Genomic DNA, 57,671 nt, shown 5'->3' on the forward strand with positions numbered 1-57,671 from the left:
GCTGTACTCTAGTTAGGCAATCTTATTTAAGAGAACAAAGTCTCAAGGAGGGGCAACCTGAAACTATTTTACCAGAGGTGTTAAAAAATATGCATTCAATTTTCAAAGACCAATTTTAATTTTTACCGAACTTATTATACGAGGAGGATTAGGATATGATAACACTATTTGCAATTTTGATAGGTATGTTTATGGCATTTGCGATTGGTGCAAATGATGTAGCTAACGGTATGGCTACAGCCGTTGGTGCAAAGGCCATAACTCCAAAGCAAGCAGCATTGCTGGCTTCCTTTTTAGAATTTCTGGGAGCTGTTATGTTTGGAGCTGCCGTTACTAAGACAATAGCCAGTGGTATCGTATCTATTGAGCATATCCAAAATCCAAATTATGTTATTTACGGTGCGATTTCTGCTTTACTTGCGGCTGGAATTTGGGTAATGTTTGCGACTGTTTATGGAATGCCTGTTTCTACAACTCACTCTATTATAGGTGGAATGATTGGATTTGGTTTGGTGAGTGGTGGTTTTAAGGTTGTTTACTGGTCTAAATTGCTGAAAATCGTTCTTTCTTGGGTTATATCTCCTGTTGTTGGCGGTATTTTAGCATATCTTGTTTTCAAAATACTTACAGTTACAATCTTACACAGACCCAACCCACTTACCGCCGCTAAGAAAGTTGCTCCTGTTATGATTGGTTTTACGTTCTTCCTTATTTCCTTCCTTTTTACATTCAAAACGTTGAAAAAAACATATGCATATTCCGCGATAGTTGGGCTTATTTTAGGATTCATTGCATGGATTGTTTCTTATTTTCTTACTATTAGATATGTAAAAAGAAATAGCAACGATTACGACGCAGTTGAGTCAATATTTAAAAGGGTTCAAGTACTTACTTCTGCTTACGTTTGTTTTTCACACGGTGCGAATGATGTTGCAAATGCAGTAGGTCCAATAGCGCTCATATTTATGATCAAACAAACCGGAGTAACGAATTTTTCAAGCGTTGAGATACCAAAGTATATATTGTTTATCGGAGGGCTTGGAATCGCTCTTGGAGTTTTACTGTATGGGTACAAAGTTATGCAAACGATAGGTCATGATATAACCGAACTTAATAATACAAGGGGATTTTCAATAGACTTTGGTACAGCCACAACGGTGCTTCTTTCGTCTATATTTGGTTTTCCGATAAGTACAACTCATACGGTAGTTGGTGCAGTTACTGGCGTTGGTTTGGCAAGGGGTATAGAAGTAGTTAACACAGAAGTGCTTAAAGATATACTGATATCCTGGCTTATAACAATTCCATTTTCTGCAGGTGTTAGTGCGATAATATATCTTGCGTTGACAACGTTCTTTTAATGTCTAATGAGTCTTTAGTCCATCTAACGATAAAGATAGTGAACGTAGGTTGTAAATATACAACCTACGTTTTTTTTACAGTGTTGGTTAGTTTAATTGTGGTATAATTTTATTAGAATAGTCTAAATTATTAGGAGGAGAGTTAATATGACCGTACTTTTTCTGACCAAATTAATTGATTATTTTAAATTGAAAATTGAAGAGTTGAAATCTGAATTTCCAAACGATGATTTCGCTATTCCAGCAGATAGAATGGAAGCTGAGCAGTTTATTCCGATAGCTGATGTAATTGTAACTGGTGGATTAAGTGAAAGTCAGTTGAATAAAGCTGAGCGTTTGAAATATATTATTGTTCCATGGGCCGGAGTTAATGGCTTACCTATAGAAGCAATTAAAAAGAGAAATATTGTTGTTTCAAATAACCATGGGAATGGAAAGATTGTTGCAGAACGCGCTGTTGCACTTGCTTTAGCTGTTATGGGAAGGGTCGTGGAGTACCATAACGATTTGTCAAAGGGTATATGGCATGGATACGAAGCAGGCTCAAAGAAGGAAGATTTTTGGTATTCAATCCAAGGGAAAAAGGTTTCAATTCTTGGGTTGGGAACCATTGGAAGGAGTATAGCTAAATTGCTTTCTGGATTTGATTGCGAAATAATGGGGTACAAAAGGAGTATCGAATCTGTAGATTATGTTCAACACATTACCACAGATATCGATGAAGCTATAAGGTTTGGCGAAGTTATCTTTGTTGCTTTGCCACTTACGAAATCAACTTATGGAATTATAGATAAAGAACGATTGTATTCAATGCGTGGTAAATTTCTTATAAACGTTGGGAGAGGTCAACTGATTGATGAAGAAGGACTTTATTTTGCACTGAAAGAAAATATTTTAGCCGGCGCAGGTATAGATACGTGGTATCTTTATCCAAATGTTGATCATGCTGTTCAATTACCTTCTAAATATCCAATTCATACTCTTAGAAATGTTGTCATTTCTCCACACGTTGGTGGATTTACAATAGAAGGGCAGACTGGCAGGATAGACGAAACGATAGAAAATCTGAGGTTAATTCTCTCGGGAAAAGCTCCGAAAAATATCGTTGATTTGGATTTAGAATATTGATGTGAACGTGAAAGGAGCACTTTCATGCCGTACGATGGATTTGTGATGATGGTAACGGTTGAGCAAATAGCAAAGAAAATTATTGGGTTTAATTTGAGAAATATCTATTTATCTAAGCATACTTTATATTTCTCATTTGATAATGGAGATTTAAAGGTATCCCTTAATCCGAATTTTTCGTATATATCATTTGTGAATCATTTTGTCGAAGATCCGGAAAAAAATAATTTTGTCGAATTTTTACGCAGTAGGATAAGGGGAGCGAAGGTTGTTAATTTTTCGAATATTCAATATGAGAGAACGGCTGTTTTGGAATTGAAGAAGATTGACGAAATTGGTGTTGTTCACAACTATGCTTTGTATTTTGATATTATGGGTAAGCACTCCAACGCGATAATTGTTGAGAATTCGGAGATACTTGAAACGTTCAAAAGAGTCCAAACGAAGTTTAGAAATATATTCCCCGGTGAAAAGTTCGTTTTGTATCCTTCAGATAAGCTGACAATAGACGAACTGGATTCATTTGATAGGTTGAAAGATATTTTTGAAGATTTTCATGATAAGAAGAAAAACCTTGTCGAGTTTATATACACCAAATTCCAAGGTTTTTCGAAAGTCACAGCAGAAGAGGTTTTGTATAGATCTGAACTCGATAACAAGAGTTTATCAGAAGTTTCTCTTGAGGACTTGAAAAGAGTATATGAAATATTGATAAGTGTAAAGGAAGAATTAAAAGAAGGAACGTTAAGACTGTACTACGAAGATGAAAAACCTAAGGATATTTCCGTGATACGTCTCCACCAGTACAGAGATGAGAAAAAATGTTCTGATTTTGTGAAATGTGTGAACGAATATTTTGAGTATGTTGAAGTTAAGGATAAAATTACTGAAAAACGAAATCAACTTATAAGTGTTGTGAAAAGCAAAATAGACCATTATGAGAATTTACTCTCTGGACTTGAGAAAGAACTTGAAGAATCCAAAGATGCTGATAAATACAGAAAATATGGTGAGCTTATTAAGGCTTACAGTTACCAGATAAATTGTGGTGAAGAAATGGCGAGTCTTTACGATTGGGAAAGTGATAGCCATGTTTCTGTACCGCTGGAGAAGAATTTATCACCTATCGAAAATAGTGTTAAATATTTCAATTTGTATTCAAAGTTGAAAAGGAAAGCAAAAGGGATAGAGGAAAGAAAAGAAATTCTATCTAAAGAACTCTCTTACCTTCAGCAGTTGCAATTGACTATAGAAAATGCTGAGGGGTTGGAGGAATTATTTGAAATAGAAGATGAAATGGTCGAAAATGGTTTGATTAAGAAGAAAGTTGATAAAAAAGGTAAGAAAAAAAGTGAACAGGTTTCTGAGCCTAGAAAGTATGTTTATAACGGTTTTACGATATTGGTTGGTAAGAATAACAGACAAAACGACGAACTTGTTGTAAGGTCAAGTGATAATGATATATGGTTACATGTACAAGGTATGCCTGGAGCCCATGTGGTGATAAAAACAAATGGGAAGAGCGTTGATGAAGATACATTGCGTTACGCTGCGCGATTGGCGGCTACATACAGTAAAGGAAGGTATTCAAGTAATGTGCCAGTTGACTATACCTATATAAAGTATGTCAAAAAGGTGAAGGGTTTAAAACCAGGATTGGTGCTTTATTCGAATTTCAAGACGTTGTTCGTTGATCCTATTGAAAGATGATGTTTTAAACTCTAAGAGGAGGCATAAAGTATAAGATGCCATACGAACTTGTAAGTGATTATGAACCGATGGGGGATCAGCCTCAGGCGATAGAAAGTCTTGTAAATGGTTTGAATAAAGGCTATCGTTTTCAAACACTCCTTGGTGTTACGGGGAGTGGTAAGACGTTTACGATGGCGAATGTTATAAAGGAAGCTAATAGACCTGTTTTAATAATCTCACCAAATAAGACTTTAGCAGCACAACTTTATTCGGAGTTTAAGGCGTTCTTCCCGAATAATAAAGTGGAGTTTTTCATAAGCTATTATGATTATTATCAACCTGAGGCGTATGTGCCCACAAAGGATTTGTACATAGAGAAAAGTGCGGATATAAACGATGTTATAGCGCGTATGCGTATGAGTGCTATAAAATCTATAATGACGCGCAGGGATGTTATCGTTGTTGCAAGTGTCTCTGCGATATACGCATGTGGTGACCCACGTGATTTTGATACGCTCAATATAAAGCTCGAGGTTGGGCAGAGGATAAATCTGTCTGAATTTGTCAAGAAGTTAGTTAAGATAGGTTACGAAAGAAAGGAAGATATAGGTTTAACTGGAAGTTTCAGGCTCCGTGGTGATACGCTGGAAATATTCCCGTCTTATCAAGACGAAGGGATAAGGATAGAGTTATTCGGTGATGAAATTGATAGGATGTACACATTTGATAGGATGAATAGAGATGTTATAGAACGACTTGATAGATTAACTATATATCCAACAAAGGAGTACGTTACAACTGAGGAAAAAATAGAGAGAGCAGTTAAGAGTATTCGCGCAGAATTGGATGAACAGGTTAAGAAGTTAAGAAGTGAAGGTAAGGAGTTGGAAGCACAAAGGCTTTGGCAGAGAACAATGAATGATATAGAATTGCTTACTACACTCGGTTATTGTACCGGCATAGAGAATTATTCAAGACACTTTGATGGCAGACAACCTGGAGAGCCTCCTTATTCACTCCTTGATTATTACGACGAAGATTTCATAGTGTTTATAGATGAGTCGCATATCACTATTCCACAACTCAGAGCGATGTACCATGGTGAGATGTCAAGGAAGAAAAGCCTTGTAGAATATGGCTTTAGGCTGCCTTGCGCTTACGATAACAGGCCGTTGAAGTTCGATGAGTTTATGCAGAAAGTTAATCAGGTTATATTCGTTTCTGCAACGCCCGGACCTTACGAACTTGAGGTTTCAGAGCAAGTTGTTGAACAGATAATCAGACCAACTGGTTTAATAGATCCACAAGTTGAGGTAAGACCAACGAGGTATCAAGTTGATGATTTAGTAAACGAGATTGTACAAGTCAAAAAACGTGGTGAGAAAGCGTTAGTCACTGTACTTACGAAGAAAACAGCTGAGATGTTGGCTGAATACCTTGTAGAATTCAACATCAGGGCGTTGTATTTGCATTCGGAATTAGATGCGATTAAACGTGTGGAGGTTTTGAAAAAACTAAGGGCTGGAGAAATAGATGTTGTTGTGGGTGTCAACTTGCTCAGGGAAGGTCTTGATTTGCCTGAAGTGTCTTTGGTGGCAATATTGGATGCGGATACTGAAGGTTTTTTGAGAAGTGAGACTACGTTGATACAGATAATCGGAAGAACCGCAAGAAATGAAAATGGAAAGGTTATTATGTACGCCGATAGGATAACACCAGCTATGCAACGTGCTATTGATGAGACGAACAGAAGAAGGAAAATACAAATGGAGTACAACGAAAAGCATGGAATAAAGCCAAAAACGATTATAAAACCACTGATGGAAGACATATTTGCACCGTTTAGAGACAAAGAAGAGGAAATGTACAAAGTGTACGAGGACTCTATTTTACAAATGAAAGAGAGTTTATCTTTGGAAGAATACGCTGCTTTGCTTGAAGAGGAGATGTACAAAGCTGCCTCTGAATTGCGTTATGAAGATGCCGCAAGGTTGCGTGATGAGCTTTTCAAAATAAAAGAGGAACTTAATAGGAATTAGTGCCCATTTTTCGTTTTTAATAATCATGGGGGGATATTTATGAGGAAAGTTAATGGATATGATTTTGAAATTTACCTTATTCCGTTTCCAAAAAAGTTGGAAGTTAAAGATGGAACTTTTTTATTAAGCTCAAATCGGTGGGTTTTTTCTGAGAGTGTAGATATTGGAACGAGTTTAGTGAATTTCTTAGAGAAAGAAGGTATTTCGTATAGATTTGGTCGTTACAAAAGTCCCAATCTATACTATGGCGATATTTTCATTGGTGTTAATCCATACGTTGTACCGCACAAAGAAGGGTACAAATTATTCATGGATGATTATATAACTATTCTTGGTCACGACGAAAGGGGTTTATTTTACGGTGTTCAGACGTTAAAGCAGTTGATTAGACAATTTGGCAAAAAAATACCGAAACTTTTTATAGAAGATTATCCTGATTTTCCAAACAGGGGAATAATGATAGATATCAGTCGCGATAGAGTACCAAAATTGGATACTTTGAAGTATATTATTGATAAACTCTCTGAGCTAAAAATAAACCAGGTTCAATTGTATATGGAGCATACGTTTGCGTATAAAGAGCATGAAGAGGTTTGGAAAGATTATTCCCCACTAACACATGAAGAGATAATTGAACTTGATAAATATTGTAAACAAAGGTATGTTGAGCTTGTGCCAAATCAGAACACATTTGGTCATATGAGTAAGTGGCTCGTGCATGAGAAATATAAGCATCTTGCGGAATCTCCGGAAGGATATGAAACACCTTGGGGTGGACGCTACGAATACCCATTTTCACTTTCTCCAGCTGTACCTGAATCGGAAAAATTTGTTGAGGAGATTCTCGATGAACTATTGCCTCTGTTTTCGAGTGAGCAAGTTAATGTAGGGTGCGATGAAACGTTCGATCTTGGAGTTGGTAAATCGAAAGAACTTTGCGAGAAATATGGGAAAGGTAAGGTTTATTTTGATTTTCTGATGAAGATTTACAACATTGCGAAAAAGCACAAAAAGTCCGTGATGTTCTGGGGAGATATCATAGAAAATCACCCGGAATTTATCAAATATCTTCCAAAGGATATGATACCTATGATTTGGGGATATGAGGCAGATCATCCATACGAAGAAAAATGTGGTTTGTACGCTGACAGTGGTCTTTCGTTTTACGTTTGCCCTGGTACTTCTACTTGGAATACTTTTGTTGGAAGAGCCGATAATGCAGTGGTAAATATAAAGAACGCAATTTTCAATGGTAAAAAATACGGTGCGATAGGTGTACTCACTACCGATTGGGGTGATAACGGTCACGTACAGCATTTACCTTTCTCATGGATCGGTTTTTCTTACAGCGCGGAAATGAGTTGGAATGTTTCAGAAGTTAATATCGATAAATTTTTAAAAGCTTTGGATATCAATATTTTTGAAGTTAATCCTGATGAATATCCTATTGCGGAATTAATTTACAAACTTGGAATAGTTCACAATAAGCTCTTTTATACGCCCAACGGTACACCTTTCTTTTACGCGTTCTTGTATCCCGAAAGAAACGGGAATTATAAATTAGAACTCGAAAAAATCAAAGAAGTTGAAAATGATGTGCTTTCATTAAGAAAAGAAATTCAAAAGTTTAGGAGTGATGAAGATAGTAAACTATCATTCGTTGTTGACCAAATTTTGAATAATATAGATTTTGCATTGCTGGGGCTTAAAGTTATGAAGTTTTTGAGTATATACAAAGACATTCAAGCGGTTCCAGAGAATGAATGGATGGAATTTGAGGATGAATTTAATAAAGTTATCGAGTCTTACAGAAGAATATGGTTGGTTCAAAATAGACCTGGTGGTCTTGAGCAGAGTATCTATAAACTTTCGAGGATTCTAAGAGTCAGACGTGGTGACCTTCGGGGGTTGATTTTTTGAGGAAGGTAGAGTCAAAAATATACGAGCTAATCCCTATTTTTTACATTATATTTGCGTTAATTATACCTTTTTCGTTCAATCTTTACTTTTCAAATGGATTAAGCTTACAAGCCCTTATCGATAACCTATCGAAGATAAAATTCACGATATACCAAGCCTTTTTATCATCGCTTTTGACAATGTTGCTTGGTCTTCCCGGAGCTTATTTAGTTGGAAGAACAAAGATAAATCCGGTTATAAAGCGTATTTTTAAAGTTATGTCGAGTATCCCTTTTGTATTACCAGGTATAACAATGGCTATTGGCTTTTTTCTAACATTTGGGAAAAGTGGTATATACACACGTTTGCTTAGGTTGTTTGGTCTGGATTTGCAAATTCTCTATACATTCTCTGCGATTTTGCTTGGGCATGTTTTTTACAACTTTCCATTGTTTATAAGAATTGTTGGCGATGCCTGGGAGAATATAGATGGGTATATTATAGAGGCCGCAAAGATAGATGGCGCAGGTAAGTGGGAAATATTTAAAAAGATTGAATTGCATTTGTTGATGCCTTCGATTTTAAGGGCATTTTTTCTGACTTATATATATACCTTCACGAGTTTTTCCGTTGTGCTTATCTTAGGGGGGATTAAGTATTCAACTATAGAAGTGGCAATATACATGTACTCACGTATTACGTTTGATTTCAAAGCCGCTTCAACATTGATGGTTTTCCAATTGCTGTTCATTTCAATAATAGGTTACGTACTTTCTATAAAAAGGGAGACTTACGAAAAAAATTACCATAAGCATTTGGAAAGATTTCCAAAGTGGGGTTATGTGTTTTTTGTGGTTTCAACTTTGTTGATATTTGTGCCTTTAATTTATTCCGCATTATCCGGATTTTTGGATTATTACGGGCGATTCTCACTAAAAAACTTTGAGTTTTTCAAAAATGAGAATTTAGAATATTTAGTTGGTGCCACGGTTAAGGATATTATCTTTTACACAATTTTAATTTCTACAAGTGCGTCTGTAATTAGTTTGGTAATAAGTACGATAGCGGGTTATTATTCATCACGTGGTAAGAAAATAACATATCTTATTTTAATTCCTGCGGCTATGTCTTCTGTAACGATAGCGTTTTCGTATGTGTTGATAAATATTCCTACACTTTTGAAAATAATCCTCACGCACTCTTTAATTACCCTTCCCATATCTTTTGGGATTATAGAATCGGGGTGGAGGAGTATACCCAATTCTATTATCGATGCTGCACGTGTTGATGGAGCTGGGAGATTCAAAACTATTGTAAAGATAGCAATCCCACTTTTAAAGGGATTTTTATTTACAGCTTTCATTTATTCGTTTACAATATCTGTGGGAGAGACGTCTGGTACATTAACCTTAGCGGAACCACCTATTATGACATTCTCTGCAGTGGTTTTCAGACTTATGAGTTCGCGTAACACAGAGATAGCGATGGTACTCAATACATTTTATTTTATATTTGTCGTATCTTTGTTCTTAATAAACGAAGCCACGAAAAAGGAGGAATTTTGATGATTCTTTTCGGTACCGGTGGAATTAGAGGAATTATGCGTGAAGGGGAATTCGATGAAAAAACTGTAGCTGTTGCGTCAAAAGGTGTAGCGAATTATATGAAGATGAACAACTTACACAAAGTTCTTATAGCCTACGATACAAGAAACAACTCTGAAAAGTTTGCGAAGATTGCTGCTTCTGTTTTTTCTGGCGAAGGTCTTGATGCTTATTTATTCTCAGAACCTGTTCCAACTCCCGTGCTTTCATATGGTGTGAGAAAATTGAAGATGGATATGGGAATTGTTATCACCGCAAGTCACAATCCACCGGAATATAATGGTTACAAGGTTTACACATCAAACGGTGTGCAAGCTATACCAGAGGTTACCGATGTTTTGGCTAAGTTAGTAGAGAATGCCTGGAATGAGCCTATAAATGCTGTTGAAAAATATAACTTTGTATCTCATGATATGTTAGATGAATACGTTCAAGATGTTGCAAGGTTAATCGGTGAAAGATTGGATGGATTGAAAGTAGTTTATTCTCCATTACATGGTACGGGTGCAAGATTTGTCCCACAACTTTTAAGATTACTTGGTGCAGAGGTTATTGAAGTGAAAGAGCAGATGGAACACAATGGTAATTTTCCAACCGTTAAGACGCCAAATCCAGAAGATGACAGGGCACTTGAACTTCTAAGAGAGTACATGGTGAAATTCAAAGTGGATTTAGGAATAGCAACAGACCCTGACGCGGATAGAGTTGGTGTGGTATTTAAGAACGTTAGATTAACTGGAAATAATGTCGGAGTACTTTTAAGCGATAATTTGATAGATGAATACAGAAAAAGTGGCAAGAACAATGGAATGCTTGTAAAAACCATAGTAAGTACAAATATGGTTGTACCAATGTGTAAGGAAAATGGTATAAAGCTCTTTGAAGTACCTACCGGCTTTAAGTTCATCGGTGATTTGGTTGAAAAAAGAAAAGACCTTGATTTTGTAATCGGTTTTGAGGAGAGCTGTGGTTATTTGACTGGGGATTTAGCGAGAGACAAAGACGCTGTACTTGCATCTGGACTTGTTGCAAGGGTTGCCAAAAAAGTTGATCTACTTGAGAGATTGAAAGAGCTTTACGGTAAGTATGGGTATTATTTTGAAAAGTTACTAAACTTCGAGCTTGGCTCTGTTGAAAAGTCATATGCAGTGTATGAAAAGATGAAATCATTTAGTATAGATGGTTTGAAAAATATCGTTGATTACTCAAAAGGGTTCGATGGTGTCATACCAAATGAAACGCTTAGGTTAGATTTTGATTATGGTATGATTTTTGTAAGGCCATCTGGTACAGAACCGAAGATGAAAGCCTATGTGATGGTAAAAGGAGAAAGCTCTGAAGATACAAAAGCGAAACTTGAAAAACTTTCGAATGAGATGATAGAGATAGTTAAAAAATTATCGCAAGAATAATCAAAAAATAAAACATGGCTTCAGATTGAATGAAGCCATGTTTTATTTTTTTCCTTAATTTTATTATTTTGTCCTATTTTTTCCTTTGTATTTTGCGTTGTATAACTTTTTATCGAAGCTGATATAAGTTCATCTATGTTAAATATGTTGGGATATTCTTCGATAGAGGCAACACCTATACTCATAGTAATTTTTATTTCTCTATAAAATTATTCACTTTCAATAATTTTTCTTATTCTCTCGGCTATTTCAACCGCTTGTTTCAAATTCGAAGCTTCTGCCAATATCAAAAATTCATCTTTCGTTAACGTTTTATTTTCAGCGTTTTATCTTCGTGCCCTGAATATAGATAATTTATATCAGAATATAAATTTTGAATTCTTCTATATTTTTTCTCTTTTTCTGTTAATTTTAACCATTTCTCACAATATCTAATGAACTAATGTGATGTAAAATTTCTTAAAATGTCTCTCAACAAAAATGAGATTAACTTATTTTTTGATAAATTAAAGCCTTTGCGTTATTTGTTTTCTCTCTATAAAGAGCGTATGTAACAAATATACCAAAAGCTATCGCAGAGAATACTATAATAGATATGGTAATGAGAAAAAATCTTTTTTAAGCTTTCCAAAAAATCATCCTCTTTTTAAGATAAATAAAATTTAAATCTTTAGATAACCTTCAACTATTAATTTTGCGTTCCCTCCTATATACGATTTGTATATTCCATCTTTCAACTTTATTTTTGCGAATATGTTTGACGTTCTGCCCATTGTTTCGCCTTGGATAATTTCGTATATCTTTTCAGGTTCAACAACGCCGTGTTTGTAAAGATAATATATCAATGCGCCGTTTGCCGTACCTGTTGCGGACTCTTCTGGTATACCGTAAAGCGGTGCAAAATCTCGGCAATTTGCAAGCGCTTTTTGTTCATCTAATGTAAATACATGGAAGCTTACTATATTGTTTATTCGGCAAAAATCTGAGATTTTTTCGAAATCTGGTGAAAGACTGTATAAAACTTGTTTTGTTTTAACTGGTATAATCAAATCCCACAAACCAGTTGTAACTGGTTTTGGTGATATGTTATACTTCGTATCTCCAATATCATTTGGATTTATTCCAAGTGCTTGAGCTATATATTCAATATCTTTATTTTCAAGCGCGTCACCCATGGCAGGCTCAGCTTGTTCCATCATTACTAAGTTATCAAAAATTTCTATCTCAAGTGTTCCTGCCCGCGATATCATTTTGTATGTTTTACCTGTTGATACGATTTTTTCTTCCCTAAGTACGGTAAATGTCGCTATAGTTGCGTGACCACATAAGTCGATCTCGGAAACAGGTGTGAAAAATAGCACAGTAAATTCATCACTATTTCCTTTTCTCTTAACAAAGGCTGTTTCAGAAAATCTTAATTCTTTAGCTAACAATTGCATTGTCTCTTTTGAAATCTGGTGATTATCGTCAAGCAAAACAACACCCGCAGGGTTACCTAAGAAAGGTTTATCTGTAAAGGCATCAGCAATATACAAATACATATAGTTTGGCCTCCTTTTTTAACCACAAATTTCCATTTTTATTCTATCACAAATATCCTAAAATTTCTTAATAATTTTGTGTTATAATACAAAATTGGACAAAAGCTATTTATGGTTCAAAAATATTTTTCTAAGGAGGTTTAAAGATGACGAGGTTAGCATTTATTTCAGACATACACTCCAATTTTGAAGCGCTTCAAAGTGTGTTAAATGATATTGAAAAAAGACAGATAGACAGAATATATTGTCTTGGTGACCTTGTGGGCTATGGTCCTAATCCAAATGAAGTTATTGGCTTGATAAAAGAAAAAAATATAGTAACTGTTATGGGAAATTACGATGATGCCGTTGGATACGAGAAAGAAAGTTGTGGGTGTTCGTACAACCCAGGAAGAGAAACCGAAGTTGGTGATGAATCTTTGAATTGGACTATAAAAGTTACAACTCCAGAGAATAAAGAATTTTTGAGGAATTTACCAAAAAGATTGTCAATCGAAGTTGAAGGTGTTAAAGTTTTGCTTGTTCATGGTAGCCCGCTTAATTATCTTCTCGAGTACGTTAAACCAACAACTAACGCAGAAAGACTGAAGATTCTTACAAAAGATGTTGAAGAGGATGTGATAATCAATGGACATACACATTTAATGATGGCCAAGCACGTTTTTGGAAAGACTGTACTGAACCCTGGAAGTGTCGGGCGAACAAAAGATGGTATACCGGGTGCTACTTATTTGATATTAAATATAGATAATGGAGTTTTTTGGTATGAGTTTATACATGTGAAATATGATGTAAAAAAGGTTGTAGAAGAAATCGTTAGAGTTGGATTACCAATAGAACTTGGAACAGTTTTGACTCTTGGCGGTACGTTTGATATGGGACCAGGTAAATTTGTTGGAAAAGAAGAAAAAAAGTTTCTAATTTGATTTTAATTAATTTTCTATAGAAGGTATTGTCAGGGAGCATTGTCAGTTAAAATGTTGGTAGCAGTTGTTGGTGGTGGACCTGCTGGAGTTTCTTGCGCTGCTTTTCTTAAAAGGTACAATGTAGATGTTGTTATTTACGAAAAAAGAACTATAGGTGGATTAATTGAAAATGCGTGGTTTGTCGAAAATTTTCCCTTGGTTGAACCTGCACCAGGGGAATTTTTAGTTGAAAAATTTAGAAATATAGTGAAAGAAAACAACATAGATATTGTTTACGATGAGATTTTTAAAATAACAAAGAGAGAAAATTATGGAAACGATGGGAAGATAAAATTGGTTGGGAAAAATAATGTTTATTTTTCCGATATAGTCGTAATTGCAACGGGAACTAAGCCGAAAAGAATTGAAAAATTCGAAATTTCTAATAGAATTGTGTATGAATTCCGAGATTTACCAAAGGACGCGAAAAATATCGCTTTTTATGGTGGTGGGGATGTTTCGTTTGATGGCGCTATCAAAAATGCTATGAGAGGTAATAGTTCCACCGTTTTTGTTAGGGGTAATAAAATAAAGGCTGTGCCAAAGCTTGTTAAGGAAGTTGAAAGATTAGGTATTCCAGTAAGAATAAATGATGAAATTTTGAATGTGGAAAGTAAAAATAGCATTGATGATAAAATTATTGTAGAGACTTCAAAAGGAAGATATACTTTCGACGCTTTACTTATAGCTATTGGAAGGCTTGAGAATAGACCTGAAATTGAGAATGTTGAAATTGGGAAAGAGGTTTATATAATTGGTGATGTTGCACATGTGGACTTTAGGCAATCTTCTATAGCCATAGGTGATGGAGTTAAATGTGCGATGGAAATATTAAAGAAGATAGAAATATGAAAAAATAAATGGAAGTTGGAGGTGTTTTGGTTTTGAAGGATTTAAAATACACGCAAGAACTTGAAATTATCGAAAAATACGGTAAAGAAGATATAGCGATGGTTTATTTGGGTAAGACTAGGCAAGGAGCTCTCGTGGAATTTGTTGAGTCAGTCCAACCACCGATTCCGAGAGATAAAAAATGGGTACTGATTGTTTCAACAATGGATGGTTGTCCCGTTGGTTGTAAAATGTGTGATGCTGGTGGGTACTATAAAAGAAGATTATCCAAAGAGGAAATTTTGGCTCAAATATTGTACTTGATTAGAAGTCGTTACGAGGATGAAGTTCCTGTCGAAAAGTTCAAAATTCAATTTGCTCGTGTAGGGGAACCTGCGTTGAATGACGAGGTTTTGAAGGTTTTAGATGAATTGCCTCAGATAATAGACGCACCAGGGCTTATGCCATCGATTAGTACTGTTGCGCCAATTGGAAGAAACGGATGGTTTGAGAGATTAATTGAAATAAAAGAAAAGCATTATCGTGGAAAGTTCCAGCTTCAGTTTTCTATTCACAGTACAGATGAAAAGCAAAGAGATGAGATAATTCCGGTAAAAAAATGGTCATTTAGAGAAATATCTGAATACGGTGAAAAATTTGTCACAACCGAAGATAGAAAGATTACATTGAACTTTGCCTTAGCGAAAGAAAACATTGCCGATGCACGTGTAATTATGAATTTCTTCAATCCGGAAAAATTCTTGATAAAAATTACTCCAGTGAATCCAACGTATCGTTCAATAGAAAACGGCCTTAATTCTGATGTAACTGGTGAGGGTTTGGTGCTAGAACATAGAGAATTCGTCGATAAGTTAAGAGAAAGTGGATACGATGTGATAATAAGTGTTGGTGAACTCGAGGAAAATAAGATAGGAAGTAACTGTGGTCAGTATGTGCAAAGGCACTTGAATGCGCAAAAGAAGTTGGAAGAAGCGTATACTTTCGTCAAAGAGGAGTAAACATATTATTCTAGAAATTTTTCAATATCTCCTCTTTATTTGATATTACAGCAAATCCATGTGCGAGATTTTTTAATGAAGCGTAATGATACCACTCATCCTTATCCCATAAGCAATCTTCAACCATAATAACTTCGTATCCCCGCACGAACGCACTTCGTGCGGTTGTTTCACAACATAAGTGTGTCATGACTCCCGTTATTATTAGTTGATCAACTTTAAGAGAATTTAATATTTCTTCAAGGGATGTTTTATAAAAGGCGTCGTAGTTATCTTTCTTTATGATGTGATTAAATTTATAGTCTTCAATCATCAGTTTTGCCCATTCGTCTTCCACAATATTTCCCCACCAGTTTTTCATGCGATTTGAGCCTCCAATGTGCAAAGTACCAATGATGGGAATTTTTCCCATCACACCTTCTATTAGTTCTTTTATATTTTCCAAAATTCTTTCTGATCCACGCAAATATGCTGGTGATGTCTTGTCGAAAAAGTAATTTTGTACGTCTACGACTAGCAAGGCGGGATTACTTAGAGAGAACTTGTGTTTTTCCTTTTCTATGAAAAACATTTCTTCACCTCTTTCACTTTCTCATTATTTCACTTTTTTGACAAAGAGCTCTATTTTTAGTTCTCCATCAGTGATTTCTGTGTCTATTTTACTTAAGTAAGGAGCAATTAAATAAATACCTTGGAGATTACCGATGTTTTCTCCGAGGGCGCTGTAATATTTTAACTCTGGATGGTCTTTTATTTTCTTCATCAATGCGATGTCTTTTTTGATATCTTCGTTAACATCGATATTAACTTCAATCAGCAAATGGAAGTCATTTTCAAGAGAAATAATTTCAGATGATACTATATGTCCACCTTTTTTTAGAAAATAGTACACTATATCACTTAATGTTATTACAATCATCTTTTCAATATCCATTTTAATCACTCCCCATTTTTACAAATCTTCTCAACTTTTCACCAATAGCTTCTTTTAATTTTTTCCAAGCATCTATTATAGCTAACAAGAACATAGCAACAAATCCTCCGGAAAAACCGTTATTGTAAAGGTTCATGCCAAGGTGCAAAAAGCCCAGATTCATAACAAGGGCGCTGTGCAAAAAACCCGCGATAATTCCCCAAATAATTCCAAATTCACCAGCTATAGGAGCCAAGGTTGTACCAAACAAAACTGCTAAGACCATTCCGGCGCTATTTATTGCCTGAGAATTAGTTAAAGCACCTATGATTGTCCCTAATATTACAGGGAATATGTTCTTAGGATGTTTTCCTAATGCTCCAAAACCAGCTAATGTCATTATTCCACCGATGGTTGGTCCATTTATGGGCGCTCCGATTAGAAGTACATAGGAAGTTCCTAATAAGCCAAGAATTCCAACGTTTATAAATGTTATCGCTTCATTTTCTAACAATACGAAATCAGTTAATAGCTTTCCAGAGTATTTAAAAACATTTTTGTATCCCGAAAAGCTCCAATTATTTAGTTTTAAACCATAAAGAAGTATTAAATAAAATAAAGAGTAAACGAAAATTGATAATAGTAATTGATTTTCTGTGTGCCAGTAATAACGTGGTTCAGGATGAAGCTCGTAAGCTTTCAATATCGAACCAAGAAACATGCCAAGAAAACCTGCTGTAAAACCTACGTTGTATAAATTATATCCTCTGTGTAGTGTCAAAGCAAAACTCGCAAGGGGTGGTAGGAGGAACCCTATCAAAATAGCAAATAATAATCCAATCCAGTTTAAATTAAGACAGTTTTTAAGAACCAGATGAGTTGTAATTGGCGCTAATGCTGTTCCAAAAAGTGCGACGTACAAGTAAGTTCTAATATTCTCGTTTGTCATAATTGTATATAGAAAAACGCCGATAACTATTGGCCAAACGTTAAAAATATTTTTTCCAAACAACGCAAAACCACCAATTGTCATAATAGCTGCAATTGAAACTCCTGAGGGATTTATTTTTAGTAACTTAAGGATACAAATAAAAGCGAACATAAGAAGTCCACTGTTTAAAAACGCTCCACCAATACCAGCTATCTCAAAATAATCCGTTATTAGATAGTCCGGAGAAATTATAATTATCTTAAGTTCTTCGAATATGTCGACATTACTTATTACAAGACCAAAGAGTACAAAAACAAGTGATATAGTGCACAAAAATTTGTAAACTATCAAGAGATATCAGCCCCCATTTTTATTTATTGTCGTTACCTTGAAGTCTTTAGTATTATACCAAATTTAAATAAAAAAACAGAGTCGAAGAAATCGACTCTGCTTAATGTTTTTTCTGTATTTGATTCAATATTTAATATTTAGTTAGACACAATTCCCATTTTTTGGTAATTTTCCGAATCTTTCTTTTCATCTTTTAAGAATTTAACACCTAAGTATACGATCCAGGTGTCTACGTAATCGAGGAAAAATTCGACGATTGTGGTTGTTATAAATATTTGGAAGTAGGTTTTTAAATCAACGAGTCCCAAAAAAGCAATTGTTACAAATATAAGATTGTCTGCGATTTGTCCTATCTTAGTGGCTGCATTATTTCTCATCCAAAGTTTTGTTCTCTTTCTCAAAGAGTCGTGTATCCAAACAGCGATGTAACCAGAAGAAATAAACGCAGTCCAACTTGCGATGGCTATTCTTGGCGTTACTGCAAAAACTTGCGATAAATAGCTTTGAGCAAAGTCGTTTTTCGATGGGGTGTAAATTGTGTAAACTAACCCGAGCATTATAAAGAGAAATTGAGCAAAGAATCCAACCCATACCGCTTTTCTTCCTTCAGATTGTCCATAAACTTCTGTAAGTATAGAATATATAACGAATGCCATACCCATGCTCATATTTGCTGCAGTTACTTCAAGACCAAACAAATTGAAAAGTTTTGCAACTCCAAGATTTGAAGCTATAATCAATGTAGATAAGACTACGTAAGCCCCTTCTTTTTTCATAAATCGCAAAGCAAGAAGTACTGCAATTCCTGAGAGTAAGTATTCAAGAGTTAAGACAAATAAGTTAAACATAGTATCCTCCTTTCTCAATGCTTTTATAATATAGTATAATATTATCTCATTTCTGACAAAGCTTCACTAATTGTATTATAAATCTTTAGTAACTTATCCATTCCTGTTATTTCAAACAATCTTTTTATATTTTCATTTGGTGATAAAATGCAAAGTCTTCCACCTGCGAGGATAACTCTTTTGTAAATTCCAATCAAAACACCAAGGGCAAAGCTATCTAAGCTTTTGATATTTGACATATCAAGTAATATTTTTACTATTTTTTTATCGAGAAACTCACTTATTATCCAATCTTTGAAATCCATCGAGTTGCTGATATTTAAATCTCCATTTAATTTTATCACAGATATGTCTCCATGCTTAGTGAAATCAAACATTGTATCACTCCAATCGTTATTAGCTTATTTATCATATTTCATAATTTAATTATTATAGTTACAATGTATATAGCCAAGCTTGTTGTGAGTAAAGTTAGCATAGATACTGAGAATGTTTCTTTCATAAATTTTTTATTGTTCATCTCTACGCCATAGAATTTTAGTATTCTTGACCACATAATTCCAGCAAGTGCGCCTATTAGTGTTATATTTCCACCTATATTTGACCCTAAAATTAAGCTCATTGCATAGTTCAAAGGTTTCTTCCACAACGCCTGGGCAAAGAATATCGTCATTGGTTGGTTAATCATAACATTTGCAGCAAATGCAGTTACATACGATGTAAAGATTGTGCCAATTAATTGATTTTTAAAATTGAAAAGTTGACCGACAAATTTTGTTATGCCAAATAGTGTGAATATATGAACAAATACGAAAAATGTTACAACCATCGGAAGCATTTTCCACGGTACTCTTTTTATTGTATCAACAAAAAAAGTGATATTATAATCAAATTTACCTATTTCAATTAGAAATTCATCTTTTTCTGATAGTACATCTGAAAAAGCAAGATTTAGAAGAACGTATATAGCTGTAAATATAGTTATCGATTTCCAAAGCTGAAGGTTTATTAAGTCGCCTATTGCTATTGTGAAAAAAAAGATAACAAATAGACCAGACGAAAGGAATGTATATCTTTTATCTTTTATAACAGCTTTCTCATCAAAATCAAGGTTAACATTTATTGTGCCAGGTAATTTTTCTCTGTATTTAAAGTAAAATCCTGCTACGGACGTTAAAATTGCGACCAAAGTTGGGAAGAACATTAACTTAGCGTAGTTGAAAAAAGTTAAAGAATATGCCTGTGCGACAATAACATTCGTTGGGTTTCCTATGTAAAAAAACATGCTCCATGTATTTGAAGTAAAGAAGATGGTAATTAGATACGGCAATGGATCGATATCAGCGTACTGACTTATGTAGATTACTATCGGTGTGAGTGTAAGTGTGACAATATCGTTAGATGTAAATACAGTCATTATTCCAGCTAAAAATAATAAGTTAAAAAAGAGTTTTTTCCCGTTATTTGAAAAACTTGCAAATTTGTAAGCGATGATTTTCAAAATCCCAGATGCATCAAGAGAACCACAGATGTAAGCAGAACCAAAGAAGATTATCAATATTTGCCACGGAACGATATTCATTTGTGGCATTATAGCTGATTTTATTGTTGTTAATGAAGCTATGCCAGAAGCAATCAAAAGCCCAAGAACACCAAGTGAAACTCGGGCGTAATCTAAGACTATTTTTTTATTTTTCAAAACAACTTCTGGTTCTTTGATAACAAGATAAACAGTTGCGAAAAATAAGTGAATTGTTATAATCGTTGCGATCAAGTTATCAACCTCGAATCATTTGAGATTGCATCAATTACATAAGTAATCCTTTAATTATCAGTTCAGTTGCCTCTTCTTCAGTGAGCCCTTTTGCCATAAGCGTTTCAAGTTGTTTTTGACTAACTCTTCCTATAGATGCCTCGTGTGTTAATTCAGCTAGGTCGTTTGTGATTTTTAAAACAGGTGTTGTTGAAACAGTTACTTTTTCTCCTTTCGTTATTTCCTCACAAGATATATGAGCTTTTGAATACGGCGCATTCCCATAAGCTTCATTTAGGACGTTTACTTTCGCCTCATCTAAACCAACAACGACGGTTTTTGCAAGTCCTCTTGAATGCTCACCGTTGAGGTAAACAATTTCGTTTATATTAACTTCATCATTACTAGAAGCTCTTACTTTTGACACAAGTTCTCCAACAGCGTTTTCTTTAAGTTCAAGGTTCATAAGGACGTTTAATTTTCCGACACGTGTTTTTGTAAGGTGGAAACTATTTTTATATACTCCACCTTTTTCAACTTTTGCATTTGTTGTGGTTTTAAGGGTGATGGTCCCAAGATCGCTGTGGTAATGTTCGTCGTTGTACTCCATTATTGCGCCTTCTTCAACGACTACGTTTGAAACAGCCTCGTGTGTAAAATCTTCTGCCTGTGGAAAAACACAGTGTGCTGTGAATTTTACCTTGGCGTTCTTTCTAACAATTATGTTAAATAGAACTTTTTGATAGCCTTTCTTTTCGATATATCCAGTACATACATGTATTGGGAAAGGCACTTCGGTATTTTCTTCTATTTCCATATCAACTTGTACGCCGTGTTCTATCTGTTTATGGATGAGTTTAACACCTGGTACATTGTTTAAACCGATTACTCTATCACCACTTATTATTATCGAGGCAATTCTTTTATCCATGAATTTTGAGGCGTCTGTTCCAAGCTTTTCAGCCGTTTTTACTATCGTTTCAAATTCTTTTTTTACATCCATTTTATTTCAACTCCCCTGGAATAGGAATATTTGGATGATTACATGCTTCACAACTGTTTCTAAATGCGGTTATAACATTATTTATTGGTCCGTGCATGAGGATTTTTCCAGAACATATAAGATACCCATAGTCAGTATTGTAAGCCATTTCCTCGCGGTGGGTTATTATTATAGGTGTCCCACCGTATTGTGCTATGTAATTAACTATATCATTTATTATGTTTAAGCTCATTAAATCGATACCAGAATCCGGTTCATCTAATATAACGTACTTTGGCTTAATAAGTAAAATAGATGCTAGCTCAACGCGTTTTCTTTCCCCACCACTTAACGTCTTATCGACGAATCTTTTTAAGTATATGTTCGGGTTTAATCCAACAAATTCCAAAGCTTCAATGATTTCTGATTTTTGTGCAGGCAATTTTCCACCTAATGTAAGATAGGTTTCTATAGTCATTCCATCGAATCTGGCTGGTTCTTGCCACATAAGTGTGATTCCAAGCTTCGCGCGTTCAGTTACTGATGAGTTTGTTATATCTTTCCCATCAAGAAGAATTCTTCCAGTCGTAGGCTTATAGCCATCAAGTCCCATTATTAAATAACCAATCGTACTCTTACCTGCACCGTTTGTACCTATCAAAGCGTATCTGTGACCTGGGATGAATTTTAGCGATATGTCTTTTAGTATCGTTTTTTCTTGAGTCTTGTACGATATATTCTCGAGTTCTAGCATATAGTCACCTCTTTATGTTTTCTATATTTTTGTTTTTATTATTTTTACTTTCAATAAATTCTGTGGTTGTCTAATTCCCTCACAAACTATACTTATTTTATCTATATTTTGGCAATAATCAACATCTTTTTGAAATCCTAGCTCTATTAATTTTTTTGCATGTTCACCTGTGAAATCTGGTTTTTTCAACGATTTCCAGAGATTATAAGCAATTTTTGCAGAATCTGATAAAGAATAATCCTTTTTGGATAAAAGTTTTTCTATTATAAATCCAGCAAGTTGTGTGTCTTCGTACGATACACTCCCATTGTTTCCCGCGCAAACAATTGCTATGTTGTTATACTTTGAAAGAATTTCTACAGTTGAAGAAACGTTTAAAAACGAAGCTATATAAACTTTATTTGAAATTTTGAAAGCTTTTAAAAATGCACGTGTGCCATTTGTTGTTGTAAGTATTAATGATTTATCTTTGACAATTTCGGAGGTAAATTCAAGTGGTGAATTTCCAAGCTCAAAGCCTTCCGGTTTTATTCCACCACGTTCACCACACAAGAGTAAATTTTTCTCATTAATTTTATTTTTGAATTCCAATGCTTCTTTAATTTCTTCAAACGGTATTATTTCCTTTGCACCGTTGTTTAGAGCTGTAACGATTGTTGATGTTGCTCTAAGAACATCTATAACTACCGAAACTTCAAAAAGGAAATTGGGAGGTAAAACCTCTCCATTTAATTCTTTGTGTGAAAAATAAACGCTGATTTGGTTATTGATTTTATAAGAATAGTTGGGAAAATTTGAAAGAAGCATGAAAACACCTCTTAGGTGATTTATTGGACTATTGAGCAAAACGTAATCAACTTTCTTACTAAATTATACTCTATAAACACCTAGAGGTGTTTTCTAATAGGTAGGATTTCGTGTTACTCTTTTGTTAATCTTTTCAAAAATTCATAGGTTGGAATTGGTTTGCCAAAGAAAAATCCTTGGAATAATTTGTATCCAATCATTGAAAGTATCTCAAGTTGTTTTTCGTTTTCGACTCCCTCTGGTATGGCTTCGAGTTGGAAAGCCTTAGCTATATTATATATAGCTTCCAGAAGCTTAATAGATTTTCTATCATTTGGTAGTCTAAAAACGAAAGATCTATCTATCTTTATCTTTTTAAGTGGTAGAAGTGCTAAATATGCCAAAGAAGAGTAACCTGTACCAAAGTCATCGATACATAATTCGAATCCATATTTTAGAAGTTTCTCTATATTGTTTTTTACGATATCGTTCATATCTATGAGTATATTTTCTGTTATCTCAATGACAATTTTTGATGGATCAATTTCATATGAACTTACTATATTAAAGAATCTTTCAGCCATTTTTTCATCTCTTAACTGTACTGGGCTAACATTTATATCTATAAACTTAAGTTCGTTGTTTTCCGAGAGAACTTCGCAGACCTGTCTTAATATTTCTTCGCCAACAGAAACTATCATGCCGTTTTCTTCAAGCAGTTGGATAAATTCTATAGGTGGTAGTACACTTCCATCTTTTTTAACCCATCTAAGGAGTGCTTCAGCTCCTACGATGGTTTTATCGTATTTACAAATTGGTTGTAGAAAAATTTTCAGTTCACGATTGTGGAAAGCCTCTCTTAAATCGCGTTCTTTTGTTGATTTTTCTTGAAGTTCATTGTCTATTAGGATATTGTAGAATATAATTTTATCTTTGGAAGATTTAGCACGTTTTAATGCAAGATTTGCTTTTCTCATAACCTCATCGGCATTATCAATAATAGAAAATACGTGCAATCCAGATGAAAATTTGAGTTCTATTACTTCTCCGTCGATATAGTATGGTTTAGAAATTTCATTGAATATTTTTGAAACTATGTTGTTTATAACTTCTCTTGCTTGTTGGTAATTCTTTCCTGCTTTTTCAATGATTATCCAAAATTCGTCAGCATAAGGCCGTGAAATTATGTCACCTTCTCTTAGAGAATTTTTAATCCTTAATGCTACTTGTCTCAGTATTTCATCACCAAATGCATGACTTTTCAATATGTTAATATGACTGAAGTTATCTATATCTATAAGTATTATTCCATGATAATCATCTGATAACGAAAATTCATTTAAACTCATAAGTCTTCTTAGGAAATATGACCTTGTGTACAAACCTGTTAAGATATCTTTTTGTAGAGTGTTTCGTACAATATTCAATGCTTCCTTTTCTGAAGTTATATCCGTGTAAAAAGCGTAAATCAAATCTTCGGTTTTATCATTATTTTTAATGTTGTTATTTTTTATTTTTGCGACAGTTAACCTTACTTCTAGCTTTTTTCCATCTTTTCTTTTTCTTATAGTTTCCACCCTAAGTGTTTTTTGATTTTTCACAAGATCTCTTAGTAACTTTGGTTCATTACTTAAATCTTCTGGAACAATTAGATTGTCAATAGTTTCTCCTATAACTTCGTCTTTGGAGTATCCAAACATTTCTAAAAATTGTCTGTTACACTTTAGTATCGTGCCATCTTCTTTTATTATCACTACCCCATCTGGTACATTGTCGAAAAGTGAATCAAATAGATTGCTCAATATATCAATTGAAGAGAAAGATTTATTACCACTTGTTATATCGTTTATTATAAGTACCTTACCTGCATTTGTCTCTTGCAATGAAAAACGATAAGTTTTTCCATTTTTTTCTATTAAATGATTGCTTGTTTTTGTTATTTTAATAATTTCTTCGTTTTTTTTACCGATTATTTCGTCTCTACTTAATCCTATGAATTTTAACCCAGCTTCGTTAATGTACAATACGTTGTCGTCTTCATCTAATAAGACAAAAATTGTATTTGCTTGTTCAATACTTTTAATCAAATTATCAATTGGGTGATCCGTTAACTTACGATTTATAATTATTGATTGAATAACAATCATTACAAATGAGAGGCTAATAGAAAGAACTGGATGATTTTTATAAAATATGAATATAAACACGTAGAAAAAGATACTTGCGAAGAAAATTGTTATAATATTGCTGTTAAGATATCTTATTCTAATATAATCCATGGATTTTTTTGTTGGGAAAAATGTTATATATATAATCAAAAGAGAGGCAAAAAGATAATAATTATATGGTATATTTTTGAATACTTTTGTAAATGTTAGAATAATGTATATAATAGGTATAGAGTAAGACAAAACGATCTTTCTAGGAATAATTTCTGAATGGAACTTCAAAATGAAAGTCGTGAATAAGACTGGTAAGAAAGCCAATATTCCGTTCTGGAATATTCCAAAAATTGATGAATTATTTTCTAATTTTAACAGTTCCAAAATAGAGAAAAGAACCAATGATAAATTCAATATTGGTATTGCTTTGCATGAATTACTAATCTTTTTATTTAAAGAATAAATAAAGTTAACAATGGATATAATTACCGAGAAATAAATGGAAAAAACAATGTAATTGTTCAAAAACAATCACCTCTTTGTTTTCTTATTCTAATGTTAAAATTCAGTTTCACTTTTTAAAAATATTATATCATACTTTGCGGAGAAAATATATTATTTCAATAAAAAGAAAATAAAAAATTATTTTAGAAAATACACAGAGGAGGTTTTATTCGATATGGATGCAATCCAACTTCACGAAGTTTTAAATGGAAAATACAGGATAATACCTACAATTGAAGTTACAGAGGAAAATCTAAAATTATTATACACTCCCGGAGTTGCAGACGTTGCAAAGTTATGTGCGGAGAACCCAGAAAAAACTTTTGTACACACCAGAAGGAAGCATACTATAGCTGTATTAAGCGATGGAAGTGCGGTGCTTGGTTTAGGGAATATTGGTCCATACGGAGCTTTGCCAGTAATGGAGGGAAAAGCAGTATTATTTAAACAATTTGGCGATTTAGACGCGTTCCCAATTTGTATAGATACACAAGATGTTGAGCAAATAATTAACATAGTTAAAGTGCTTGAACCTTCGTTTGGTGGAATAAATCTAGAAGATATATCTGCGCCAAGGTGTTTTGAAGTACTTGAAAGATTGAATAATGAAATGAATATCCCCGTATTTCATGATGATCAACAAGGTACCGCTGTAGTTGTTATAGCTGGGTTATTGAATGCTTTAAAATTAGCTGAAAAGAAAATTGATGAGGTCAAGATTGTTGTCAATGGAATAGGCGCCGCTGGTTACAATATCGTTAAATTGCTAATTGAAATAGGGGCTAAACATATTGTACCTTGCGATATAAATGGTATAATAAACAGAAAAACAGCTTTGCATAAGTATCATTTGGAGGTAAGTGAATTAACCGGTAATCTCAATAATTCAGGTAATTTAAAAGATGCTATCATCGATGCGGATGTCTTTATAGGCGTATCAAAAGGTGGTATATTGAAAGGTTCCGATATAAGAAAGATGAGCAAAAAACCGATAATTTTTGCTCTAGCGAACCCTGTACCAGAGATTTTTCCAGATGAAGCGTATGAAGACGGTGCATTCATAGTTGCGACAGGTAGATCAGACTTTCCAAACCAGGTTAACAATTTACTTGCTTTTCCTGGTATAATGAAAGTGGCTGTTGAAAAACAGGTAAAGATTACTAAAGAAATGTTGATAAGAGCAGCTGAAATTTTGTCAAATGTTATAGAGCCAAAAAAAGAGTGTATATTACCAAAGGCAACAGATAGAAGAGTTCATGATGAACTTTATTATGGGCTCTTACAATTTGTTAATTCAATAATTTGAATGTTATTTGGAGGTGGATTTTATGTTCAGAAAAATTGCACTTGTTCTCACCTTGTTTATTTTACTTTTAAGTTCTCTTGTTTTTTCATCATCAAGTAAGAGTTATTTGTATGTTTCATTTAGTGCTGATAACTTTGTTGGTATTGAATTAAGGACATACACGGATAGCTATAACAATTTATTTTTAAACATAGGAGTTAATTACATAAAAGGTGGCATTAGATTTTCATCAAAAACAACAAATGGTTTGTACTTAAGCCCCATGGTTTTTGTTGATTATAAGGGATATCTCAATTTTGGTCTTGTTGCTGGGTGGTCAACAGTCATTCAGAATTTAAATGGGATGGAGTTTTTTATAGAAGGTGGTGGAAGAAATATTCCACAAAAACCGGAAGCGTTTGTGACGTTTGGAGCCAATTTAAAATTTTAAAGTCTTGAATGTTGGGAGGAGACAATTTGAGAGAATTTCTTCCAGCTTTTGTCAATTTTATAGCGGTTATAGTCGGGAGTTTTTTGGGAATATTGTTTAAAAAAGGTATTTCTGAAAGTTATAGGAAAATTTTGTTTATTGCGGTAGGTTTATCAACAATCGGAATAGGTATAAAGATGATTTTGGATGTCAATAATTTTCTTATCGTTTTGTTTTCTATGGTTTTAGGTGGAGTAATTGGTGAAGCGCTTAATATTGAAGGATTTTTAAGTAAAATTGGTGACGCGATGAGAGAGGGGGATTTCTCAACAGGTTTTGTTACAGCTTCTCTTTTGTTTTTAGTTGGTCCAATGACTATCGTTGGGTCAATAACAGCTGGTTTGAAAGGTGATGGTACGATAATTTATACAAAATCATTGTTAGATTTTGTTTCTTCGATAGTTTTGGCTTCAACTTACGGATTAGGTGTTATGGTTTCAGCTGTAAGTGTATTGGTTGTTCAGGGTACGATTACGCTTTTTGCAAGTAAACTTTCATTTTTAACTCAACCACTTTATTTAAACGATTTAATTGCAATAGGTGGTTTGTTGGTTATTGGTATAGGTTTAAGGATATTAGAAATCAAAGATACAAAGGTTGGTAACTTTTTACCTGCGCTTTTTATAGAACCAATTATTGTTGCTTTGGTAAGTTTGTTTAAATAATTAATTTTGTCAAAATTAAAAACGGCAGCCAAAAAGTGGCTGCCGTTTTTTTCTATTAATGCATATTCAAATTACTCTTCGACTTTTACATCCTTTGAACCTTCCCAAAGGCCATGGATATTACAGTAAGACAACGCGATGAGTTTTGAATTCTTTTCAAGTTTAATCTTTGCCTTTATAACAGGTTCTTCTAGTGTTGGTGAAAATTCATATCTTCCTATTCTAAGAATATACGGAGCACCTTCTGGCATTGCGTAAAGTTCAATCCATGCAATATGGTGCTCTACAAGGTTTGGATGTGGAATTTCTTTTCCAACGCTGACTTCAACTTCAAACCATTCATTTTTCTTGACCGAATCAGGTGCTTCTATAACTGGAACATGCTTTTCTCCTTTAAAATCGCCGCTTTTTACGTATTCCCCTAGCATTTTTTATTCCCTCCTTGTATTAAAGTTTGGTAAAAATTTAAGATTTAAAATTCAACAAAAGCAGATTTTGGAGCACCGCAAACTGGACATTTTTCTGGTGCTACGTCTTCTGCTGTATAACCGCAAACTGGACAAATGTAAATTTTTTCAGCATCGTAATCTTTACCCTCATTTACAAGGTTCAGTGCCTTTTTGTACATCTCAGCATGGATTTTTTCGGCCTCAAGTGCATAGTGTGTGCTTATCTGCGCTTCTTTTTCCTCTTGGAGTTTAGCTGTTTCGTTATAAACTGGGTACATCTCTTCAATTTCAAATGTTTCACCAGCTATACACGATTTAATGTTATCAGGTGTGTCACCAAGCTTCTTAAGAGCTTTAAAATGGTTTCTTGCATGCACAAACTCAGCGTAAGCTATTGCTTTAAAAGCGTTCGCTAATTTTTTGAGTCCTTTTTTCTCAGCTTCGTCAGCGAATATAAGATACTTCATGTGAGCCATAGATTCACCCGCAAATGCGTCTTCTAAAAACTTCTTTGTCATCTCCCTCATAACTACACCTCCCCTTTCCAGTGATGATTTTACAATTTTGAAATACTTTTTAACCCTTTTACAAAGTTTTAAAAAGCGTTCGTTTAGAATTATTATTTGGTTTAATGGTTTAAACTTCTTGATTTGTTTTACATTTTTCACATATTCCAACTAACGTTAATTGGACATGATGAACTTCATGATTGTCTATTGAATTAATTTCTGGTAATTCAACTTCTAATTCAACATCATAAACTGTTTTACAATTGGTGCAATAAAAATGATGATGGTTTTTTCTTACAAAATCGTATCTTATTGCATCTGGTGTGATTATGATAGAGACCAACCCAGCATCCGCAAGAGCTTTTAAAGTGTTATATATAGTTGCCCTTGATATGACAGCGAGTTTTTGTTCTTTCTTGAAATGATAGTATATTTCATCAGCTGTTGGGTGCGAGTAAGTGTTCATAAGGTACTCGAGAATCTCCACTCTGTGTACTGTTGGTTTAACACCCTTTTCCTTTAACAATTCAGTAACGTTCACTTTTTATGCCTCCTTTTAGTTTGCACTGTTTGCACTGGTTTATTTTAATTCCAACATCTAAATTTTATTGTAGACAAAATCTAATTTTATTATATCACAACTTTTGGAGTTTGTGCAAGTGATTAAAAAATTTCTTGACAAATTTTGAAGAAGTGATAAAATTAGGTAAAACTAAGTACAAATAAAAAGTTATGGTTCAAGTGTTCTAATATAATCTCTAAATCATATATAAGGAGTGATTTTAAATGGGGTGCGCATGTTTCAGGTGACTATTTCAAATGAAAAAGAGACTTTTGGCAAAAAGATTATAAAACTTTTCAGTGAATTTTCAAGTCTTAGAAATACGCTTAGAGAAGACAAAGAGGCTTTGAAAAAATTTGATCCTTCCTTCGAAGTTTGGTATCAATATTGGTTTCACGCAGGGTACAAATCTTTAAGACTTTACAGGATTTCCAAAGCATTTTATGACTCAGGGTTTAAATTTTTTGGTTATCTTTTTTATCATTTAAATCGTGTTATTTATTCAGTGGACATCCATCCTGCTGCGAAGATATCTCCCGGTGTTGTAATTGACCATGGGACAGGAATTGTAATTGGTTCGACTGCCGAAATTGGAAGAGGAACTGTTATATACCACGGTGTAACTTTAGGTGCGAAATATATAACAACTGGTAAAAGACATCCAACTATCGGTGAAAATGTGATATTAGGGGCTGGGTGTAAAGTTTTAGGACCTATATATGTTGGCAATAACGTAAAAGTTGGAGCAAATTCAGTTGTACTGTATGATGTACCGGATAACTCTACAGTAGCTGGTATTCCTGCGAGAATTGTCAGTTCAAATAAAGCAAAATCTAGTTTAGAGGATGATTCAGTTTGTCGAAAAGAAATAGATAGTATTGAATTGACAAATACATTTTAAAAGTTATTGAAATTTTTAATGCCGAGGTGATTTTTGTTGAGTTACTTAAGTAAGATTTCAAGTATAAAGATTGGCAAGACACCCTTGATATATCTTGATAAGTATGGAATATACGCAAAGTTTGAAAGAAACAACCCTATGGGGAGTATCAAGGATAGACCAGTTTATTTTATGATTCGTGAAGCTGTTATATCTGGAAAGATAACTGAAAACACGATTATTGTGGAACCAACTAGTGGTAACACGGGTATCGCTCTTGCTTGGTTAGGAGCACGGTTGGGACTCAAAGTTATTCTCACAATGCCAGAGAGTGTTTCCGTTGAGAGAAGGAATATATTAAAAGCTTTAGGTGCGGATTTAGTTCTTGTCGAAAATATGACCAAAGCGGTTGAAAAAGCACAAGAAATTGTCTCAGAAAAAAAGGCTTTTATGCCTAATCAGTTTGAAAATCCAGCTAATTCGCTTGCGCATGAGATGACGACAGGACCAGAAATTTTGGAGGAGATGAACTTTTTAGTTGATGCATTCGTTGTAGGAGTTGGAACAGGTGGTACAATAACCGGTGTTGGAAGGGTTTTAAAAAGGTTGCTAAAAGAGAATGTCAAAATCTGTGCTTTAGAGCCATTGCAGTCCCCGGTATTAACTAAAGGTACATCTGGAAAACATAGAATTCAAGGTATAACTCCTGGGTTTGTACCTAAGATATTAGATAGGCAGTTGATAGATGAAATAATACTAGTCGATGATGAGGAAGCTTTAAATATGATGAAAATACTTTGGAAAGAGGGGTTATTTGTTGGTGTGTCTTCGGCTGCCAATCTTTTGGGAGCAATTTATATAAAAGAAAAGTACAAATTTGAGAGAGTTGTAACCGTTTTTCCAGATGATGGGACCAAGTACCTTTCTCTGATTTAATAAATAAAACAATAATAAAACAAACGTGTGCACGCCAGTGGCGTGCACACAAAAACAAGCGAACTTAAACTTTTTAATTTACAGCTCCCACCTATCCCCAGTACCCCCATTGTGCCTATAGTATAACATTTTTCATGAACGTGTGTCAAATTTTTAGTTTGTTGTCTTTTAAAAATGTTCAAAAATTATTTTAAATAAAAGATTTTTACAACTTTTAGTTTTGTCTATAAGTTGTTGTTGACATTTTAAAAAGTATTTGATACAATACCACACGAGAGTTTCTTAAATAAAAAAAGGGTGGGTATGATATGGTTAATTTGGTCCAGCGAGGCCAAGACCGATTGAGTGTACGCTTGAACGAGGCGAAGAATATACAAAATAATAGGATTTTAACTAATCAGCGAAAGAATGTTTTTAGGGAAGATTTCTTACTTTCCTTGAATTGTTTTTCCACTTTGTCGTTAGCCAATAATAGTTTTATATATTTTAAAGCAGGACCTTCTTTTATGAAGGTCCTGCTTTTATTTTAGTGAGAAAAGGGGTGAGAGAGTGGAAAGCTTAAAAGTTTACAACATTTACAAAGGTAAGATAGAAGATTTTGAACTAAAAGATATCGAACTTGATTTTCCCGAGAATCCGGCAACTACCAATGGACTTTTGCTTTCACCACCGTTTGTTGATCTGCATACACATGTTAGACTTAATGGAGGAGAAGATTATGATTCTTTAACGAAAGCGGCTGTAGCGGGAGGATTCCTTATTGTAAATTTGCAACCAAATACAAAACCGGTTATAGATTCTTTGGATATTTTGAATGCACATATTAAATTATCAAAGGATAAAATTGTCCATTATAATTACACAGTTAGTTTATTCGGAAATGTCGAAAATTTAGATGAGGTAAATAACCAATTCGGCGGGAGGATTACTGGATATTCAACGGACGGTATACGCTATCATTCAGAAGATTTGGAAAATGGATTTAAGGATAAAAAGCCGTATTTGCTCTTTGACCACTCTCAATTACATGAAATTCCAGGTGATTTTTACATTGGTACAAACCTTCCAAATAGTGTGCGAACCTACTCAAACGAATCAATAGCTATATTTAGAACTGTGATGACGGGTACGGAATTTGGTTTTAATAAGTTTCATATCCAGCATGTTTCAACTCTCCAATCGATAGAAACAATAACTTACCTTAAAAAATATGCCCAAATAACTTGTGAAGTTACACCTCATCATGTATTCTTCACGCCTGATATGATTTCCAGTCCAAATCAAAAGATAAATCCACCAATATCCAAATATAGAGATGAACTTATTAAGGCTGTTAGAAGTGGAATTATCGATACTTTTGCGACAGATCATGCTCCTCATCCAGAAAAGCCGGTAAGATACGAAGACGCACCTTATGGGAGTTCGCATATAGAAGTTGCCTTTTCAGTTTATTTAACGATTTTTGAAGATATAGAGTTGGTTTTGAAAAATTTGACTGTGAAACCTTTGAAGATTTTAGGCAAAAGTTATGCTGACTTTAATATGAATTTTCCAAGCGATGCAGTTCTTATAGATACAAAAGCTGAATATATCGTTGATGGAAATAACTTTTATAGCAAAGGTAAAAATTGTGCGTTTAATGGATACAAAGTTAAAGGAAAAGTACTTGGAGTAAGAAGAAACGGAAGGTGGGTGTATTGGGATGGGGAATTTATCGAATAAATCAAGTGAAAAGATTAAAAGTTATAAACTATCGAAGAAGGAAGTTTTTCAAATCACAGCTGATACCTATTTGATAGTTTTTGAAGGTGGAAGTTTCGATTTTGATTGTGGTCAATTTTGTATGATTGATGTTGATTCATACGGACTTACAAGAAAACCATTTACTTTGGGAAAATTTGAAGGTAACTTGGCAATTTCTGTAAAAATAGTTGGTGATGGAACAAGGTATATTGTTGAAACAAATGAATTGATAGATATCCTTGCGCCGTTAGGTAATCCATTTATGCCAGGAGAACCAGAAAGAGCAAGAGAAAGCAATGGAGTGGTTGTTGTCGCTCCTTCGTGTTTTGCTGAAGGATATTTTATTTCTCAAAAATTTAATGTGCCACTTTACGTGACTTCAAAAACGCCTTTTTCTGAAAAATTCGTTGAAAAGTTTAGAGATAAAAATATGGAATTTATAGTTGGAGATAGTGAATTTTTGGGTTTGACAGAAAGACTAAACGATTCTGATTTTGATTGGATTTTTGTTTCAGGTTCAAAAAATATGGAAAAGATAGCGGTTAAAAATTTGTATAAGAAAATAGTTTACATTTCTCTTAATGAATATATGGGATGCGGAATTGGTGCTTGCAAGAGTTGTGCGGTGGAAAGTAAATATGGAATAAAACATGTTTGCACAGATGGACCTGTGTTTCGGGGTGATGAAGTATGTCTATAAGGAAATTAAATCTTAGGAGCCCACTGATAATAGCTTCCGGACCAGGTGGATTTGGGGAGTACTTAAAAATCGAAGGTATCGAATGGAATAAATTAGGAGCTTATACATCGAAAACTGTAACTTATAAACCTAAAGAAGGGAATAGGCCACCTCGCATGTATGCAAAAGGTGGTTATTTGATAAATAGAATAGGTTTAGAAAATCCCGGTGTGCATTCTTTTATCAAATCTCTTGAGAATGGAGAATACGATGAGTTATTTGATAAAGTGCCTGTGATTTTAAGTTTAGGTGGTGATTTCTTCGAGGAATATTTATCGATTACAAAGATAATAAAGCCTTATACTAGTAAATTTATAGCTGTTGAATATAACTTCTCTTGCCCAAACGTAAAACGTGGCGGGCTTTCGATAATGTCAGATATAGGTGAGTGGAAAAATTTATTGAAAGAAATTAGAACAGAAGTACCTGATGTATTTCTCATAGCTAAATTGGGTATCGAAGGAGGTTTTGTGGAGGAAAACGCGGCAATTGTAAAAGATACTGGTTGGGATGGAGTGACGGTTATAAACACAATTAGAGGACTTATGTTTAACGATGAAGGTGAGATGATTTTAGGAGGGCTTTCCGGTCCAAATCTTCTTCCTATAGCTTTAAGAGCAGTTTATGAAGTACGAAAGAGATTGAGTGATATTTTTATCATCGCTTCAGGCGGTGTTTATAAACGCGAAGATGTTGAATTATTTTTAAAATTGGGTGCGGATGCTGTAAGTGTTGGAAGCGCTTTGTTCAAAAATGAAAAGGTTTTGAATGAACTCTTATAAAAATTTACTAAAGGGAGGATGTTCTTATGCTTAGTATTTTAAATGATACTGGCACCATGGGGGAAAAGCTTGAAAATTTTGAGACGAAGCTGTACGTTAAGACCGAACCTGTGCTAAGTTTGGATATGGAAGAACCTATTGAGTTTATAAAAAAATATGGAAGTTTTGATTACGTAAAAGTTGGACATAACCTTGCAGTGAACGGTAAAAAAGTTATCGATACATTGTACGAAATGGGTTATAAGGTTATATTAGATTTGAAATTTTCAGATATTCCCTCGACTGTCGCTAGATCGATAAAATCTTGGGACCATCCTGGAATAGTTGGCTTTACCGTACATGCGAATGCCGGAATAGAGGCTGTCCGCGCAGCGCTTGAATCAACTGATAAACATATCTTTTCGGTTATTAAACTTACGTCACTGCCCGGAAAATTAGAAGATTTTAAACTGATTATCATCGGACTTTCGAGATTAGGTTCATCATTTGTCTTACCTGGTACTTGGGCTGTTGTTATGAGAAAATTCATAGGTGGAAAGATTCTTGTACCTGGTATAAGGATGCAGCAAGGTAAAGATGACCAAAAAGATGTTGTGAGTTTGTGGGATATACTTGGTATAGCTGATTTTGCAGTCATAGGTAGGGAAGTCTATAAGTCGAATGACCCTGAAGGAAAAATTAGGGAGATTAAAGAGAAGGTGAAAATATGGAAAGAGTAATCGAAATTTTAAAGAAAACACAAGCACTTTTGGAAGGACATTTTATACTTTCTTCGGGACTTCACTCAACGAATTATGTACAATGTGCAAAGGTGTTTGAATATCCGGAATATGGTCAAGAAATTGGGAGATTGATAGCTGAGAAAGTAAAAGAGCAAGGTATAGAGTGTACAGTTGTAATTGGTCCGGCTCTTGGTGGTGTCATAGTTGCATACGAAGTCGCAAAGTTCCTTGGAGTAAGGTCTATGTTTACTGAGCGTGAAGATGGAGTAATGAAATTAAGAAGAGGATTTGATTTAACAACAGATGACAAAGTTTTGATTGTCGAAGATGTTGTCACAACTGGAAAATCTACATTTGAGGTTGTTGAAGTTGTTAATCAATACAGTGCAGAAGTCGTTGGCTTTGCAAGTATAATAAACAGATCGGGGAAGGAAAATCCATTCGAAGATAGTGGTAAAAAATACACGTATCTTGTAAAATTTGACTTCCCAACTTATAAACCAGAAGAATGCCCACTTTGCAAAGTGAATATTCCAGCTGTAAAGCCTGGGAGCAGAAATATAAAAAAATAATTTTTAAATCAATAACTGGATTGAAAAATGCTTTCAATTTTACCACGGGATCCTACCGGGTCCCGCTTTTTTTCCCAAAATTTTTTTAGCTTCTTCAATTACAAACTCTTCATCTGAAAATACAACAATTCCATTATTTGAAAACGGCTTTTTAATTTTAATATCTCCTTGACTGATGTATATTATGGAATTTAGAAGTACATTTCTTCTGATAGATTCACCATTCGGTAAACTTATACTCCAATAAAGCGGTGTGTATCTTCCGTTCAAAAATTCGTAACCATCACTTGTTTCTAATATAAAAACCCCGGTATAACCTAAATTTCTTAGTAAATTTGCTTTACCAGAACTTTCTACAATTACAGGGTATGTAAGCTTTCGAGTTATCAGCGATGAGACGAGATTCGTATCTATCTTACCTCTACCGTCGAAAACAGGTATTACACCTGCGATAGATAAACCTGTTGCGAATTTTTCATAAACATCAGCTGTTATAAACGGAGATTTGTTTACACGGTAAAAGTAATCTTCATCGTCTATACTGAGTGAATCGATAGGACCCATAATATAATATGCGTATCCTTGGTTTTTAACATGAGCTCCTACGTACTTTCCAACGTCGATTATCAACGATAGATTACCAAGACTTCCTAATGTAAGTAAACTTACATCTTTTAGTATATATTCTAATCTTTCGTCTGAGATGAATTTTTTACTATAAAAATTATAGAAATTTGCGCTAAACGATGTACTCAGGAAAAAGCTGAGTAAAAGCAAAGTACACACCGTTTTCTTCATTGGATTTACTGACAAAATCAGCCACCTCTTTCAGTTTTTCCACAGCGTTTGATACTGCAATTTTTCGCCCTGCAACTTCAAACATGAAGATATCATTTTCGTTATCTCCGAAAACTATAGTCTCACTTAAATCGAATTTAAGATAATCGGCAAGAAAACGAAGAGCGATACCTTTATTTGCATCAGCGGGAACTACATCAAGGAATATAGAAAAACTTTTGAAAACTGTCGCGGAATTTCCAACAACGTTTTTCAAGTCTGGAATTAAACGGTCAAGAAGTTCTTGATCGCCAATTCCAAGGATTTTTATTGGGGGTTGATGAATTGCTTTTAAATCATCAACAACAGTGTATGGTACCTCAGCATGCTTAGAATATAACTTTATTTCTTCGTTATCTTTTTCCGTATAAAGAATATCTTCTACATAAGTTTGGACATGGATATTGTTCCTTCTAAAGAAATCAATTACCTTATGAGCAGTTGATAATTCAAGAGTTTTTTCAAATATGAAGCCTTTATCTGGTACATAAACAACGGCCCCGTTGTAGGATATTATTGGAAAAACATCTTCTCCGAAAACTCTATCAAGTAATTTTTTGGCTGAAATGTGCATTCTGCCAGTTGCGAAAACGACATTGTCGCCTTTTTTTAGAATATTCATTATCAGTTCTTTTGTTTCTAATGGAAATTCGTTTTTTGGAGTTAGTACCGTACCATCAAGGTCAAAAACAAAAGTTTTAGTTTTCCTTACCATAAACCATCCTCCATAAGCTTAAGAATTCTTCAGTAGATAATTCTTCAGGTCGTGCATTTGTTTTAATGTTTAAGTTTTTAAGTAAGTTCTCAATTTCTTCCTTTGCCATTCCCATAGATTTTAAGTTATTTGAAATTGTCTTTCTTTTCTGTGAAAACGAATTTGAAACGAAGGTCCAATAACTTTCGAATTCAGATAAATTAGAAAATGGGAATTCTTTTTTCTTTGTGATTTTCAGCACAATGCTATCGACATCGGGATTTGGTACGAATGCGCTTTTTGGAACCAACAATAACTTCTCAACATCGGCAACAGTTTGTAGTACAACTGTTAAGAAACCTCTGTTAGAACTACCAGGCTTTTCAAGTAGTCTTTCACCGACTTCTTTTTGCATCATTATAGTTAGCATACTGAAATTTGTAAATAAAAGCTTTTTTAATATAGGAGCCGTTATATAATATGGAATATTCGAAATACATTTATATCCATTTGGAAGAAAGGATATATCCATTTCTAAGAAGTCTTCAAATATTATTTTTACGTTATCGTATTTTTCAAGTCTTTCTTTCAGTATCGGTTCCATTCGATTATCTATTTCAATAGCAAAAACAGTTGCACCGGTTTTAGCCAGTGCAACTGTTAGAGTTCCTGCTCCAGCACCTATTTCAAGTATCGTATCGTTTTTTTCTACGTTAGAAAGTCCTACTATCTTCTCTGCATAAATTTCGCTTGAAAGAAAATTTTGCCCAAGTGATTTTTTTAGTGTCACACCATATTTTTTTAAGAAATCTGATGTCTTCAGTTATTTCTTCACCCTTTCAACTGTTATTCCATTTGAGTATTCCATTTTCACAATTCCAAAGTTGTCTGTCGTTATAGTTATTTCCGTTCCTTCGTATGAAAAGCTGTATTTATCTTTCGAAATTCTCTTAAGTTGAGCAATACCCGTTGCCTTTTCCGTTTTTGATGGGTCAAACAACGATTGTGGAATGATAATATTCATTGTCGGTTGAGGCATTCTTAACATCATCTCAAAATGAGGGATTATAAAGTTATTGTCTAAAATTACAAAGTTTGGTGAATCAAAATTGAATGTTTTAACAGATGGTGACTTTGGATTATAATACATATAAAGTGTTATACCTACTCTTCCGTTTTTGTTTGTACCAAGTATTTTTGCGACAACTTCGTTGTTTGTCTTGAAAGTTGCTTCGTATATTTGGAACATTCCATTTTTACCACACAATGTTCTTGCCTCAACAACATACTTTTCACCATACTCTATTTCACTGACACTTATCCAGCCATTTTTTGTCTCCTGTACTTTCACAGTACCTAATTGCATGTTGTCTACTTTTACAACATACTCAGCAGCCATTACATGAATTGATAGAAGAACTAAAAGAACCGTGAAAGTAGTAATAATAATATTTTTCGTGGGTTTCATAATTTATCACCTCCGTTAAAAAGCATACCACACAAACCTTAAAATTTCATTAGAATTTCCAAAATTAGTCTAAGATTTTTTTAATTTCACCGTACAAAGGTCCTGCGGATATTTTATTCACTTTTACAATCACATTTTTACCAATCGATTCCGGGTTAGCTTCAAACGAAATTATTTTATTTCTGATATCTCTTCCATAGAACAAGCCATTTTTTGCTTGTGCTTCCACGATAACTTCAACTTCTTTCCCAAGGTAGCTTTTATTTAGTTCCTTATTTATAGTTTTCTGAAGGTTTAGAAGATACGACATCCTTCTGACTTTAACCTGATAAGGCACATCATCTTTTAAATATTTCCACGCGACAGTACCTTCACGTGGAGAATAGACTGCTAAATTTAATCTTTCAAATTTCAATAACTTAACAAGTTCGACAGTAGCTTCAAAATCTTCATCATTTTCACCAGGAAAACCAACAATTATATCGCTTGATATCGATGCATCTGGTACTATCTTTCGAATTTCGTTAATCAAATCAATGTATTCTTGCCGTGTGTATCTTCTGTTCATAGCTTTCAAAATTTTATCACTTCCGTGTTGTACCGGAAGGTGAATTGAACGCGCGACTTTTTCGCTTTCGAGCATCACCTTTGGAATTTCAAGTGAAAAGTCCGTTGGATAAGATGTCAAAAACCAAAGTCTTTTGACGTTATCAATTTGTGAGGCTAATTTAAGCAGTTTTGCGAGAGATGTGCCATCTCTTAAATCTTTTCCGTAAGCATCTACGTTTTGACCAAGGAACGTGAACTCTTTGTATCCTCTTTGTGAAAGAGATTCTACCTCTTTAAGTACCTCGTCGATTGGTCTAGATTTTTCTCTTCCACGTGTGTATGGAACTATACAATATGTACAGAATCTATCACAACCGTGTATAATTGTTACCCAAGCATGGTGGTTTGATGAACGTGTTTCGACTTTATGATACTCGATTTCATCCAACGTATCTTCAAGATAAATTTGTTTGTTTCCATTTTTAGCATTCAAAACTGCATCAGGAACTTTTGTAAGAGCACGCGTACCTATAACAAAAGAAACACCTCTTTTAAAGAGGTTTTCTTTTTCTTTTTCAGCAACGCAACCCATTATTCCAATTTTTTTACCTTTTTTTCTTAATTTGCCTATATGACTGTAAACCTTTTCTTCTGATTTCTTTCTAACGGCGCACGTATTTAAAATCACAACATCAGCATCATTTTCGTCATCGGTTAGTTCAATACCTTCATCCTTCAAAAGTTGTTTAACGATTTCCGAATCATTTTCATTCATCTGGCAACCATAAGTAAAAATATGAACCTTCATTCTATACCTCCATATCTTTTATTCTAATTAATCTTTTTATATTTTCTTTGCTATGCCTAACTCTTTATTTAATTTTACACTAAATTTTGTACAAATTCAACAACTACATCTATTGCTTTTTCGTTATATCCACCTTTCGGAATTATTATATCGGCATGTTTTTTTGTGGGTTCAACGTAAGCATCATGCATTGGTTTAACAGTGCTAAGGTATTGTTGTATAACTGATTCTATTGTTCTTCCTCTTTCAAAAATATCCCTTTGAAGTCTTCTGATAAAACGTTCATCCCCTTCGGTGTCAACAAAGATTTTCAAATCTGCGAGTGCTCGAAGTTCTTCGTAGTAAAGCGCGAATATACCTTCTATAAGCAATATTGGCTTTGGTTCAATTATTGTGAAATTTTGTGTCCTTGTGTACTGTGCAAAGTCATAATCTGGTAAATTAATGGATTTCCCAGATAGTAACTCTTTCACGTGTCTAACTATAAGTGTGTGTTCAATCATATCGGGATGGTCGTAATTATACTTTTTTCTTTCTTCTAATGGTATATGTGACATATCTCTATAATAATTATCCATAGGTAACATAACGCATTTTTCGTTACCTATCCTTTCCATTATTTTTCTCGTAACCGTTGTTTTTCCGGAACCTGTACCTCCACCAATTAATATTATGTACACACAGCTCACCCCTTATTTTGAAAATTTTTTTCTTACAAAAGCAACGGCAGCTTCCAAGGAAGTTCCTCTCTCAACAACATCCATAACTTTACCATGTCGTACTCTAACGTTGAAATTTTTCGATAATTCATTTATTCTTTTTTCAAGCTTGTTTGCAAACCAAGTTGAAGTTCCTTCACCGTACAAAGTTATCTCATCAAGTCCAAGTATCATACTTATGTTCCCAACAACAAACGCAAGATTGTCAATAATTTGAGAATAGACACGTTCAGCGACTTCCTCATTCTGTTTATAAAGGTTTCTTACATCTTTCAATTCTTCCCAGAAAGTCTCTTCGTTTTCTATAAAATGAACGAAATCAATATTTTGACCTAAGTAATTTTTCACCGCAACGTAATCTGACGCAACAGTTTCAAGACATCCTTTAGCTCCGCAGTAACATTTTTCTTCACCATTTAGATAAATATGACCAAGGGGTATAACTTTGAATTCATCACGAGTAAAAAGTGCATGATATTCATAGTAACATGCACCTATACCTGTTCCGTAATTCAGTACGAAAACTTTATCATTACCAGTTGTTTTTGATTCGTATGCGGCTATTGCTTCCACGTCAGATATGATAACATAAGGAATTCCAAGGTTTTTTAATTTTAGAGACTTTACAGGATCGTACTTATCAAGTTTTAGTATAGTAGAGTAGACCTTATCCTCTACGACATTACCAGAAAAAGCTATACCGATACTATCATAATCATAAAATTTGTCAATTATGTTTTTGACTAAACTTGTTATACCATCGTTCGAGAGATTTTCGTGTTTAACACGATATTCTGACCTTTCAAGCTCTTCGCCTTTGGCATTGTAAAGTATGGCACGAATTTTTTCACGCCCAACACTTATAGACAAAACTTTCCAGGCGTCTTTTGAAAGCGAAATGAATTGAGGGGGTTTACCAAGGTTGGTATCCCCCTCTTCAATTTCTATATAACCTTTTAGCTTATCAAGTAAATAAGTCATAGTTGAAGGGGTAACATCGATAATTTCTTCGAGTTCTTTCCTACGAATTGTTTTATTTCGCAAGATTTGGAGAAGTATCTTTGCTTCATTTTTCAACAAAATTCCCCCAGCGTTTGTAACTAAATAATTATTTTGATAATTATTTTATCAACCATTAATCACACTTTCTATAACTTCAAAATATCTCTTAACATGAGCAGTTGATAAGTAAGTCGATCTTACTTTTTCTTTTGCATTCTTTCCCATTTTCTCGAGAATTTGTTTATTACTAAGCAGGTCCACAATAGCTTCAGAAAGTTCATTTACATCGTTTCTGAGGTATCCGTTTATACCATCGTCTATTTGTATTTTAACACCACCAACAGGTCTTGCGACAACTGGATGTTGTTTCCACATCATTTCACTTATAACAAGTCCAAACCCTTCTCTCGTAGCTGTGTGTAAACCTATTGTGGATAATCTTTGAATTCCATTAACTTCCAAGTGCCCTACTCCTTTGAGGTCCGTTAAGAAAAGAATATCTTTATCGGTACCTGCGTATCTAAGCACATCTTCAAAGAAAATCCAGCCTTCCGGATCATCTTTTGCCATTGCGGAAACAATTGCGAGTTGTACGTCAAATTTCTCTTTAACTTTTCTATATACATCTATAGATGAGAATAAATCTTTCCACGGATCAAACCTTGCAACTACGGTTATTAATGGCTTTGTCATGTCTATATTATACGTTTTCGCTATTTTTTCAAGTTCTTCTTTTGACATTTCTCTATTCTTGGGGCTTAGTGGATCGATGCTAGGTGGAAATTCAACAGCTATTTTATCAAATGGTTCTCTAACGTAATCCATTATGTGGAAAAGGGCTTTTTTGTACATATTCATCTTGGATGTAAGTCTGTTCCACACTTTCAAATTTGGTGTGCTTGTGTCTATATGACATCTCCAGATGTAATGTGCATTTCCGCTCTTGTAAAGCGGTATATAAGCAGGTTGTGGATCGTGAATGATAATAACATCTGCATCTAAATTTAGTTTTTTCGCGTTTTCTTCATTAACTTTTTCATAAAGGGCCCATTCTTCATCAGTAATTTCAATATCTGCACCTTGGAGTGTGTTATGTAGTTTTTTTGTAACATTGAAAAATTCCATAGGAGCTTCAAGTACTTCCCAACTCGCATCAACTCCAGCATCACGCATTAGTGGAACGATTGTCATCAGAAGTTCCGCAACTCCGCCACCGTACGCTGTTGCATTTACGTGAACAACTTTAAGTCCTTTCATCTTTTTTCCAATTTCGAATATCTTCTCTACATCATCTTTGGCAAAGACACTGTAATCGCTAAGTTTCTTCACTGGAAGTTCAACCGTCATCTTAATAACCTCCTTCTTGGTTTTTAGAATTAAAAAATTAAAGTATTTGAATGAAGACCTAATTTTTCAACTGAACTGTGGAAAATGAAACAATATTTCCACACATATATTCGAATTTCGAATATATTATCGGAATTTATTTTACAACATATTATGCATATTTCATCATACCAAAAATCCATTTTTTTTGATTAAAAAACTATATAAAAAACGTTTATAAGCGTAATATTAATTTTTTCACTTTTGTCCTTTGATTATTTTGAAAAAACAATATTTTGTGGTTTGAAAGATTATATGGTATATTCATTTTGAAATTCGAACATACCTACACTTAAAACTGGGAGGTGTTTGTATGAAGAAGTTTGTATTTGTGGCTTTATTGTTAGTTTTATCAGTGGTAACGTTTTCCAGGGTTACCATCACAATGACAGCGGGAGCGGTAGGAAAGGAACTTGAGGTTCTTTATGCGCAACTTGACAGGTTTATGAAAGCAAACCCTGATATCAAAGTTTCCGTTATGCCAATGCCAAATTCTTCTACAGAAAGACATGATTTGTATGTCACATATTTGGCATCGGGGGAAAAAGAACCAACAGTACTCATGCTTGACGTTATCTGGCCAGCAGAATTTGCTCCATATCTTGAAGATTTAACAGCTGATAAAGACTATTTTGAACTCAGTAAGTTTTTACCTGGTACAGTCAAGGCAGCAACAGTTGGTGGAAAGATTGTTGCAATACCATGGTTTACAGATGCTGGGCTTTTGTACTATCGTAAAGACCTTCTTCAAAAATACGGTTTTAAAGAAGCTCCAAAGACATGGGATGAACTTGTAAAGATGGCAAAGACAATCACAGCAAAAGAAAAGAATATGGTCGGGTTTGTATGGCAAGGCGCAAGGTATGAGGGACTTGTTTGTGATTTCATGGAATACCTTGTATCATTCGGCGGAGATGTGCTTGATGACGCGGGAAACGTTGTTGTTAACAGTCCAGCGGCTGTTAAAGCATTGCAGTTCATGGTTGATTTGATTTACAAAGAAAAGGTATCACCACAAGCAGTCACAACGTATATGGAAGAAGAAGCAAGAAGAAAATTCCAAAATGGTGAAGCGGTATTTATGAGAAACTGGCCATACGCTTGGGCACTTTTGAATGATCCAAAAGAATCAAAAGTCGCTGGTAAAGTTGGAGTTGCACCACTTCCAGCGGGCCCATCTGGGAAGTCTGCGGCAACACTTGGTGGTTGGATGCTTGGTATAAATAAAAATGCAACACCTGAAGAAAAAGCAGCTGCGAAGAAACTCGTAAAATTCCTTACAAGCTATGATGAGCAGCTTTACAAAGCAATCAATGCAGGACAAAATCCAACAATGATGGATGTTTATAAAAACCCAGAACTTAAGAAAGCTGCACCATTTATGGTTGAACTTTATGGAATGTTTATTAACGCAGTTCCAAGACCAAGGACAGCGAAATACAGCGAAATTTCTGATGTAATTCAAAAGTATGTCCACGCAGCTTTGACACAACAATCGACACCACAAAAAGCTATAGAAGACATGGCTAAAGAACTTAACAAAGTCCTCGGTAAATAATTTAGTACTTTAATATTTAGGCAACAATTTTTAGCTCCCACTACCTTTATATTCCCGCCGGGGACGAAAGTCCCCGGTTTCTGTAAATATATTCAGGAGGTGAAATCCTTGAAAGCCAAGACAAAAGAGACGGTAATTGCATGGTGGATGGTCTTCCCTGCTATATTAGTTATTTCTATCATAGCGTTTTTCCCACTCTTTAAGACTTTTTATGACAGTTTTTATGAATTTGGACTTAGGCCTGATATAGAAAGAAAGTTTGTTGGTTTTCGAAATTACATCGAACTATTTAAAGATGAAAGGTTTATATCTGCGTTAAAGAATACTATATTCTTTACTATTGTTTCTGTAGCTTTGGAAACAGCTTTTGGTCTGTTAATTGCACTTATAGTTAATCAACCATTCAGACTTAGAGGTATGGTAAGAGCTGCGATGCTTATTCCTTGGGCTATTCCAACAGCGATTTCTTCTCAAATGTGGAAATGGATGTTTAATGATCAAGGTGGAATAATATCAAAATGGCTTGAGAATTTGGGAATTATAGAACAAGGAGTTCCTATCCTCGGAAATCCAAAAACTGCTATGTGGGCAATTATAGCCGTTGACGTTTGGAAAACAACACCGTTTATGGCTCTTTTAATTTTAGCGGGTCTTCAACTAATTCCTGAAGAGCTTTACGAAGCAGCAAGAATAGATGGAGCAAACTTATGGAAAAGATTTACAAGTATAACTCTCCCGATGTTGAGGCCTACTATAGCAGTTGCACTTATTTTCAGAACTTTGGATGCGTTGAGAGTGTTTGACGTAGTGTTTATAATGACCCGTGGAAGTGTTAATACTGAAACTCTTGCTGTTTACAATAGGGTATTGCTTATGGATAGAGCATTTACAGGTGCATGGTTTGGTTACGGATCAGCGCTTTCGGTTGTTATTTTCTTGCTTATATCGATATTTGCAATTGTTTATATAAAATCACTAAAACTGCAACTTGATTGATTTTGTTTGATCAGTGAGGTGAAGAAAATGTCAACTAAAACTAAGAAAATAATATACAAAATTGTTCTTTCCATAGCTGTTATTTTTGTATTGGTTTGGTGTATTTTTCCATTTTACTGGGCAGTTATATCGTCGCTTAAGCCCAATATCGAATTGTTTGAGTCCAATCCAACACTTTGGCCAAAGTCTCCAACGTTCTCAAATTATGTGAAAGTATTCCAAGAAAGACCATTCCACGTTAATATAATAAATAGTATAATAGTTTCCGGTATAACAACTATAACAACTCTTATTTTTGGTTCATTTGCAGGGTACGCAATAGCAAGGCTTAGGATGAAAGGAAAAGCGATAGTAATGGCTTTGATTCTTTCAGTTAGTATGTTTCCTCAGATATCGATATTAGGTTCGTTGTTTGTTATACTTAGAAAACTGGGATTTATAAACACTTATCAGGGACTTATAATCCCGTATGTTGCTATCACACTTCCTTTAACAACTTGGATATTACAAAATTTCTTTAGAGATTTACCAAAAGAGATAGAGGAAGCTGCGGCAATAGATGGTTGCTCAAGGCTCAGAACCCTATTTCAAATTGTATTTCCAATGTCAGCACCAGGACTTGTCGCTACAGGATTGCTGACATTTATCAGTGCATGGAATGAATTTTTGTTTGCATTTACATTCATGCAAAAACCAGATTTTTACACAGTTCCAGTTGCAATAGCTATGTTTGCTGGTAGAAGTCAATACGAACAACCTTGGGGACAATTAATGGCGGCTGCGGTAATTGTTACCGTACCTTTGGTGGTACTTGTGTTAATATTCCAAAATAGAATAATCGCAGGTTTGAGTTCAGGTGCAGTGAAAGGTTAAGAGATTAAAAATGTATGTTATCAGGAGGACTGTCTGATGGTACTTTTTGTAGGTGAATTACTTGCCGATATGATTACAGAAGAAATTTTTGATGCTGCCGAGCATTTTGAGCTGAAAATAGGCGGTTCACCCGGTAATATAGCACGGTACCTTGCTCAGTTGGGTATTCCTACACGGATTCTTTCCAAAGTTGGGAATGACATTATTGGTGAACGAATTATAGATAAACTAAGTCAAAATGGTGTGGATACGAAATATATACAAATAGATAATTTCTTTGGAACCACACTTGTCTTTGTCCAAAAAACTCCTGGAAGCCCTGATTTTTTTGTTTTAAGAGGAGCAGATAGATTTTTAGAATTGCCAAGTGAGGATATTTTTCAAGGTATAAAAATTTTACATTTGAGTTGCTGGCCTATCTCTTTCAGTGAGACTTTTGAAAAAACGATTTCGATTGTGGAAAAGGCAATTAATAGTGGTATTTCAATAAGCTTTGACCCAAACTGTAGAGACAAAATATTCGAGTGTGGCAAAATAACAAAAGATAGGATAAATTATATATTGAAACACACTACATATTCTAAACCTTCTTTAGACGATGCGATAGCTATGTTTGGCGATGTTGATTATCCATTAGAAGATGCCGTGCGTTACTACATAGGTGAATTTCATAAAGCTGGAGTTAAAAATGTTGTTTTAACTGCTGGTAAGTATGGTGCATATGTTTCAGATGGAGCTGAAATAGTCCATATTCCAAGTTATGCAAAAATTGTTGTTGACGCAACGGGTGCTGGTGATGGCTTTTGGGCTGGAATGTATTATGGAATATTGAACGGAAAAGATTTTGTTGAGTCTTGTGTTATTGGAAGTAAAGTTGCAGCTTACATACTTGGTTTTGTTGGAGCTGATGTTGAATTGAACAGAGATATTTTGGAGGACTGATAGATTATGAAGAATATAGTGAAAAGAATAGCTTTTTTTAACCCTCAAGGAAATTTTGACAAGAATGACAGTCATTTAACTGAGCATCCAGATTTTGGTGGACAACTTGTTTATGTTAAAGAACTTGCAAAGGCTATAGCTTCGAAAGGTATACAAGTCGACATCATCACCAGACAGATAATTGATAAAGACTGGCCAGAATTTTCTGAGCCATTTGATTATTACCCTGATTCGCCTAACGTAAGGATTGTTAGAATTCCATTCGGTGGCGAAAAGTTTTTAAGGAAAGAAGACCTTTGGAAGTATCTTCCTGAGTATGTTGATAGAATCTACGAATTATACGAAAAAGAAGGTGAGTTCCCTGATTTTGTTACAACACATTACGCAGATGGTGGAATAAGCGGTGTTTTGTTTTTTGAAAAAACAGGTATCCCATTTTCTTTTACCGGGCATTCTTTGGGTGCATGGAAACTTGAAAAAATGTTGAAAAACGGATTTGACCAAAATGAACTTGAGAAAAAATATAGATTTTCTGTGCGGATATTGGCTGAGAATTTGTCGATAAAATACTCTTCATTCATCGTTTGCAGTACATCTCAAGAAAGGTACGAACAATACTCACACAAATTATACACAGCAGATCCTTACAGTGATAAATTCAAAGTTATTCCTCCAGGAATTAATCACAAGATTTTCAATACGGAAGTACAAAGCCAAGATGGGATAATAGAGAAATATGTAACAAACGTTCTATCAAAAACATCGGTTGGGAGACAGAAATTACCTTTTATAATTATGTCAAGTCGTATTGATAGGAAAAAAAATCATATAGCCGTTGTAAGGGCATTTCTAAATAACGAAAAACTTAAAAAATCTGCGAACCTTATTATTGTAGTTCGTGGGATAGATGATGTACTGAAATTTATAGATGAAAATAATAATGAAGAAGCCGAAATTTTACGTGAGATAGTTAATGAAAGTAAAGTTGAAATTGGTAAAAGCATATTTTTCTTAAATATTACGGATCAACAGAGCTTAGCGGCACTTTACAGAATAGGTGCAAAACGTCATTCAGTTTTTGTATTACCAGCTTTATACGAACCTTTTGGCTTAGCCATAGTTGAAGCAGCTGCTTGTGGATTAGTTGTTGTAGCGACAAAGAATGGAGGACCGTTAGAAATTTTATCTAACAACGAGGGACTTTTGATAGACCCAGAAGATATTGAAGATATATCGCATAAATTATATATTGGATTAACACAATTTGATAACTCTAAGTCCATAGAATTAGCGAAAAGATATACTTGGGAAAACACAGCTGAGAAATATCTTGAAAATATTTTAAATTCAATAAATAATTCAAAAGACCTAAAAGATATTAATATTAACGTTGAATATATCAAAAATGATGTCAAAAATTTTATAGAGAAGATAAAAAATATTTGATGGACAATCAATATACAAAAAATAGTAAATATAACAAAAAATCAAAATTCATCAAACAGTATCCCTTGATAGGGATACTGTTTTTATAATTTAAATATATTTCTGTCAGTTGAATAATTTTCGTTGAGTGTTATAATTTTTATAGTGTTTTTTTGATATTTCGCTTTTCTAAGATCAGTTTGAGACTATTCTTGAAGAGGTGATTAACTTGAAATTAGGTAAGTTGATCGAAACTATTGAAAAATTTGTTGTAAAATCAAACATTCCGCCTGAATTAATCGATAAAGACATTGAACATATTTCGAACAATTCAAACAATCTAAAAGAAAACACACTATTTATTTGTAGAAAAGGTTCAAAATTTGATTCACATACTATTGCTGAAAGACTTTATAATGAAGGAATGGTAATTGCTTTTGTAACCGAGGAGGAAATAAATACAAAACTCCCATACGTCCAAGTTTACGATAGCAGACTAGCTGAAGCTTACTTAGCGGCAGAATTTTATTCGCATCCTTATCAGCATTTAATCACATTTGGTGTTACTGGAACGAATGGAAAAACAACGTGTGCTCATCTATTTCATCATATAATGCAACAATTTGGATTGAATGGAAGTCTTTCTGGAACGGTACTTAATGATATTCTAGGTGATAAGTTTTATGTCCATAACACTACACCAGATGCAATAACTATAATGGATAATATGTCGAAAACACACAAAAACGGTGGAAGCTATTATTCTATGGAAGTCTCTTCGCACTCTTTAGATCAAGGACGTGTTGAGACTATAAGATTTGATATTGCCGGTTTAACAAATATTACAAGAGATCACCTCGATTACCATCCGACATTTGAGCATTATGTTAACTCAAAGCTTCATCTTTTTGATTTACTAAAGAAAGATGGTATAGCTGTTATCAACGAAGAATATGTACAATTGTTAAACGGGAAAAAAGTACCAAATCTTGTAACTTTTGGAGTTAATGAGAACGCACAATACAAGATATCGGATATAACAACTGGATGGAATGGTACGAATTTTATTTTAAGAACACCTTATGGTACTAAAAAAGTTTACACACAGATGATAGGTGAGTATAACGCTTTTAACGTTACACTAGTACTTGCTGGTCTGGTTGAAATAGGTTATGAAATTGATGAAGTAATAAGTTATATTTCTTCTTTTAGAGGTGTAGATGGTAGATTTGAACCAATTCCTGAGGCAAGACGTTTGGGAATAGAAGTTGTAATAGACTTTGCGCACTCACCGGATGCACTTGAAAAAGTTATCAGTAGCGCCAGAAAATTGGCCAAAGGTAGAGTGATTGTTGTTTACGGTGCCGGCGGGCAATCTGATAAAGGTAAAAGACCAATGATGGCTGAGGTAGTTACGAGAATTGCAGATATCGCCATACTCACAACAGATGATCCAAGAGGAGAAAATCCCGAAGAAATAATAAATGAGGTTGAAAAAGGTGTTAGACCAAACTCTTTATCATTGACTGTTTTGGATAGAAAAGAAGCTATTGACACTGCAATTACCTTAGCTAACCGTGGAGATGTTGTGTTAATTACTGGTAGAGGACATGAGCCTTATCAAATTTTCAGCGATACTCTTAAAATTCCATTTAAAGATAGAGATGTTGCGCTAGATATAATACTATCGAAAATAAACAAAAACCATTATTCAAGAGATTGAAAAAATAAAATGTTAGAAGATTGAATAAAAATCTGGAGTGATATTTTGTGCCTGTGAAGTTATCAGATTTATTTGGTCATAAATTTGTTGTGGATTCACGAAAAATCAATCCTGGAGATGTTTTTGTTGCTATTAAAGGAAACAATGTTGATGGGCACGACTTTGTAAAACACGCTTTTGAAAACGGTGCATATGCGGCTATTGTTGAGAAAGATATGGGATTTGAAAATCAAATAATCGTTCCTAATACCGTAGAATTTCTTGGTCAATTAGCTAAGACTATCGTTGAAAAGTTCCAGCCTAAGATTATAGGAATTACAGGCTCAAATGGCAAAACTTCCACAAAAGAGATTGTATGGTCGGTCTTAAGTTCTGAAATATCTGCTTTTAAAAATGAAGGAAATTTAAATTCTGAAATAGGTCTCCCACTGTCTATTATAAATTCTTATAGGGGTGAATCTATTTTAATTCTCGAAATGGCTCAAAGGGTAGTTGGCGATATTGAATACTTATGCAAGATTTTTCCACCAGATATTGGGGTCTTGCTTAATGTGGGGAGTGCCCATGTCGGAGTTGCGGGAAGTATCGAAAACATTTTTAAGGGTAAGTGGCAAATTGTTGAAAATTCAAAAGAAGCATTGGTAAATTTTGATGATGAAAGAATGAGATGTACAAAATGTAGGTATTTCGGCACTACCGGTGGAGATTATATACTTTCTAAAAGAGAATACAACGGTTCATCAACTATTTTAACTTTTGTATATGAAGGCGAAGAATTTTATTATCAGCTTCCTGGATATTGGACAAAGCCAATGGCCTTATCTGTTTTAATAGCCTTTGGTATTACTGATATGCTTGATGTATTATTTAACCCACTCAATTTGGTGAATTACCAACCTTTAAAAGGGAGATTTAACGTTCACAAATTTAGCAAAGGATATTTAATTGATGACACTTATAACGCAAGTTATGAATCGTTTAAAGCGGGCATAGAAGAAGTTTTAGAAAATTTTCCTAAACCGCGTTATGCGATAGTTGGGGCTATGAAAGAATTAGGCGAATATTCAAGTTACTATCATAAAAAGCTTTCTGAACTTTTAGAAGAACTTGATGGTGTTGTTGTTTATGATAAAGAGGAAGAATCAAAGGACATAAGCTGCTCGAATATAATATTCAGAAGCGCTGATGATAAAGAAATTATAAGCTTTTTAAACAATAGGTTAATCAACGATAGTTTCGATGGTGTACTTTATTTCAAAGCATCACGTGCTGTTGAACTTGATAAAATAGTCGAAGAAGTGTTAAATCGAAAATTTTAGATATTTAGGTATTTTTAACGATTCTCAATATTTTAAAGGAGGATAGTTTAACGAAATGGATATATACAGTGCAGTAATTTTGTTAGCTGAGTTTATACTAGGAATAATCATATTCCCGAAGTTCATAGATCACATGAAAAAACTCAAACTTGGTCAGTATATCCGCCAGGAGGGCCCAGATTTGCATAATTATAAAGAAGGTACTCCGACCGCTGGAGGAATAGTTTTTATATCTTTAGCAGTAATTGCGGGTTTAATTTTAAAACTTCCCAAAGAGCTTATTTTTACGTTGCTTTTCTATGGCTTTATAGGTTTTTTAGATGATTTTGTGAGCATCGCAAAGAAGCGTTCACTTGGTTTGAGGGCTTGGCAAAAGTTGGCTCTTCAATTCTTATTTTCTATATGGATTGCTCATACTGTCCTTCAATACAGAACAAGTAGTATATTTGGTATAACAGTACCAAGTTGGTTATTTTATATATTTACAATGTTATTAGTTTCGGGATACTCGAACGCTACAAATCTTACTGATGGAATTGACGGGCTCGCTGGATGGGTTTTTGTAACAAGTATGATTCCCTTCATGTTTTTTTCAAAGAGTTCTATGGAATATAAAGCGATTTTCGTTATAATAATGCCTTTACTTTCTTTCTTGGTTTATAACACAAGACCCGCAAAAGTTTTTATGGGTGATACAGGTTCTTTGGCACTAGGAGCTTACATTTCGACTTATGCTCTCATGACTAACAATGAACTTTCTTTATTATTCTTTACACCAATTTTCTTACTTGAAACAATAAGTGTTATTTTACAGGTTAGTTCTTATAAGCTTAGAGGGAAAAGATTATTCAAGATGGCACCAATTCACCATCACTTTGAACTTCTTGGCTGGAAGGAAGAAAAAATTGTCGGAGTTTTCTCGGCATGGAATTTAGCGATAGCGATTTTTTACATAGCTTTTTTTCTTGAATCGATAATTTGAACTCAGCGATAACAATTGGAGATGTTGCTATGGTAATGACCGGTTTCTTGCTAATAATACTTTTCGAAGTAATCTTGGTATATATTCTCAGTTTTTTTTCTAATAAAACTAGTTTACTGCTTGAATATCCTTCAGAAAGGAAAAAACATAATAAACCCGTGCCACTAATAGGTGGCGTAATTTTATTTTTAATGGTTTTATTGCTATCAAAATTAGGAATTTATGGAAATAACATAATTAGAGATGTGGTATTTTATATCGTATTTGCTATAGGCATCATAGATGATTTATTTGAGATACCATATTATCTTAAGTTATTGCTCCAATTTATTGCTGGAATTTTTTACATAAATTCTCATCACTTATATTTTCTAGGATTTGATAATCTAACTACAAAAATAGTCACATTTCTATTTTTTATAGTAATCGTTAATGCGTTTAATTTAATCGATGGTGTAAACGGACTTTTAATCGGAATTGCGATTATATACTTACTTATGACACTTAATTTTGAGATTGCATTATTACTTCTAATACTTTTATTTTTTAATTTTGAAGAGTCTTTATTTATGGGAGATTCAGGAGCTTTTTTAGTTGCATATATTCTTTTGAATTCAGCTGGAAAAATCTCAGTTGATATATTGAAATTGGTAGTGTTTTTTGGATATCCTATTTATGAAATATCCTCCTCATTTTTGAGGAGGATACTTTTGGGAAGTAACCCTTTTAAACCTGATACTTATCACCTTCATCATATTGGTGTGAAAAAATTCGGACATGTTTTTTTCCTAATTAATGCTTATCTTCTCTCCTTGGGGTTTGCGATACTATCAACCAAGAAATTCGGGTTGATCATCTACTTTATCGTTTCTGCTATTATTTTCATTTTCCAAATTAAAACTATTAATCATCTCGAACATTCCAAGAGCATGCCTGAGGGAAACGATAGCGACTTCTAATTGTGAATCATCTGGTTGAGCTGTTGTAAGTCTTTGAAGAAGCAAACCAGGAGCAGCTAAAATTCTTAATGATGGGTACTTGTCAAACAAGCGTAATAATTCGTAAGCAATCCCTGCAACAACTGGAAGTACTAAAATTCTTAGTAATATCCTGTTCAACATGTTGAGGGGACCGAATATGCCGAAAACGCTATGTACTAAAATAGCTATAATTAAAAATATCATCACAAAATTTGTTCCACATCTTGGATGTATAGTTGAGTATTTTCTCGCGTTTTCCACTGTCAATTCTTCACCACTTTCGTATGTATGAACAGCTTTATGTTCAGCTCCATGATATCTAAACACGTCTTTCACGTCTTTGAATAAAGAAATGATGTAAACGTAAAGTAAAAACACTCCTAAACGTATGAAGCCATCAACAAGAGAAAAAATGAATTCGTTGTTTTTAAAACCTAACCATTTTGTTAAATACGCTGGAAGTACTATGAACAAACCTATTGCTAAAATTATTGAAAAAAGTATCGAGAAAAACGATTCACTTTTTTTCATCTTTTCATCTGAAGACAGTTCTGCACTTAAATTTATAGCTTTTATCCCAAAGTACAAAGAATAAAACAAACTAAAGAAACCTCTAACAAATGGAATTTTTGACCATTTAGAACTTCGACTTACACTTCCTAATTCTTGTACTTCTATCTCTCCGTTTTTCTTTCTTACTGCAACGACAACTTTTTTACCCATCATTAAAACACCGTCTATCACTGCTTGACCTCCGACTTTCAATTAATTCACCTCACTTTTTTACATTATTTGAACATGTTTGTTGAAGATAAAAAGAATGTAAAAATGTTTCAAAATTAACCGGTGCCTTTTGGCACCGGTATAATTATTTTAATCATTTTGAGTTAACAATTTTAGAGTACAATTCCATAACCTTATGAGCATTTGAATTTTCAAGGATTAATTTGTAAAACTTGTATGCTTCCATGTCTTCTTTGGAGTTTCTTTTCATAAAATAACTTGTTATTTTACTTTTAAAATTATCTCTTTCTAATTCAGACATCTTTGAAATTGATGTGACAATTTCTAAAATTCTGTCGTCGTTTATACAAGCTTCTGCGATAATTTTTAGTTCCTCACTTAATACTTCAGAAATTTCCTCCATTGCTCAACAAAAAACCTGCCATCGTAATGTTGTAATTATTTCATATAAACTTTGAATGAGATGCCTGTTCTTGTTTCATTACCGATTTGTATTTCAATGAATGCTGGGACAGCGTAGAGATCAAGTTTTTCTTGTTCTAAGAATCTTCTAGCGATAGCAAGTGCTTTTGATGCTTGGTTAACTGCTCCTGCACCGATAGCTTGAATTTCAACTTTACCGTTCTTCTTGAGAGAACCAACGATAGCCCCCGCAACTTTGTTTGGATTTGACTTTGAACTGACTTTTAATATTTCCATAGTACCTGTCCTCCTTGTAATTCTGTAGAGTGATATTTTTATAGACTTTGGATATATTTTAACACATATTTTTATAAAAATCAAATCTTAACTAAAAAAATTCCAAAATCTTGATAATTGTTTTTAGTAACAAAAAGTTAAAGAAGAGTAACAAAAAATTATTTTACTTTCGAAACTTCAGTGGTAAAATAAACATTGGCTTATTCTAACAAAAAAGGTACATAAAACGCGTTTGAAACGGTTTAGGGATACCCGCACGTCTCTAAACCTACGTGTTTTAGTACCTGTAAAAATCGCAGGAGGTGAAGGTTTGTGTACGCTATCGTAGAAAACGGTGGAAAACAGTACAAGGTGGAAGTTGGACATTTACTGCACACGGAGAAGTTGAACGGTGTAGCCCAGGGTGACAAGGTTGTTCTTGACAAAGTTGTTCTTGTAAAGACGGATGATGGTAAGGTTCTTGTTGGTAAACCATACTTGACGAATGTAACTATTACTGGAACTGTCGTTGAGCATGCAAGAGCAAGAAAAGTCCTTGTTGGTCAGTTCATCCCAAGAAAAGGGCACAAGACTATAAAAGGACACAGACAGTGGTATACCACTATAAAGATTGAAAACATTGAAATTAAGTAATTCACGCGTGTTATATAACTCGTATGATAAAGTGTAAGTTTTTTATAGAAAATGGTAAGTTTCTATCATTTGAAATAAGTGGTCACGCAGAATACAGTAAGAAGGGTAAAGATATTGTTTGTGCAGCTGTAAGTACCATAGCGCAGCATACTGCAAGGGTTTTAGAAAAAGAAGGAGCAAAAGTAATTGTCGAAGACGGCTATCTTAAAGTTTTGAATATTTCAGAAGATTACCTATCACAGAGATTTATAAATGAACTATTAGAAACGTTAGATGATTTATCACAACAGTATCCAAAGTATATTAGCTTGGAGGTGAACGATGATGCGCATTAACATACAACTTTTTGCGAAAGCAAGCGGTGCAGGAAGAAACGGAAGAGATAGCAATCCAAAATACTTGGGAGTAAAAAAATTTGATGGTCAGAAAGTTGTAGCAGGAAACATAATTGTAAGGCAAAGGGGAACAAAATTCTGGCCTGGTCAAAATGTTGGAATGGGTAGAGATTACACATTATTCGCACTCAAAGATGGAACAGTAAAATTTGTTACAAGAAACAACAGAAAATATGTTACAGTTATTGAAGAGTGAAATATCTTAAAACTAATTTTTGCCTTACATTAGGGGCGATAATGTTATGAAAAAAACAACAACCAAAATAGCTACAATTGGAATAATGTCAGCACTCGCAACAGGATTAATGTTTTTGGAATTTCCAATATTCCCATCTGTTGGATTTCTAAAATATGATCCAAGCGATGTTTTAGCGATTTTAGCAGGTTTCATCTTTGGGCCAGTTGATGGAGTAATAATACTCTTAATCAAAAATTTGCTTTTTTACTTACTGAAGTCCGGAGATATAGTTGGTATAGCCATGAACTTTGCAGCAGGGGTTTCGTATTTGTTACCAACAGTTTTAATTTACAGATGGCGTAAAAATAGAGTTGTTGAAATAATAGGCTATATAGTTGGTGTTATAGTTGTTAGTGGTGTGATGGTTCTTTTGAACATGATAGTAGTACCGAAATATTGGAAAATATCATTTGAAGAAACATTGAAATTTTTACCATGGATAGCAGGATTTAATGCAATAAAATTTTCGATAGACTCGTTAATTAATGGACTTATAAGGAAACGCATTGAAAAGATATTTGAAAGTTAAAAACCTAAGAAAATAAAATGTGAGTAAGTGAAGGGAGGAAATAAAAATGGCAAGGCCATTTCCTGTACAAAAGACTTCGTTTCCAAAAGTAGAAAGAAAATGGTACCTTGTGGACGCAGCTGGCAAGCCACTTGGACGTTTAGCTACAAGAATAGCATTACTTTTACAAGGAAAAAATGAACCAACATGGGCACCACATGTTGATAACGGTAATTTTGTCGTTGTTATAAACGCTGAAAAGGTATTACTCACAGGTAAAAAACTTAATCAAAAAGTTTACTATCACCACTCAGGTTATCCTGGTGGATTAAAATCACAAACTGCAAGACAAATAATGGAAAAATATCCAGAAAGAATTATCGA

Annotated in this window: 58 protein-coding genes and 1 pseudogene (1 of these 59 running past the window's edge); 34 read left to right on the top strand and 25 right to left on the bottom strand. The window is 34.1% G+C overall.

Annotated features, from left to right (window positions below; genetic code table 11):
* Positions 1–155: 155 nt before the first annotated feature.
* The 7 genes from AS161_RS05445 to AS161_RS05475 all read left to right on the top strand — a co-directional run bounded on the left by AS161_RS05445 (position 156) and on the right by AS161_RS05475 (position 11,135).
* Entirely contained in the window at positions 156–1,361 is a 1,206-nt protein-coding gene (locus tag AS161_RS05445; RefSeq protein WP_164542066.1) for an inorganic phosphate transporter, read from the top strand.
* A 147-nt stretch (positions 1,362–1,508) separates the two neighbouring features.
* Positions 1,509–2,489, top strand: a complete 981-nt coding sequence (locus tag AS161_RS05450; RefSeq protein WP_011993675.1) for a 2-hydroxyacid dehydrogenase — start codon at positions 1,509–1,511, stop codon at positions 2,487–2,489.
* A gap of 24 nt (positions 2,490–2,513) precedes the next feature.
* Complete coding sequence (locus AS161_RS05455; protein ID WP_164542067.1) at positions 2,514–4,199, top strand: NFACT RNA binding domain-containing protein; 1,686 nt, start codon at positions 2,514–2,516, stop codon at positions 4,197–4,199.
* Positions 4,200–4,234: 35 nt separating this feature from the next.
* Positions 4,235–6,220 (top strand): excinuclease ABC subunit UvrB, encoded by a 1,986-nt coding sequence (uvrB, locus tag AS161_RS05460; RefSeq protein WP_164542068.1) that lies wholly within the window; start codon positions 4,235–4,237, stop codon positions 6,218–6,220.
* Between the two features lie 39 nt (positions 6,221–6,259).
* On the top strand, positions 6,260–8,140 hold the full coding sequence (locus AS161_RS05465; protein WP_164542069.1) for a glycoside hydrolase family 20 zincin-like fold domain-containing protein: 1,881 nt from the start codon (positions 6,260–6,262) through the stop codon (positions 8,138–8,140).
* Positions 8,137–9,684: an iron ABC transporter permease gene (locus AS161_RS05470; protein WP_011993671.1), complete on the top strand. Its 1,548-nt coding sequence runs from the start codon at positions 8,137–8,139 to the stop codon at positions 9,682–9,684. Before AS161_RS05465 ends, AS161_RS05470 begins: the two co-directional genes overlap by 4 nt.
* The gene (locus tag AS161_RS05475) at positions 9,684–11,135 is read left to right on the top strand and encodes a phospho-sugar mutase (protein ID WP_164542070.1); all 1,452 of its coding nucleotides are present in this window, start codon (positions 9,684–9,686) and stop codon (positions 11,133–11,135) included. Before AS161_RS05470 ends, AS161_RS05475 begins: the two co-directional genes overlap by 1 nt.
* A gap of 662 nt (positions 11,136–11,797) precedes the next feature.
* On the opposite strand, the gene AS161_RS05480 is transcribed toward AS161_RS05475, so the two are convergent.
* Entirely contained in the window at positions 11,798–12,676 is an 879-nt protein-coding gene (locus AS161_RS05480) for a PhzF family phenazine biosynthesis protein (RefSeq protein WP_164542071.1), read from the bottom strand.
* A 146-nt stretch (positions 12,677–12,822) separates the two neighbouring features.
* Here AS161_RS05480 and AS161_RS05485 point away from each other — a divergent pair, with 146 nt between their 5' ends.
* The 3 genes from AS161_RS05485 to AS161_RS05495 all read left to right on the top strand — a co-directional run bounded on the left by AS161_RS05485 (position 12,823) and on the right by AS161_RS05495 (position 15,491).
* The gene (locus AS161_RS05485; protein ID WP_164542072.1) at positions 12,823–13,602 is read left to right on the top strand and encodes a metallophosphoesterase family protein; all 780 of its coding nucleotides are present in this window, start codon (positions 12,823–12,825) and stop codon (positions 13,600–13,602) included.
* Between the two features lie 39 nt (positions 13,603–13,641).
* Positions 13,642–14,493: an NAD(P)/FAD-dependent oxidoreductase gene (locus AS161_RS05490; RefSeq protein ID WP_164542073.1), complete on the top strand. Its 852-nt coding sequence runs from the start codon at positions 13,642–13,644 to the stop codon at positions 14,491–14,493.
* Positions 14,494–14,591: 98 nt separating this feature from the next.
* Positions 14,592–15,491, top strand: coding sequence for a radical SAM protein (locus tag AS161_RS05495; protein WP_238374621.1), 900 nt, complete (start codon positions 14,592–14,594; stop codon positions 15,489–15,491).
* Between the two features lie 10 nt (positions 15,492–15,501).
* On the opposite strand, the gene AS161_RS05500 is transcribed toward AS161_RS05495, so the two are convergent.
* From AS161_RS05500 to AS161_RS05545, 10 genes are all read right to left on the bottom strand, one after another.
* Positions 15,502–16,062, bottom strand: coding sequence for an isochorismatase family protein (locus tag AS161_RS05500; protein ID WP_164542074.1), 561 nt, complete (start codon positions 16,060–16,062; stop codon positions 15,502–15,504).
* Positions 16,063–16,086: 24 nt separating this feature from the next.
* Complete coding sequence (locus AS161_RS05505) at positions 16,087–16,425, bottom strand: hypothetical protein (protein ID WP_164542075.1); 339 nt, start codon at positions 16,423–16,425, stop codon at positions 16,087–16,089.
* A 1-nt stretch (position 16,426) separates the two neighbouring features.
* On the bottom strand, positions 16,427–17,686 hold the full coding sequence (locus AS161_RS05510; RefSeq protein WP_164542076.1) for a DUF1576 domain-containing protein: 1,260 nt from the start codon (positions 17,684–17,686) through the stop codon (positions 16,427–16,429).
* Between the two features lie 137 nt (positions 17,687–17,823).
* Entirely contained in the window at positions 17,824–18,534 is a 711-nt protein-coding gene (locus AS161_RS05515; protein ID WP_011993662.1) for a queuosine precursor transporter, read from the bottom strand.
* A 41-nt stretch (positions 18,535–18,575) separates the two neighbouring features.
* Entirely contained in the window at positions 18,576–18,911 is a 336-nt protein-coding gene (locus tag AS161_RS05520) for an STAS domain-containing protein (RefSeq protein WP_164542077.1), read from the bottom strand.
* 38 nt (positions 18,912–18,949) lie between these two features.
* Positions 18,950–20,308 carry an SLC13 family permease gene (locus AS161_RS05525; RefSeq protein ID WP_011993661.1) on the bottom strand — a complete coding sequence of 453 codons (1,359 nt, stop codon included), beginning with the start codon at positions 20,306–20,308 and terminating at the stop codon, positions 18,950–18,952.
* Positions 20,309–20,342: 34 nt separating this feature from the next.
* A complete protein-coding gene (locus AS161_RS05530; RefSeq protein ID WP_011993660.1) occupies positions 20,343–21,290 on the bottom strand; it encodes a SufD family Fe-S cluster assembly protein in 948 nt (315 codons plus the stop codon).
* A 1-nt stretch (position 21,291) separates the two neighbouring features.
* Positions 21,292–22,023, bottom strand: a complete 732-nt coding sequence (locus tag AS161_RS05535; RefSeq protein ID WP_011993659.1) for an ABC transporter ATP-binding protein — start codon at positions 22,021–22,023, stop codon at positions 21,292–21,294.
* A 21-nt stretch (positions 22,024–22,044) separates the two neighbouring features.
* Complete coding sequence (locus tag AS161_RS05540; RefSeq protein ID WP_164542078.1) at positions 22,045–22,830, bottom strand: 2-phosphosulfolactate phosphatase; 786 nt, start codon at positions 22,828–22,830, stop codon at positions 22,045–22,047.
* A 113-nt stretch (positions 22,831–22,943) separates the two neighbouring features.
* Complete coding sequence (locus tag AS161_RS05545) at positions 22,944–25,496, bottom strand: EAL domain-containing protein (RefSeq protein WP_164542079.1); 2,553 nt, start codon at positions 25,494–25,496, stop codon at positions 22,944–22,946.
* Between the two features lie 154 nt (positions 25,497–25,650).
* Between AS161_RS05545 and AS161_RS05550 the strand changes: the two genes are divergently transcribed.
* Genes AS161_RS05550 through AS161_RS05560 form a run of 3 tightly spaced genes read left to right on the top strand, consistent with a single transcriptional unit; the run spans position 25,651 to position 27,915 of the window.
* Positions 25,651–26,781, top strand: coding sequence for an NADP-dependent malic enzyme (locus tag AS161_RS05550; RefSeq protein WP_164542080.1), 1,131 nt, complete (start codon positions 25,651–25,653; stop codon positions 26,779–26,781).
* Between the two features lie 22 nt (positions 26,782–26,803).
* Positions 26,804–27,211, top strand: coding sequence for a hypothetical protein (locus tag AS161_RS05555; protein ID WP_164542081.1), 408 nt, complete (start codon positions 26,804–26,806; stop codon positions 27,209–27,211).
* 26 nt (positions 27,212–27,237) lie between these two features.
* Positions 27,238–27,915 carry a DUF554 domain-containing protein gene (locus AS161_RS05560; protein ID WP_041256816.1) on the top strand — a complete coding sequence of 226 codons (678 nt, stop codon included), beginning with the start codon at positions 27,238–27,240 and terminating at the stop codon, positions 27,913–27,915.
* A gap of 71 nt (positions 27,916–27,986) precedes the next feature.
* Here AS161_RS05560 and AS161_RS05565 read toward each other — a convergent pair whose 3' ends face one another.
* The 3 genes from AS161_RS05565 to AS161_RS05575 all read right to left on the bottom strand — a co-directional run bounded on the left by AS161_RS05565 (position 27,987) and on the right by AS161_RS05575 (position 29,414).
* Positions 27,987–28,343 carry a class II SORL domain-containing protein gene (locus AS161_RS05565; protein ID WP_164542082.1) on the bottom strand — a complete coding sequence of 119 codons (357 nt, stop codon included), beginning with the start codon at positions 28,341–28,343 and terminating at the stop codon, positions 27,987–27,989.
* A 44-nt stretch (positions 28,344–28,387) separates the two neighbouring features.
* Complete coding sequence (locus AS161_RS05570) at positions 28,388–28,891, bottom strand: rubrerythrin family protein (protein ID WP_164542083.1); 504 nt, start codon at positions 28,889–28,891, stop codon at positions 28,388–28,390.
* Between the two features lie 109 nt (positions 28,892–29,000).
* A complete protein-coding gene (locus AS161_RS05575) occupies positions 29,001–29,414 on the bottom strand; it encodes a transcriptional repressor (RefSeq protein WP_164542084.1) in 414 nt (137 codons plus the stop codon).
* Between the two features lie 256 nt (positions 29,415–29,670).
* On the opposite strand from AS161_RS05575, the gene epsC reads away from it, so the two are divergent.
* The 7 genes from epsC to pyrE all read left to right on the top strand — a co-directional run bounded on the left by epsC (position 29,671) and on the right by pyrE (position 35,809).
* Positions 29,671–30,336 (top strand): serine O-acetyltransferase EpsC, encoded by a 666-nt coding sequence (gene epsC / locus AS161_RS05580; RefSeq protein ID WP_164542181.1) that lies wholly within the window; start codon positions 29,671–29,673, stop codon positions 30,334–30,336.
* A 33-nt stretch (positions 30,337–30,369) separates the two neighbouring features.
* Positions 30,370–31,251, top strand: a complete 882-nt coding sequence (locus AS161_RS05585; protein WP_206518782.1) for a cysteine synthase family protein — start codon at positions 30,370–30,372, stop codon at positions 31,249–31,251.
* 549 nt (positions 31,252–31,800) lie between these two features.
* The gene (locus AS161_RS05590; protein WP_164542085.1) at positions 31,801–32,973 is read left to right on the top strand and encodes a dihydroorotase; all 1,173 of its coding nucleotides are present in this window, start codon (positions 31,801–31,803) and stop codon (positions 32,971–32,973) included.
* Complete coding sequence (locus AS161_RS05595; RefSeq protein WP_011993647.1) at positions 32,954–33,694, top strand: oxidoreductase; 741 nt, start codon at positions 32,954–32,956, stop codon at positions 33,692–33,694. Before AS161_RS05590 ends, AS161_RS05595 begins: the two co-directional genes overlap by 20 nt.
* The gene (locus AS161_RS05600) at positions 33,685–34,515 is read left to right on the top strand and encodes a HisA/HisF-related TIM barrel protein (protein ID WP_011993646.1); all 831 of its coding nucleotides are present in this window, start codon (positions 33,685–33,687) and stop codon (positions 34,513–34,515) included. Before AS161_RS05595 ends, AS161_RS05600 begins: the two co-directional genes overlap by 10 nt.
* A 56-nt stretch (positions 34,516–34,571) precedes the next feature.
* The gene (gene pyrF / locus AS161_RS05605; protein ID WP_049751081.1) at positions 34,572–35,234 is read left to right on the top strand and encodes an orotidine-5'-phosphate decarboxylase; all 663 of its coding nucleotides are present in this window, start codon (positions 34,572–34,574) and stop codon (positions 35,232–35,234) included.
* Positions 35,222–35,809, top strand: coding sequence for an orotate phosphoribosyltransferase (pyrE, locus tag AS161_RS05610; protein WP_011993644.1), 588 nt, complete (start codon positions 35,222–35,224; stop codon positions 35,807–35,809). Before pyrF ends, pyrE begins: the two co-directional genes overlap by 13 nt.
* Positions 35,810–35,848: 39 nt before the next feature.
* Here pyrE and AS161_RS05615 read toward each other — a convergent pair whose 3' ends face one another.
* The 8 genes from AS161_RS05615 to AS161_RS05650 form a co-directional block, all read right to left on the bottom strand.
* Positions 35,849–36,622, bottom strand: a complete 774-nt coding sequence (locus AS161_RS05615; protein ID WP_148202029.1) for a hypothetical protein — start codon at positions 36,620–36,622, stop codon at positions 35,849–35,851.
* On the bottom strand, positions 36,549–37,361 hold the full coding sequence (locus AS161_RS05620) for a Cof-type HAD-IIB family hydrolase (protein WP_011993642.1): 813 nt from the start codon (positions 37,359–37,361) through the stop codon (positions 36,549–36,551). Before AS161_RS05620 ends, AS161_RS05615 begins: the two co-directional genes overlap by 74 nt.
* Positions 37,345–38,130 (bottom strand): 16S rRNA (adenine(1518)-N(6)/adenine(1519)-N(6))-dimethyltransferase RsmA, encoded by a 786-nt coding sequence (gene rsmA / locus AS161_RS05625; protein ID WP_011993641.1) that lies wholly within the window; start codon positions 38,128–38,130, stop codon positions 37,345–37,347. The genes AS161_RS05620 and rsmA overlap by 17 nt, the downstream gene beginning before the upstream one ends.
* A gap of 33 nt (positions 38,131–38,163) precedes the next feature.
* Positions 38,164–38,808 carry a hypothetical protein gene (locus AS161_RS05630; RefSeq protein WP_164542086.1) on the bottom strand — a complete coding sequence of 215 codons (645 nt, stop codon included), beginning with the start codon at positions 38,806–38,808 and terminating at the stop codon, positions 38,164–38,166.
* A 64-nt stretch (positions 38,809–38,872) separates the two neighbouring features.
* Positions 38,873–40,165, bottom strand: a complete 1,293-nt coding sequence (gene miaB, locus AS161_RS05635) for a tRNA (N6-isopentenyl adenosine(37)-C2)-methylthiotransferase MiaB (protein ID WP_011993639.1) — start codon at positions 40,163–40,165, stop codon at positions 38,873–38,875.
* A 74-nt stretch (positions 40,166–40,239) separates the two neighbouring features.
* Positions 40,240–40,845 carry a uridine kinase gene (gene udk, locus AS161_RS05640; RefSeq protein ID WP_011993638.1) on the bottom strand — a complete coding sequence of 202 codons (606 nt, stop codon included), beginning with the start codon at positions 40,843–40,845 and terminating at the stop codon, positions 40,240–40,242.
* A 12-nt stretch (positions 40,846–40,857) separates the two neighbouring features.
* On the bottom strand, positions 40,858–41,961 hold the full coding sequence (locus AS161_RS05645; RefSeq protein ID WP_148202028.1) for an ROK family transcriptional regulator: 1,104 nt from the start codon (positions 41,959–41,961) through the stop codon (positions 40,858–40,860).
* A gap of 51 nt (positions 41,962–42,012) precedes the next feature.
* Entirely contained in the window at positions 42,013–43,233 is a 1,221-nt protein-coding gene (locus AS161_RS05650; RefSeq protein WP_011993636.1) for a glycosyltransferase, read from the bottom strand.
* 352 nt (positions 43,234–43,585) lie between these two features.
* On the opposite strand from AS161_RS05650, the gene AS161_RS05655 reads away from it, so the two are divergent.
* The 9 genes and pseudogenes from AS161_RS05655 to AS161_RS09315 all read left to right on the top strand — a co-directional run.
* Positions 43,586–44,830: an ABC transporter substrate-binding protein gene (locus AS161_RS05655; RefSeq protein ID WP_164542087.1), complete on the top strand. Its 1,245-nt coding sequence runs from the start codon at positions 43,586–43,588 to the stop codon at positions 44,828–44,830.
* Positions 44,831–44,977: 147 nt separating this feature from the next.
* Positions 44,978–45,826, top strand: coding sequence for a sugar ABC transporter permease (locus tag AS161_RS05660; RefSeq protein ID WP_164542183.1), 849 nt, complete (start codon positions 44,978–44,980; stop codon positions 45,824–45,826).
* A gap of 27 nt (positions 45,827–45,853) precedes the next feature.
* Entirely contained in the window at positions 45,854–46,699 is an 846-nt protein-coding gene (locus tag AS161_RS05665; protein ID WP_011993633.1) for a carbohydrate ABC transporter permease, read from the top strand.
* 36 nt (positions 46,700–46,735) lie between these two features.
* Positions 46,736–47,641, top strand: coding sequence for a sugar kinase (locus AS161_RS05670; RefSeq protein ID WP_164542088.1), 906 nt, complete (start codon positions 46,736–46,738; stop codon positions 47,639–47,641).
* A gap of 6 nt (positions 47,642–47,647) precedes the next feature.
* Positions 47,648–49,087 carry a glycosyltransferase gene (locus AS161_RS05675; protein WP_164542089.1) on the top strand — a complete coding sequence of 480 codons (1,440 nt, stop codon included), beginning with the start codon at positions 47,648–47,650 and terminating at the stop codon, positions 49,085–49,087.
* Positions 49,088–49,286: 199 nt separating this feature from the next.
* Positions 49,287–50,789, top strand: a complete 1,503-nt coding sequence (locus AS161_RS05680) for a UDP-N-acetylmuramoyl-L-alanyl-D-glutamate--2,6-diaminopimelate ligase (protein ID WP_346774414.1) — start codon at positions 49,287–49,289, stop codon at positions 50,787–50,789.
* A gap of 47 nt (positions 50,790–50,836) precedes the next feature.
* On the top strand, positions 50,837–52,108 hold the full coding sequence (murF, locus tag AS161_RS05685; protein ID WP_164542091.1) for a UDP-N-acetylmuramoyl-tripeptide--D-alanyl-D-alanine ligase: 1,272 nt from the start codon (positions 50,837–50,839) through the stop codon (positions 52,106–52,108).
* 55 nt (positions 52,109–52,163) lie between these two features.
* Positions 52,164–53,090, top strand: a complete 927-nt coding sequence (gene mraY / locus AS161_RS05690; RefSeq protein WP_206518783.1) for a phospho-N-acetylmuramoyl-pentapeptide-transferase — start codon at positions 52,164–52,166, stop codon at positions 53,088–53,090.
* A gap of 191 nt (positions 53,091–53,281) precedes the next feature.
* Positions 53,282–53,686 (top strand): annotated as a pseudogene (locus AS161_RS09315) (undecaprenyl/decaprenyl-phosphate alpha-N-acetylglucosaminyl 1-phosphate transferase); the annotation flags it as partial.
* A 234-nt stretch (positions 53,687–53,920) separates the two neighbouring features.
* On the opposite strand, the gene AS161_RS05700 reads toward AS161_RS09315, so the two are convergent.
* The 3 genes from AS161_RS05700 to AS161_RS05710 form a co-directional block, all read right to left on the bottom strand.
* On the bottom strand, positions 53,921–54,835 hold the full coding sequence (locus tag AS161_RS05700; protein ID WP_164542093.1) for a DUF1385 domain-containing protein: 915 nt from the start codon (positions 54,833–54,835) through the stop codon (positions 53,921–53,923).
* 112 nt (positions 54,836–54,947) lie between these two features.
* Positions 54,948–55,217, bottom strand: a complete 270-nt coding sequence (locus AS161_RS05705) for a hypothetical protein (RefSeq protein WP_206518784.1) — start codon at positions 55,215–55,217, stop codon at positions 54,948–54,950.
* Between the two features lie 35 nt (positions 55,218–55,252).
* Positions 55,253–55,513: a stage V sporulation protein S gene (locus AS161_RS05710; protein ID WP_011993624.1), complete on the bottom strand. Its 261-nt coding sequence runs from the start codon at positions 55,511–55,513 to the stop codon at positions 55,253–55,255.
* Between the two features lie 312 nt (positions 55,514–55,825).
* On the opposite strand from AS161_RS05710, the gene rplU reads away from it, so the two are divergent.
* The 5 genes in view from rplU to rplM are tightly spaced (at most 46 nt apart) and all read left to right on the top strand, a layout consistent with a single transcriptional unit that may run on beyond the window.
* Positions 55,826–56,146: a 50S ribosomal protein L21 gene (rplU, locus tag AS161_RS05715; protein WP_164542094.1), complete on the top strand. Its 321-nt coding sequence runs from the start codon at positions 55,826–55,828 to the stop codon at positions 56,144–56,146.
* Between the two features lie 23 nt (positions 56,147–56,169).
* On the top strand, positions 56,170–56,481 hold the full coding sequence (locus tag AS161_RS05720) for a ribosomal-processing cysteine protease Prp (protein WP_164542095.1): 312 nt from the start codon (positions 56,170–56,172) through the stop codon (positions 56,479–56,481).
* Positions 56,471–56,737 (top strand): 50S ribosomal protein L27, encoded by a 267-nt coding sequence (gene rpmA, locus AS161_RS05725; RefSeq protein ID WP_164542096.1) that lies wholly within the window; start codon positions 56,471–56,473, stop codon positions 56,735–56,737. Before AS161_RS05720 ends, rpmA begins: the two co-directional genes overlap by 11 nt.
* 46 nt (positions 56,738–56,783) lie before the next feature.
* Positions 56,784–57,308 (top strand): ECF transporter S component, encoded by a 525-nt coding sequence (locus AS161_RS05730; RefSeq protein ID WP_164542097.1) that lies wholly within the window; start codon positions 56,784–56,786, stop codon positions 57,306–57,308.
* Between the two features lie 46 nt (positions 57,309–57,354).
* Positions 57,355–57,671: the 5' portion of a 50S ribosomal protein L13 gene (rplM, locus tag AS161_RS05735; RefSeq protein ID WP_011993619.1), read on the top strand. 127 nt of this gene lie beyond the right edge of the window; only the first 317 of its 444 coding nucleotides appear in the window; the start codon lies at positions 57,355–57,357; the stop codon falls past the right edge of the window.

The organism is Fervidobacterium sp. 2310opik-2, assembly GCF_011057735.1.
Classification (GTDB): domain Bacteria; phylum Thermotogota; class Thermotogae; order Thermotogales; family Fervidobacteriaceae; genus Fervidobacterium; species Fervidobacterium nodosum.

Excerpts from the sequence above, each read along its gene's own strand:
- AS161_RS05445 (WP_164542066.1), top strand. The coding sequence starts at position 156 with ATGATAACACTATTTGCAATTTTGATAGGTATGTTTATGGCATTTGCG.
- AS161_RS05450 (WP_011993675.1), top strand. The coding sequence starts at position 1,509 with ATGACCGTACTTTTTCTGACCAAATTAATTGATTATTTTAAATTGAAA.
- AS161_RS05455 (WP_164542067.1), top strand. The coding sequence starts at position 2,514 with ATGCCGTACGATGGATTTGTGATGATGGTAACGGTTGAGCAAATAGCA.
- uvrB (WP_164542068.1), top strand. The coding sequence starts at position 4,235 with ATGCCATACGAACTTGTAAGTGATTATGAACCGATGGGGGATCAGCCT.
- AS161_RS05465 (WP_164542069.1), top strand. The coding sequence starts at position 6,260 with ATGAGGAAAGTTAATGGATATGATTTTGAAATTTACCTTATTCCGTTT.
- AS161_RS05475 (WP_164542070.1), top strand. The coding sequence starts at position 9,684 with ATGATTCTTTTCGGTACCGGTGGAATTAGAGGAATTATGCGTGAAGGG.
- AS161_RS05480 (WP_164542071.1), bottom strand. The coding sequence starts at position 12,676 with ATGTATTTGTATATTGCTGATGCCTTTACAGATAAACCTTTCTTAGGT.
- AS161_RS05485 (WP_164542072.1), top strand. The coding sequence starts at position 12,823 with ATGACGAGGTTAGCATTTATTTCAGACATACACTCCAATTTTGAAGCG.
- AS161_RS05495 (WP_238374621.1), top strand. The coding sequence starts at position 14,592 with ATGGTTTATTTGGGTAAGACTAGGCAAGGAGCTCTCGTGGAATTTGTT.
- AS161_RS05500 (WP_164542074.1), bottom strand. The coding sequence starts at position 16,062 with ATGTTTTTCATAGAAAAGGAAAAACACAAGTTCTCTCTAAGTAATCCC.
- AS161_RS05505 (WP_164542075.1), bottom strand. The coding sequence starts at position 16,425 with ATGGATATTGAAAAGATGATTGTAATAACATTAAGTGATATAGTGTAC.
- AS161_RS05515 (WP_011993662.1), bottom strand. The coding sequence starts at position 18,534 with ATGTTTAACTTATTTGTCTTAACTCTTGAATACTTACTCTCAGGAATT.
- AS161_RS05520 (WP_164542077.1), bottom strand. The coding sequence starts at position 18,911 with ATGTTTGATTTCACTAAGCATGGAGACATATCTGTGATAAAATTAAAT.
- AS161_RS05530 (WP_011993660.1), bottom strand. The coding sequence starts at position 21,290 with ATGGATGTAAAAAAAGAATTTGAAACGATAGTAAAAACGGCTGAAAAG.
- AS161_RS05535 (WP_011993659.1), bottom strand. The coding sequence starts at position 22,023 with ATGCTAGAACTCGAGAATATATCGTACAAGACTCAAGAAAAAACGATA.
- AS161_RS05540 (WP_164542078.1), bottom strand. The coding sequence starts at position 22,830 with ATGCTTCTTTCAAATTTTCCCAACTATTCTTATAAAATCAATAACCAA.
- AS161_RS05550 (WP_164542080.1), top strand. The coding sequence starts at position 25,651 with ATGGATGCAATCCAACTTCACGAAGTTTTAAATGGAAAATACAGGATA.
- AS161_RS05555 (WP_164542081.1), top strand. The coding sequence starts at position 26,804 with ATGTTCAGAAAAATTGCACTTGTTCTCACCTTGTTTATTTTACTTTTA.
- AS161_RS05565 (WP_164542082.1), bottom strand. The coding sequence starts at position 28,343 with ATGCTAGGGGAATACGTAAAAAGCGGCGATTTTAAAGGAGAAAAGCAT.
- AS161_RS05570 (WP_164542083.1), bottom strand. The coding sequence starts at position 28,891 with ATGAGGGAGATGACAAAGAAGTTTTTAGAAGACGCATTTGCGGGTGAA.
- epsC (WP_164542181.1), top strand. The coding sequence starts at position 29,671 with ATGTTTCAGGTGACTATTTCAAATGAAAAAGAGACTTTTGGCAAAAAG.
- AS161_RS05595 (WP_011993647.1), top strand. The coding sequence starts at position 32,954 with ATGGGGAATTTATCGAATAAATCAAGTGAAAAGATTAAAAGTTATAAA.
- AS161_RS05600 (WP_011993646.1), top strand. The coding sequence starts at position 33,685 with ATGTCTATAAGGAAATTAAATCTTAGGAGCCCACTGATAATAGCTTCC.
- pyrF (WP_049751081.1), top strand. The coding sequence starts at position 34,572 with ATGGGGGAAAAGCTTGAAAATTTTGAGACGAAGCTGTACGTTAAGACC.
- pyrE (WP_011993644.1), top strand. The coding sequence starts at position 35,222 with ATGGAAAGAGTAATCGAAATTTTAAAGAAAACACAAGCACTTTTGGAA.
- AS161_RS05620 (WP_011993642.1), bottom strand. The coding sequence starts at position 37,361 with ATGGTAAGGAAAACTAAAACTTTTGTTTTTGACCTTGATGGTACGGTA.
- AS161_RS05630 (WP_164542086.1), bottom strand. The coding sequence starts at position 38,808 with ATGAAACCCACGAAAAATATTATTATTACTACTTTCACGGTTCTTTTA.
- miaB (WP_011993639.1), bottom strand. The coding sequence starts at position 40,165 with ATGAAGGTTCATATTTTTACTTATGGTTGCCAGATGAATGAAAATGAT.
- AS161_RS05650 (WP_011993636.1), bottom strand. The coding sequence starts at position 43,233 with ATGACGGTTGAACTTCCAGTGAAGAAACTTAGCGATTACAGTGTCTTT.
- AS161_RS05655 (WP_164542087.1), top strand. The coding sequence starts at position 43,586 with ATGAAGAAGTTTGTATTTGTGGCTTTATTGTTAGTTTTATCAGTGGTA.
- AS161_RS05660 (WP_164542183.1), top strand. The coding sequence starts at position 44,978 with ATGGTCTTCCCTGCTATATTAGTTATTTCTATCATAGCGTTTTTCCCA.
- AS161_RS05665 (WP_011993633.1), top strand. The coding sequence starts at position 45,854 with ATGTCAACTAAAACTAAGAAAATAATATACAAAATTGTTCTTTCCATA.
- AS161_RS05670 (WP_164542088.1), top strand. The coding sequence starts at position 46,736 with ATGGTACTTTTTGTAGGTGAATTACTTGCCGATATGATTACAGAAGAA.
- AS161_RS05675 (WP_164542089.1), top strand. The coding sequence starts at position 47,648 with ATGAAGAATATAGTGAAAAGAATAGCTTTTTTTAACCCTCAAGGAAAT.
- mraY (WP_206518783.1), top strand. The coding sequence starts at position 52,164 with ATGGATATATACAGTGCAGTAATTTTGTTAGCTGAGTTTATACTAGGA.
- AS161_RS05705 (WP_206518784.1), bottom strand. The coding sequence starts at position 55,217 with ATGGAGGAAATTTCTGAAGTATTAAGTGAGGAACTAAAAATTATCGCA.
- AS161_RS05710 (WP_011993624.1), bottom strand. The coding sequence starts at position 55,513 with ATGGAAATATTAAAAGTCAGTTCAAAGTCAAATCCAAACAAAGTTGCG.
- AS161_RS05720 (WP_164542095.1), top strand. The coding sequence starts at position 56,170 with ATGATAAAGTGTAAGTTTTTTATAGAAAATGGTAAGTTTCTATCATTT.
- rpmA (WP_164542096.1), top strand. The coding sequence starts at position 56,471 with ATGCGCATTAACATACAACTTTTTGCGAAAGCAAGCGGTGCAGGAAGA.
- AS161_RS05730 (WP_164542097.1), top strand. The coding sequence starts at position 56,784 with ATGAAAAAAACAACAACCAAAATAGCTACAATTGGAATAATGTCAGCA.